Annotated in this window: 56 protein-coding genes; 32 read left to right on the forward strand and 24 right to left on the reverse strand. The window is 70.3% G+C overall.

Going from position 1 to position 55196, the window contains the following annotated elements; genetic code table 11:
- Together MCHUDSM44219_RS26140 and MCHUDSM44219_RS26145 are read right to left on the reverse strand one after the other, a co-directional pair.
- A partial coding sequence (locus MCHUDSM44219_RS26140; RefSeq protein ID WP_048421191.1) for a DUF7159 family protein occupies nt 1-867 on the reverse strand: 867 nt, incomplete at its 3' end.
- A 94-nt stretch (nt 868-961) separates the two neighbouring features.
- Entirely contained in the window at nt 962-1912 is a 951-nt protein-coding gene (locus MCHUDSM44219_RS26145; protein WP_048421192.1) for a threonine ammonia-lyase, read from the reverse strand.
- 34 nt (nt 1913-1946) lie between these two features.
- Here MCHUDSM44219_RS26145 and MCHUDSM44219_RS26150 point away from each other — a divergent pair, with 34 nt between their 5' ends.
- On the forward strand, nt 1947-2372 hold the full coding sequence (locus MCHUDSM44219_RS26150) for an acyl-CoA thioesterase (protein ID WP_048421193.1): 426 nt from the start codon (nt 1947-1949) through the stop codon (nt 2370-2372).
- Between the two features lie 18 nt (nt 2373-2390).
- Entirely contained in the window at nt 2391-3452 is a 1062-nt protein-coding gene (gene speB / locus MCHUDSM44219_RS26155) for an agmatinase (RefSeq protein ID WP_048421194.1), read from the forward strand.
- On the opposite strand, the gene MCHUDSM44219_RS26160 is transcribed toward speB, so the two are convergent.
- Nucleotides 3439-4323, reverse strand: coding sequence for a cyclopropane mycolic acid synthase family methyltransferase (locus MCHUDSM44219_RS26160; protein WP_048421195.1), 885 nt, complete (start codon nt 4321-4323; stop codon nt 3439-3441). The two genes, speB and MCHUDSM44219_RS26160, sit on opposite strands and share 14 nt — an antisense overlap.
- A gap of 200 nt (nt 4324-4523) precedes the next feature.
- On the opposite strand from MCHUDSM44219_RS26160, the gene MCHUDSM44219_RS26165 reads away from it, so the two are divergent.
- Genes MCHUDSM44219_RS26165 through MCHUDSM44219_RS26180 form a run of 4 tightly spaced genes read left to right on the forward strand, consistent with a single transcriptional unit; the run spans nt 4524 to nt 6931 of the window.
- Nucleotides 4524-4733, forward strand: coding sequence for an Rv3202a family protein (locus MCHUDSM44219_RS26165; RefSeq protein WP_048421196.1), 210 nt, complete (start codon nt 4524-4526; stop codon nt 4731-4733).
- Between the two features lie 15 nt (nt 4734-4748).
- Nucleotides 4749-5201: an SRPBCC family protein gene (locus tag MCHUDSM44219_RS26170; RefSeq protein ID WP_048421236.1), complete on the forward strand. Its 453-nt coding sequence runs from the start codon at nt 4749-4751 to the stop codon at nt 5199-5201.
- Nucleotides 5202-5219: 18 nt separating this feature from the next.
- Nucleotides 5220-5615 (forward strand): hypothetical protein, encoded by a 396-nt coding sequence (locus tag MCHUDSM44219_RS26175; protein WP_048421197.1) that lies wholly within the window; start codon nt 5220-5222, stop codon nt 5613-5615.
- Between the two features lie 17 nt (nt 5616-5632).
- On the forward strand, nt 5633-6931 hold the full coding sequence (locus tag MCHUDSM44219_RS26180) for a cytochrome P450 (RefSeq protein WP_048421198.1): 1299 nt from the start codon (nt 5633-5635) through the stop codon (nt 6929-6931).
- Here MCHUDSM44219_RS26180 and MCHUDSM44219_RS26185 read toward each other — a convergent pair.
- The 4 genes from MCHUDSM44219_RS26185 to MCHUDSM44219_RS26200 all read right to left on the reverse strand — a co-directional run bounded on the left by MCHUDSM44219_RS26185 (nt 6928) and on the right by MCHUDSM44219_RS26200 (nt 10051).
- Nucleotides 6928-7404 carry a hypothetical protein gene (locus tag MCHUDSM44219_RS26185; RefSeq protein ID WP_048421199.1) on the reverse strand — a complete coding sequence of 159 codons (477 nt, stop codon included), beginning with the start codon at nt 7402-7404 and terminating at the stop codon, nt 6928-6930. The genes MCHUDSM44219_RS26180 and MCHUDSM44219_RS26185 overlap by 4 nt on opposite strands.
- A gap of 90 nt (nt 7405-7494) precedes the next feature.
- Nucleotides 7495-7890 carry a hypothetical protein gene (locus MCHUDSM44219_RS26190; RefSeq protein WP_048421237.1) on the reverse strand — a complete coding sequence of 132 codons (396 nt, stop codon included), beginning with the start codon at nt 7888-7890 and terminating at the stop codon, nt 7495-7497.
- 37 nt (nt 7891-7927) lie between these two features.
- Nucleotides 7928-9034, reverse strand: a complete 1107-nt coding sequence (locus tag MCHUDSM44219_RS26195) for a glycosyltransferase (protein WP_048421200.1) — start codon at nt 9032-9034, stop codon at nt 7928-7930.
- 90 nt (nt 9035-9124) lie between these two features.
- Nucleotides 9125-10051 (reverse strand): dienelactone hydrolase family protein, encoded by a 927-nt coding sequence (locus MCHUDSM44219_RS26200; protein WP_048421201.1) that lies wholly within the window; start codon nt 10049-10051, stop codon nt 9125-9127.
- Nucleotides 10052-10156: 105 nt separating this feature from the next.
- Between MCHUDSM44219_RS26200 and MCHUDSM44219_RS26205 the strand changes: the two genes are divergently transcribed.
- From MCHUDSM44219_RS26205 to MCHUDSM44219_RS26215, 3 genes are read left to right on the forward strand one after another with little or no spacing between them, the layout of a single operon-like run.
- Complete coding sequence (locus MCHUDSM44219_RS26205) at nt 10157-11947, forward strand: N-acyl-D-amino-acid deacylase family protein (RefSeq protein ID WP_082162409.1); 1791 nt, start codon at nt 10157-10159, stop codon at nt 11945-11947.
- A gap of 4 nt (nt 11948-11951) precedes the next feature.
- Nucleotides 11952-12395: a nuclear transport factor 2 family protein gene (locus MCHUDSM44219_RS26210; RefSeq protein ID WP_082162410.1), complete on the forward strand. Its 444-nt coding sequence runs from the start codon at nt 11952-11954 to the stop codon at nt 12393-12395.
- Between the two features lie 10 nt (nt 12396-12405).
- On the forward strand, nt 12406-14169 hold the full coding sequence (locus MCHUDSM44219_RS26215) for an N-acyl-D-amino-acid deacylase family protein (protein ID WP_048421204.1): 1764 nt from the start codon (nt 12406-12408) through the stop codon (nt 14167-14169).
- Here MCHUDSM44219_RS26215 and MCHUDSM44219_RS26220 read toward each other — a convergent pair.
- The 5 genes from MCHUDSM44219_RS26220 to bfr are packed head-to-tail and all read right to left on the reverse strand — an operon-like array spanning nt 14166 to nt 17431.
- Nucleotides 14166-14654, reverse strand: a complete 489-nt coding sequence (locus MCHUDSM44219_RS26220) for an SRPBCC family protein (protein ID WP_048421238.1) — start codon at nt 14652-14654, stop codon at nt 14166-14168. The genes MCHUDSM44219_RS26215 and MCHUDSM44219_RS26220 overlap by 4 nt on opposite strands.
- A 2-nt stretch (nt 14655-14656) precedes the next feature.
- Nucleotides 14657-14998, reverse strand: coding sequence for an ArsR/SmtB family transcription factor (locus MCHUDSM44219_RS26225; RefSeq protein ID WP_109777989.1), 342 nt, complete (start codon nt 14996-14998; stop codon nt 14657-14659).
- 44 nt (nt 14999-15042) lie between these two features.
- The gene (locus tag MCHUDSM44219_RS26230) at nt 15043-16404 is read right to left on the reverse strand and encodes a type I glutamate--ammonia ligase (RefSeq protein WP_048421206.1); all 1362 of its coding nucleotides are present in this window, start codon (nt 16402-16404) and stop codon (nt 15043-15045) included.
- Between the two features lie 21 nt (nt 16405-16425).
- Nucleotides 16426-16908: a carboxymuconolactone decarboxylase family protein gene (locus tag MCHUDSM44219_RS26235; protein ID WP_048421207.1), complete on the reverse strand. Its 483-nt coding sequence runs from the start codon at nt 16906-16908 to the stop codon at nt 16426-16428.
- A 43-nt stretch (nt 16909-16951) separates the two neighbouring features.
- Complete coding sequence (bfr, locus tag MCHUDSM44219_RS26240) at nt 16952-17431, reverse strand: bacterioferritin (protein WP_048421208.1); 480 nt, start codon at nt 17429-17431, stop codon at nt 16952-16954.
- A 185-nt stretch (nt 17432-17616) separates the two neighbouring features.
- Between bfr and MCHUDSM44219_RS26245 the strand changes: the two genes are divergently transcribed.
- Together MCHUDSM44219_RS26245 and MCHUDSM44219_RS26250 are read left to right on the forward strand one after the other, a co-directional pair.
- Nucleotides 17617-18249 carry a hypothetical protein gene (locus MCHUDSM44219_RS26245; protein ID WP_048421239.1) on the forward strand — a complete coding sequence of 211 codons (633 nt, stop codon included), beginning with the start codon at nt 17617-17619 and terminating at the stop codon, nt 18247-18249.
- A 6-nt stretch (nt 18250-18255) separates the two neighbouring features.
- Nucleotides 18256-18444 (forward strand): (2Fe-2S)-binding protein, encoded by a 189-nt coding sequence (locus MCHUDSM44219_RS26250; protein ID WP_048421209.1) that lies wholly within the window; start codon nt 18256-18258, stop codon nt 18442-18444.
- Here the strand turns inward: MCHUDSM44219_RS26250 and MCHUDSM44219_RS26255 are convergent.
- Both MCHUDSM44219_RS26255 and MCHUDSM44219_RS26260 read right to left on the reverse strand, forming a co-directional pair.
- Nucleotides 18434-19195, reverse strand: coding sequence for an enoyl-CoA hydratase/isomerase family protein (locus MCHUDSM44219_RS26255; protein ID WP_048421210.1), 762 nt, complete (start codon nt 19193-19195; stop codon nt 18434-18436). The two genes, MCHUDSM44219_RS26250 and MCHUDSM44219_RS26255, sit on opposite strands and share 11 nt — an antisense overlap.
- Nucleotides 19192-19902, reverse strand: a complete 711-nt coding sequence (locus tag MCHUDSM44219_RS26260; RefSeq protein WP_413783653.1) for a hypothetical protein — start codon at nt 19900-19902, stop codon at nt 19192-19194. Before MCHUDSM44219_RS26260 ends, MCHUDSM44219_RS26255 begins: the two co-directional genes overlap by 4 nt.
- Before the next feature lie 1054 nt (nt 19903-20956).
- Here MCHUDSM44219_RS26260 and MCHUDSM44219_RS31795 point away from each other — a divergent pair.
- Nucleotides 20957-22060 carry an FUSC family protein gene (locus tag MCHUDSM44219_RS31795; protein WP_413783654.1) on the forward strand — a complete coding sequence of 368 codons (1104 nt, stop codon included), beginning with the start codon at nt 20957-20959 and terminating at the stop codon, nt 22058-22060.
- 3 nt (nt 22061-22063) lie between these two features.
- Here MCHUDSM44219_RS31795 and MCHUDSM44219_RS26270 read toward each other — a convergent pair whose 3' ends face one another.
- The gene (locus MCHUDSM44219_RS26270) at nt 22064-22624 is read right to left on the reverse strand and encodes a TetR/AcrR family transcriptional regulator (RefSeq protein ID WP_048421211.1); all 561 of its coding nucleotides are present in this window, start codon (nt 22622-22624) and stop codon (nt 22064-22066) included.
- A gap of 94 nt (nt 22625-22718) precedes the next feature.
- Here MCHUDSM44219_RS26270 and MCHUDSM44219_RS26275 point away from each other — a divergent pair, with 94 nt between their 5' ends.
- The 7 genes from MCHUDSM44219_RS26275 to MCHUDSM44219_RS26305 all read left to right on the forward strand — a co-directional run bounded on the left by MCHUDSM44219_RS26275 (nt 22719) and on the right by MCHUDSM44219_RS26305 (nt 30930).
- Entirely contained in the window at nt 22719-24194 is a 1476-nt protein-coding gene (locus tag MCHUDSM44219_RS26275) for an FAD-dependent oxidoreductase (RefSeq protein WP_048421212.1), read from the forward strand.
- A gap of 110 nt (nt 24195-24304) precedes the next feature.
- The gene (locus tag MCHUDSM44219_RS26280; protein WP_048421213.1) at nt 24305-24931 is read left to right on the forward strand and encodes an NADPH-dependent F420 reductase; all 627 of its coding nucleotides are present in this window, start codon (nt 24305-24307) and stop codon (nt 24929-24931) included.
- A gap of 196 nt (nt 24932-25127) precedes the next feature.
- Nucleotides 25128-26438 carry an HNH endonuclease signature motif containing protein gene (locus MCHUDSM44219_RS26285; protein ID WP_048421242.1) on the forward strand — a complete coding sequence of 437 codons (1311 nt, stop codon included), beginning with the start codon at nt 25128-25130 and terminating at the stop codon, nt 26436-26438.
- A gap of 80 nt (nt 26439-26518) precedes the next feature.
- The gene (locus tag MCHUDSM44219_RS26290) at nt 26519-27190 is read left to right on the forward strand and encodes a GntR family transcriptional regulator (RefSeq protein WP_048421214.1); all 672 of its coding nucleotides are present in this window, start codon (nt 26519-26521) and stop codon (nt 27188-27190) included.
- A gap of 57 nt (nt 27191-27247) precedes the next feature.
- Entirely contained in the window at nt 27248-28651 is a 1404-nt protein-coding gene (locus MCHUDSM44219_RS26295; RefSeq protein ID WP_048421215.1) for an allophanate hydrolase, read from the forward strand.
- Nucleotides 28648-29337, forward strand: a complete 690-nt coding sequence (locus tag MCHUDSM44219_RS26300) for a cysteine hydrolase family protein (protein ID WP_048421216.1) — start codon at nt 28648-28650, stop codon at nt 29335-29337. The genes MCHUDSM44219_RS26295 and MCHUDSM44219_RS26300 overlap by 4 nt, the downstream gene beginning before the upstream one ends.
- 9 nt (nt 29338-29346) lie before the next feature.
- The gene (locus tag MCHUDSM44219_RS26305; RefSeq protein WP_048421217.1) at nt 29347-30930 is read left to right on the forward strand and encodes a SulP family inorganic anion transporter; all 1584 of its coding nucleotides are present in this window, start codon (nt 29347-29349) and stop codon (nt 30928-30930) included.
- A gap of 2 nt (nt 30931-30932) precedes the next feature.
- Here MCHUDSM44219_RS26305 and MCHUDSM44219_RS26310 read toward each other — a convergent pair whose 3' ends face one another.
- Nucleotides 30933-31316, reverse strand: a complete 384-nt coding sequence (locus MCHUDSM44219_RS26310) for a cupin domain-containing protein (protein WP_048421218.1) — start codon at nt 31314-31316, stop codon at nt 30933-30935.
- 76 nt (nt 31317-31392) lie between these two features.
- On the opposite strand from MCHUDSM44219_RS26310, the gene MCHUDSM44219_RS26315 reads away from it, so the two are divergent.
- The 3 genes from MCHUDSM44219_RS26315 to MCHUDSM44219_RS26325 are packed head-to-tail and all read left to right on the forward strand — an operon-like array spanning nt 31393 to nt 34868.
- Nucleotides 31393-33069, forward strand: a complete 1677-nt coding sequence (locus tag MCHUDSM44219_RS26315; RefSeq protein WP_048421219.1) for a tetratricopeptide repeat protein — start codon at nt 31393-31395, stop codon at nt 33067-33069.
- A 9-nt stretch (nt 33070-33078) separates the two neighbouring features.
- Complete coding sequence (locus MCHUDSM44219_RS26320; RefSeq protein ID WP_048421220.1) at nt 33079-33558, forward strand: nucleoside deaminase; 480 nt, start codon at nt 33079-33081, stop codon at nt 33556-33558.
- Nucleotides 33555-34868 carry an alpha-amylase family protein gene (locus MCHUDSM44219_RS26325; RefSeq protein WP_048421221.1) on the forward strand — a complete coding sequence of 438 codons (1314 nt, stop codon included), beginning with the start codon at nt 33555-33557 and terminating at the stop codon, nt 34866-34868. The genes MCHUDSM44219_RS26320 and MCHUDSM44219_RS26325 overlap by 4 nt, the downstream gene beginning before the upstream one ends.
- Nucleotides 34869-34892: 24 nt before the next feature.
- Here MCHUDSM44219_RS26325 and MCHUDSM44219_RS26330 read toward each other — a convergent pair whose 3' ends face one another.
- Nucleotides 34893-35324 carry a DUF1810 domain-containing protein gene (locus MCHUDSM44219_RS26330; RefSeq protein ID WP_048421222.1) on the reverse strand — a complete coding sequence of 144 codons (432 nt, stop codon included), beginning with the start codon at nt 35322-35324 and terminating at the stop codon, nt 34893-34895.
- A 190-nt stretch (nt 35325-35514) separates the two neighbouring features.
- Here MCHUDSM44219_RS26330 and MCHUDSM44219_RS26335 point away from each other — a divergent pair, with 190 nt between their 5' ends.
- Nucleotides 35515-36510, forward strand: a complete 996-nt coding sequence (locus MCHUDSM44219_RS26335; protein WP_048421223.1) for an esterase family protein — start codon at nt 35515-35517, stop codon at nt 36508-36510.
- A 308-nt stretch (nt 36511-36818) separates the two neighbouring features.
- On the opposite strand, the gene MCHUDSM44219_RS26340 is transcribed toward MCHUDSM44219_RS26335, so the two are convergent.
- Nucleotides 36819-38096, reverse strand: coding sequence for an ATP-binding protein (locus MCHUDSM44219_RS26340; RefSeq protein ID WP_048421224.1), 1278 nt, complete (start codon nt 38094-38096; stop codon nt 36819-36821).
- A gap of 82 nt (nt 38097-38178) precedes the next feature.
- Nucleotides 38179-38919: an SDR family oxidoreductase gene (locus MCHUDSM44219_RS26345; RefSeq protein ID WP_048421225.1), complete on the reverse strand. Its 741-nt coding sequence runs from the start codon at nt 38917-38919 to the stop codon at nt 38179-38181.
- A 129-nt stretch (nt 38920-39048) separates the two neighbouring features.
- On the opposite strand from MCHUDSM44219_RS26345, the gene lon reads away from it, so the two are divergent.
- From lon to MCHUDSM44219_RS26375, 6 genes are all read left to right on the forward strand, one after another.
- On the forward strand, nt 39049-41370 hold the full coding sequence (lon, locus tag MCHUDSM44219_RS26350) for an endopeptidase La (RefSeq protein ID WP_048421226.1): 2322 nt from the start codon (nt 39049-39051) through the stop codon (nt 41368-41370).
- Nucleotides 41371-41459: 89 nt separating this feature from the next.
- On the forward strand, nt 41460-42485 hold the full coding sequence (locus MCHUDSM44219_RS26355; RefSeq protein WP_048421243.1) for an LLM class flavin-dependent oxidoreductase: 1026 nt from the start codon (nt 41460-41462) through the stop codon (nt 42483-42485).
- 14 nt (nt 42486-42499) lie between these two features.
- Nucleotides 42500-42832: a TfoX/Sxy family protein gene (locus tag MCHUDSM44219_RS26360; RefSeq protein ID WP_048421244.1), complete on the forward strand. Its 333-nt coding sequence runs from the start codon at nt 42500-42502 to the stop codon at nt 42830-42832.
- A gap of 35 nt (nt 42833-42867) precedes the next feature.
- Nucleotides 42868-43500, forward strand: coding sequence for an HhH-GDP family DNA glycosylase (locus MCHUDSM44219_RS26365; protein WP_048421227.1), 633 nt, complete (start codon nt 42868-42870; stop codon nt 43498-43500).
- Nucleotides 43501-43512: 12 nt separating this feature from the next.
- Nucleotides 43513-44103, forward strand: coding sequence for a hypothetical protein (locus MCHUDSM44219_RS26370; protein ID WP_048421228.1), 591 nt, complete (start codon nt 43513-43515; stop codon nt 44101-44103).
- A 10-nt stretch (nt 44104-44113) separates the two neighbouring features.
- The gene (locus MCHUDSM44219_RS26375; protein WP_048421229.1) at nt 44114-45109 is read left to right on the forward strand and encodes a malate dehydrogenase; all 996 of its coding nucleotides are present in this window, start codon (nt 44114-44116) and stop codon (nt 45107-45109) included.
- Between the two features lie 562 nt (nt 45110-45671).
- Here the strand turns inward: MCHUDSM44219_RS26375 and MCHUDSM44219_RS26380 are convergent.
- Nucleotides 45672-47147: an acetyl-CoA acetyltransferase gene (locus tag MCHUDSM44219_RS26380; protein ID WP_048421230.1), complete on the reverse strand. Its 1476-nt coding sequence runs from the start codon at nt 47145-47147 to the stop codon at nt 45672-45674.
- Between the two features lie 6 nt (nt 47148-47153).
- Entirely contained in the window at nt 47154-49511 is a 2358-nt protein-coding gene (locus MCHUDSM44219_RS26385) for a CoA transferase (RefSeq protein ID WP_048421231.1), read from the reverse strand.
- A gap of 101 nt (nt 49512-49612) precedes the next feature.
- Here MCHUDSM44219_RS26385 and MCHUDSM44219_RS26390 point away from each other — a divergent pair, with 101 nt between their 5' ends.
- Nucleotides 49613-52081: a phosphoketolase family protein gene (locus tag MCHUDSM44219_RS26390; protein WP_048421232.1), complete on the forward strand. Its 2469-nt coding sequence runs from the start codon at nt 49613-49615 to the stop codon at nt 52079-52081.
- A 42-nt stretch (nt 52082-52123) separates the two neighbouring features.
- Nucleotides 52124-52885 carry a CPBP family intramembrane glutamic endopeptidase gene (locus tag MCHUDSM44219_RS26395; RefSeq protein ID WP_048421233.1) on the forward strand — a complete coding sequence of 254 codons (762 nt, stop codon included), beginning with the start codon at nt 52124-52126 and terminating at the stop codon, nt 52883-52885.
- Here MCHUDSM44219_RS26395 and MCHUDSM44219_RS26400 read toward each other — a convergent pair.
- A complete protein-coding gene (locus tag MCHUDSM44219_RS26400; protein ID WP_048421234.1) occupies nt 52878-53474 on the reverse strand; it encodes a CGNR zinc finger domain-containing protein in 597 nt (198 codons plus the stop codon). The two genes, MCHUDSM44219_RS26395 and MCHUDSM44219_RS26400, sit on opposite strands and share 8 nt — an antisense overlap.
- A gap of 104 nt (nt 53475-53578) precedes the next feature.
- Here MCHUDSM44219_RS26400 and MCHUDSM44219_RS26405 point away from each other — a divergent pair, with 104 nt between their 5' ends.
- Nucleotides 53579-54046: a hypothetical protein gene (locus MCHUDSM44219_RS26405; RefSeq protein ID WP_109777991.1), complete on the forward strand. Its 468-nt coding sequence runs from the start codon at nt 53579-53581 to the stop codon at nt 54044-54046.
- A gap of 34 nt (nt 54047-54080) precedes the next feature.
- Here the strand turns inward: MCHUDSM44219_RS26405 and MCHUDSM44219_RS26410 are convergent, their stop codons facing one another.
- Together MCHUDSM44219_RS26410 and MCHUDSM44219_RS26415 are read right to left on the reverse strand one after the other, a co-directional pair.
- Nucleotides 54081-54386: a GlsB/YeaQ/YmgE family stress response membrane protein gene (locus MCHUDSM44219_RS26410; RefSeq protein WP_048421235.1), complete on the reverse strand. Its 306-nt coding sequence runs from the start codon at nt 54384-54386 to the stop codon at nt 54081-54083.
- Nucleotides 54387-54509: 123 nt separating this feature from the next.
- A partial coding sequence (locus tag MCHUDSM44219_RS26415) for an APA family fibronectin-binding glycoprotein (RefSeq protein WP_048421246.1) occupies nt 54510-55196 on the reverse strand: 687 nt, incomplete at its 5' end.

Here is a 55196-nt window from a genome sequence, read left to right on the forward strand (position 1 = left end):
CGGGGTCGCCCTCGGCGCCGGCACCACAGTCTCAGCGGCGGGGCGGACCGGCGGCGTCGGCCGGTCGGGCGCGAACTGCAGGCCCAGCGCGGCCGACACCGAGGCGACGAACGCGACCGCGCCGGTGGCCAGCATGACCGCCGGGGCGGCCTTGAGGAAGCGTTCGTTGCGGCGACGGCTGCTCGGCGGCGCGGGTTCGCGCTCGTCGGCCCAGAAGGCCTCGCCGGCGGGCGCACACGCGAGCGCCGCTCCGCGCGCCAGCGCCAACTGGGCTTCGGCGGGCGAGAACACCGGCACGGCGAGCGCATCCTCCAGCACCGGCACCAGCCCGTCGAGGTCCTCGACCGACCCCACGAGCACCAGCGCCTCGGGCTCCCAGTCGGCGCGGGTGAACACCGCGCTCAACCAACCGATCAGGTCGTCCTCGGTGACGACGGTGCTGTTGACGGCGGTCTGGACGGCGCCGTCGTCAGGGGTGACCACGAGCGCGATGAGCTGGCCGGGCTCCACCACGCACACCGCGGTGGTGTGGTAGCCCATCACCTCGGCGATACCGCGCGCCAGCGCGTCGGTTGCCTCGGACAGCCGGACCGGCACGATGTTGTCGAAGCCGGAGTCGCTGAGCGACTTGAGCAGCAGGGACGCCTCGGTGTGGGCGTCGTCGCTCCAGGTCACGCCGATCGACTGCACCCGCCGGCCACGCTGGGCGGCGATCGCCTCGGTGCGTCGCACCGCGTCGGCGGCCTGCTGCGACGTCGCCACCTCGAAGCCCGCACCGTCCATCGCGGCGCTGTCGGCGTCCTGCCCCTCGACCAGGACCAGACCGACGGCCGATGACGTCACCGACAAGCCGAGCACTGCGTCCACGAACCACTCCTTCGCGCGTCCGCGGTCCGCCGGCGGACCCGTGACGCGATGTCGCCGTGACCTTACCCGCACCGCGCGTGGTATTGCACACCCGTCAAACGGCTCTCCCGGCGAGAATCTCAGTCAGCAACCGCGGCTCGATGTTGCCGCCCGACAGGATCACTGCGGTCGGGCCCGGCGGGGTCCCGCCCTGGCGGTAGGCGGCCAGGGCGACGGCGCCGCTGGGTTCGCTCACCAGATGCCCGCGCAGGGCGAATTCCCTTACTGCGGAACGGATTTCGTCTTCGGTCACGGTGAGCACGCCGTCCAGGACGCGCTGCAGATGTGTGAAGGTCAGCTCCGACGGCTGCGAGCGCAACCCGTCGGCGATGGTGCGGTTGCGCTGTGCCACCGGCCAGTCCGCGCGCCGGCCCGTGCGCAGGCTCTCGGCGGTGTCGGCGGCGAGTTCGGGCTCGACGCCGTACACCGCGGCCTGCGGGCACAGTGCCCGGATCGCCACCCCGACGCCGGAGGCGAGGCCGCCGCCACTGACCGGGATCAGGACGGTGCGGACCTCGGGCAGGTCCTCGGCGATCTCCAGGCCGATCGTGCCCTGACCCGCGATCACCTGGGGATGGTCGAACGGCGGGATCATCACCCCGCCCGTCTCGGCGACCACCTCCGCGGCGACCATCTCGCGCTGCCCGGCCCCGCACAGCACCACCCGTGCGCCGTGCGTCCGGGTGGCGGCGACCTTCACCTCCGGCGTCTCCTCCGGCATCACGATGTGCGCGCGCATCCCGAAGGTGGCCGCGGCGTACGCGACGGCCTGGGCGTGGTTGCCGCTGGAGTACGCCACGACATCCTCGACCGGCCCGGTCAGCGCGGTGAGGGCGCTGAACGCGCCGCGGACCTTGAACGCGCCGACGGCCTGCAGGTTCTCCGGTTTGATCCACAGCGGCCGGTTGTCGTCGCCCCAGGTCGCGGGCACCAGCGGGGTGCGCACCACGCGGGGGCGGATCCGGTGCGCCGCGGAGCGGATGTCATCGATCGTGACGAGCTGCATGGCCCGAGTCTGCCGCACCCCTAGGGTCGTCCGAATGAGCGAGTTCTCGCTGCCGGTCGTGCCCCGCTACGCCGAGGTCGATCAGCAGGGCGTCGTGTTCAACGGCCACTACCTCACCTGGTTCGACGAAGCCTGCACCGGTCTGCTCGACCACTGCGGGGTCGCGTACCCCGACCTGATGGCGGGCGGGTACGACTTCCAGGTCGTGCACAGCGAGATCGACTTCGCCGCCCCGGTGCGGTGGCGCGACAGCGTACGGGTGACCGCCGCGTGCATCCGGGTCGGCACGACCAGCTTCACGCTGACGTTCTCGGTGTGGCGGCGCAATCCCGCCGACGGTGCGGAGCAGGTCGCGGTGCGCGGGCAGAACACCTACGTCGTGGTGTCGACCGAGGACTGGGCCAAGCGGCCGGTCCCCGACGATCTGCGCTCGGCGTTGACCGGTCCCGGCGGGCGATGACCGGTACGGTTTCCTCGCATGGGCCACGATCACGATCACCACGGTGAACCCCGCCGCGAGCTCCCCCCGGGCATGCTCGAGCAGCTCGAGCTGGCCTACGCGGGAATGGCGTCGTTCGGGCACCGCCCGTTCCTGACCGAGACCGAGCAGCTCAATTCGTGGAAACCCGACGTCGCGATCGTCGGCGCGCCGTTCGACATCGCGACCACGAACCGGCCTGGAGCACGGTTCGGGCCGCGGGCGATCCGCGCCACCGCCTATGAGCCCGGCACCTACCACATGGATCTGGGCCTGGAGATCTTCGACTGGCTGGAGGTCGTCGACTTCGGTGACGCCTACTGTCCGCACGGGCAGACCGAGGTGTCGCACGCCAACATCAAGGAGCGCGTGCACGCGATCGCCAGCCGCGGCATCGTCCCGGTGATCCTCGGCGGCGACCACTCGATCACGTGGCCGGCCGCCACCGCGGTGGCCGACGTGCACGGCTACGGCAACGTCGGCATCGTGCACTTCGACGCGCACGCCGACACCGCCGACGAGATCGAGGGCAACCTGGCCAGCCACGGCACCCCGATGCGCCGGCTCATCGAGTCCGGCGCCGTTCCCGGCTCCCACTTCGTCCAGGTCGGGCTGCGGGGCTACTGGCCGCCGCAGGACACCTTCGAGTGGATGCAGGAACAGAAGATGACCTGGCACACCATGCAGGAGATCTGGGAGCGCGGGTTCAAGGCCGTGATGACCGACGCGGTGGGCGAGGCGCTGGCCAAGGCCGACAAGTTGTACGTGTCCGTCGACATCGACGTGCTCGACCCGGCGCACGCCCCCGGCACCGGGACCCCGGAGCCGGGCGGCATCACCAGCGCCGACCTGCTGCGCATGGTCCGCCAGCTCTGCTACGAACACGACGTGGCGGGCGTCGACGTGGTCGAGGTGGCACCGGCCTACGACCACGCCGAGCTGACCGTCAACGCGGCGCACCGGGTGGTGTTCGAGGCCCTCGCGGGCATGGCGGCGCGGCGGCGCGATGCCGCCGGCGGGGAACCGGGCCAGCCGGCCCGGTCCTACCTCAGGCCTTCGTGAGGGTGAACTGGCAGATGTCGGTGTAGCCGTCGCGGAACAGGTCGGCGCAGCCGGTCAGGTACTTCATGTATCGCTCGTAGACCTCTTCGAACTGGATCGCGATGGCCTGTTCCCGGTTGGCCTCCAGTGCGGCGGCCCACAGGTCCAGGGTGCGCGCGTAGTGCAGCCGCAGCGGCTGGACCAGCCCGACTCCGAAGCCGGCCTTGGTCGCGTGCGTCTTCACCTTGACCGGCTGGGGCAGATCGCCGCCGGGGAAGATCTCGTCCATGATGAACTTGAAGAACCTGATCTTGGTCATCGTGACCGGCAGGTTCCGCGCCGCGAACTCCTCGTCGTCGGGCTTGACGATGGTGTGCAGCATCATCACGCCGTCGGCGGGCAGCACGTCGTAGGCCCTGCTGAAGAAGTCGTCGTAGCGGTCGCGGCCGAAGTGCTCGAACGCACCGATCGACACGATGCGGTCGACGGGCTCGTGGAACTGCTCCCAGCCCTGCAGCAGCACGCGCTTGGTACGTGGGCTGTCCAGGCCGTCGAGCACCTTCTGCACGTGGGCCTGCTGGTTACGGCTGAGCGTGAGGCCGACGACGTTGACGTCGTACTTCTCGACGGCCCGCTTGATGGTGGCGCCCCATCCGCAGCCCACGTCGAGCAGCGTCATGCCGGGCTCGAGGCCGAGCTTGCCCAGCGACAGGTCGATCTTGGCCAGCTGGGCCTCTTCGAGGGTCATGTCGTCGCGCTCGAAGTAGGCGCAGCTGTAGGTCTGGGTGGGGTCGAGGAACAGCCGGTAGAAGTCGTCCGAGAGGTCGTAATGCGACTGGACGTCCTCGAAATGCGGTGTCAGATCTTGGGTCTTGTTACTGGTGTCTGGCAAATCACTGACCTTTGAATCTGGGGGGCTGGTCGATGGGCGGCCCCGCGCGGTTTGAGGGCCTGTCTCGTCGGAGCACAGTTGTACGCACAGTACCCGAGTGCCTTCGGCCGGCGTGAATCGCCGGGCGTCGGCGGGGACGGCGATGACCCGGCGAACTATCGTGAAGGGACCGCTCCCCCGACTCTCGGAGGCAACCCGTGATGACGACACCCGACCGCGACCCGCTGCCCGACGCCGCCGAGGCTGACGTCGTCGAACAGCTCACCCCGGTCGACGCCGCCGCTGACGCCGACGGCGACACCTGGCGCGATGCGGCGCGGGTCGCCGGCGACCGGGACTGGCAGGCCAACGAGGCCGACCTGATCGAGCAGGCGATCGAGGTCCCCGACGACGACGACTTCGATCGCTGACCCGCGATGGCTGCGATGCAGGGTTCGGTGACGGTGTCGATGGCGGCGCCGGCCGAGGCGATCTGGGATCTGATCGCCGACGTCCGCAACACCGGCCGGTTCTCGCCGGAGACGTTCGAGGCGGAATGGCTCGACGGAGCCACCGGTCCCGCCCTGGGCGCTCGCTTCCGCGGCCACGTCCGGCGCAACGAGATCGGCCCGGTGTACTGGACGACGTGCCGGGTCACCGCGTGCGACCCCGGGCGTGAGTTCGGCTTCGCGGTACTCGCCGGCGACCGCGCGGTCAACAACTGGCACTATCGCCTGACGCCGACGGCGTCGGGCACCGACGTCACCGAATCCTTCCGTCTCGACCAGAATCCGTTGATGGCGCTGTACTCGGTCCTCGGCGGCCAGCTACGCAAACGGCGCAACCTGCGCGATATGCGTAAGACACTCGAAAGAATCAAGGCGGTAGTCGAGGAGTGAGCCGGGTATCTTCCGGCCGTGACTGACGCAAGCGATGCCACGGTCGACGCCGTCGGCAAGGTGACCGAAGCGCTGGAATGGGTGGAACGCGCGCGGGGCCATCTGTATTCGTTCCACCAGCTGATGGGCCGCGCCGACCTGCTGCTCGGCGAGGCGTGCGACGCGCTGCGCGACGCCGGCCACGACGAGATCGCCGACCGGTTGGAGACCGAGGTGGTGGGCCGCAATGTCCTCGAGGGGCGGTGGACGTTCCAGATCATCGAGGAGTTCGAGGACACCTACTGGACGGTGATCCGCGACCACGAGCGCCGCGTGCGCGACGAGCTCGTCGGTGGCGAACGCCACCTGCACGAGGCGCGCATGAAAGAGGACCGCCGCACACACGGCAGAAAGGGCCATGAAGCGCGGCCCTGAGGCTACTCTCGGGTTGCATGAGCAGCCTGGAACTCGGTGACCTGACCCGGGTGAACGGAACTCCCCCACCCGAGGTCGCGCTCGGCGACGTCGACCTGGGATCGTGGGATTTCTGGGGACTCGACGACGATGTCCGCGACGGTGCGTTCGCCACCCTGCGCCGCGAAGCCCCGATCAGCTTCCACGAGGCGATCGTCCCCGACGGCGAGGCCGAGGTGGCCGGGCACTGGGCGCTGACCCGCTACGACGACGTGTTCTACGTCAGCAGGCATCCGGAGCTGTTCAGTTCGGCGCTGGGCATCGTGGTCGGTGACCAATCCCCGGAGCTGGCAGAGTATTTCGGCTCGATGATCGCGATGGACGATCCCCGCCACACCCGGCTGCGCAACATCGTGCGCAGCGCGTTCACCCCCAGAGTGCTTGCGCTGATCGAAGATTCGGTGCGTGCGCGGGCCGGACGGCTGGTCGACGATATGGTGGGCCGGCACCCGGACGGGCGGGCCGACATCGTGGCCGAGTTGGCCGGGCCGCTGCCGCTGCAGATCATCTGCGACATGATGGGTATCCCGGAGGACGACCACCAGCGGATCTTCCACTGGACCAACGTGATCCTCGGATTCGGTGACCCGGACATCGCCACCGATTTCGACGAGTTCGTCTCCGTCGCGATGGCGATCGGCGCCTATGCGACCGCGTTGGCCGACGACCGGCGCGAGCATCCCGGGGAGGATCTCACCACCGCGCTGGTGGCCGCCGAACTCGACGGCGAGCGGCTCACCTCGGCCGAGGTCGCGTCGTTCTTCATCCTGCTCGTGGTCGCCGGCAACGAGACGACCCGCAATGCGATCAGTCACGGCGTGCTCGCGCTCAGCCGCTATCCCGAGCAGCGCGACCTGTGGTGGGCGGATTATGCGGCGATCGCCCCGACGGCGGTCGAGGAGATCGTGCGCTGGGCGTCGCCGGTGGCCTACATGCGGCGAACGGCCACGCGGGATGTGGAGTTGAGCGGGGTGCGTATCGCGGCCGGGGACAAGCTGACGATGTGGTACGGCTCGGCCAACCGCGACGAGTCGAAGTTCGCCGACCCGTGGATGTTCGACGTGCGCCGCCACCCGAACCCGCACGTCGGGTTCGGCGGCGGCGGTGCGCACTTCTGCCTGGGGGCCAATCTCGCGCGCCGCGAGATCACCGTGGCGTTCGAGGAGCTGCACCGCCGGGTCCCCGACCTGCGAGCGATCGAGGAGCCCGACCGGTTGCACTCGGCGTTCATCCACGGCATCAAGCGACTGCCCGTCGCCTGGACGCCGGCCGGTTAGCGCTGCGTGACGTCGGGGCGCATCGTCTGAGCGTCACCCGGCGCGGCGCGGTGCCCCTCGTGCCGGCCGCCCTCGACGTGACCGTCGGCACGGGGGTCATCGGCGCGGGTGTCGTCGCCGCGGTGATCGACCCGCGGGTCGAGATTGTCGGCGTGCTCGCGCCGGGCGTCGATGTGCTGCTGTGAGCTGGTCAGCGCGTCGCGACGGCCGGCAGCGGTGTCGGCGAGCCGAGCCGCCTCGGCGGCCTTGGCGTCCGCCTCGGCCTTGGCGGCGCGAGCCTTGGCCTCGGTCTCTTCGACGAGCGCGGCCTGCCGCTGCACCCGCTGGCTGTCGTGGTGCACCTCCTCGCGGATGCGGTCGGCTTCCTGCGCGCGCCGTTTGTCGCGGGACTTCTTCGCCGCGACCACGATCAGGGCGATGACGATGATCGCGACGACGGCGACCACGATCCAGACGATGACGTTGCTGTCCATGCCGGCTCCTCGATTCGAGGGGGCCGGTCATGATTGACGACCCCGTGAATCGTCGGATGCCCGAGTGCCTGCGGAGCTAAACCGCGCCGCTCACAGCGTGGCGGTCAGCGGGCCACTCTCCTGGCAGGACGTCTGCGGAGGATTCCCCGCCGACGCGCAGCCGCGTCCGGTCGAGGTGTAGACCGTGCCGGGACGGTAGGGCTGGAAGAAGACCTGCGCGGGGAGGATCCCGGCGCCCCGGGCGCAGATCCCGGCATCGGTGCCGCCGGCCATCTGGATGCAGGCGACGGTCTGGAAGGTGACCGCGCCGTCGCATGCTCTCGGCGTGACCGTCGCCGTCACCACATTGGTGCCGGACACGGCGACCACGCTCGGGGGCGAGAGGTCGTATTCGCAGGTCGCGGGCGCCGGTTGCGCGTCGGCGACCACCGCCGTCGCGCCGAGCAGCAGCGCGGCGGCCGACACCACGGCGAACGTGCGGATCATGCAGGGATCGTAGGGCACGGCGGTGCCGGCGCACCGGCTAATGGACGCGCAGTGCGCTGAGCATCCCGGCGGCCGAGCGCGGCCAAGTGAACTGCTCGGCCCGGCGGCGGGCACTGTGCCGCCGGTGGTGCTCCGGTCGGCTCATGACCGCGGTGACGGCATGCGCGATGGCCCGCGGGTCGTTGTCGGCGGTCGCGCCGCTGTCGTGGGTGAGGATCTCGGCCAGCGCCGAGGTGCGGGACACCACCGCCGGGGTCCCGCACGCCAGCGCCTCGAGCGCCGCGAGCCCGAACGTCTCGTGCGGGCCCGGGGCCAGCGCGATGTCGGCGCTGGCGAGAATCGTGGCCACGGTGTCGCGGCACCCGATGTAGCCGGTGAAGTCGACGGGCAGTCCGTCGGCCTGCCGCTGCAGCCGGGCGCGCAACGGCCCCTCGCCGACCACCACCAGCCGCGCGTCGACCCCCGAACGCCGCAGCGCCGCAACAGTATCGATGCTGCGGTGCGGATGCTTCTCGACCGAGAGCCGCCCGCAGTGCACCAGCAGGGTCTGGCCGGGGCGGGCCCACCGCTCACGCATCGCCGCCGACCGGCGCCGCGGGTGGAACTGGTCGAGGTCGCCGCCCAGCGGCACCGTCACCAGATTCGACGCCCCGATCCGGTCGAACTCCGCCCGGGCGAACGCGGTGGTGCAGACCACGACGTCGTAGTTGGCGGCGGTGCGCCGGTTGGCGGCGTCGGCGACGGTCCTGGCCCACGGTCGCGGCAGGATCTGTCCGACGAGCCGGTCGAGCCGTTCGTGGGAGATCATCACCGTCGACACGCCGTGTGCGCGGCCCCACGGTCCCAGCGAGCGCAGTGTGAGCCGGTCGGACACCTCCAGCGCGTCGGGGGCCAACTGCTCGAGCAGCGCGGTGACGGGCCGCGGCGACACCGCGCGGTATCCCCCGGTGAACGGAATCAGCCTGGCGGGCAGACTGATCCGCACGACGCCGCTGGGCAGCGTGGTGGATTCGTGGCGTCGGCCGGGCACGATGAGGAACACGCGGTGGCCGGCCGCGCAGTACTCGGCGCCGAGCCGGTCCACCGCGGTGCGCAGGCCGCCGGACCGGGGCCCGTAGAAGTTCGCCACCTGCACGACCCGCATGGCTGCATGAGAACCCGCGGGGATGTGCGACGGGCAACGGCGGGTCGGCGCGTCGCCGAACAGCAGGTTGCGTCTTCGCCCGCGCCAGTGTCAGCCGACGTGCACGGTCAGCCAGTCCAGCGTCCGGCGCCACGCATCGTCGGCGGCGGCCTGGTCGAATCGGTCGCCGGTGTCGTTGAAGAACGCGTGGTTCGCGTCGGGTTCGGTCACGAGTTCGTGCACCAGGCCGGCTTTCTCCAGCGCGGCGCGGGCCGCCGGTTCGGTGGCGTTGACGCGCTGATCGAGTGCGCCGTAGAAGCCGAGCACGGCCACGCCTTTCGACCCCGAGAAGTCGGGATCGTCGGGGGTGGGTCCGTAGAAGGGGAACGCCGCGGCCAGCTGCGGCACCCCGCTGTCGAGCAGCCGCCACACCAGACCGCCGCCCATGCAGAACCCGATCGCGGCGACCTTGCGCCCCGGGGTGCGGCGCTGCAGCTCGGCGATGCCGGAGGTCAGGTCGGCGACCATGGCCTCGGGCGGGCGGTTCCCCAGCGCGGCCGTCGCCGCCGCGGGGTCGGCGAACGTCGCGGTGCCGCCGTTCCCGGAGAGCAGGTCGACGGCCAGACTCGAGTAACCGGCGCCGGCCAGCCGGCCCGCGACCGAGCGCACCCAGTCGGTCAGCCCCTTGTTCTCGTGGATCACCAGCAGGCCGCCCCGCGCGTCGGGCGCCTCGGCCCACGCGCCCTGCAGCTGCCCCGCCGGACCCGCCCACGTCACCGGCGCGGTGGGCAGCGCATCGGCCATCCCCGGCGGCACCGGCTTGGCCGCGGACGGAGACGACGACGGCGGCGGGGTCGGGCTCTCGGACGTCGACCCGTCGCTCTGCTTGGTGTCGGCGCAGGCGGCGATCAGCGCTGATGCGCTGGCCGCCCCCATTCCCAGCAGGCCCAGCCGGCGCAAGGCCTCCCGCCGGGACAGCAGGCCGTCGACGTGGTCGGTGGCGATCTCTTCGGCGATGTAGCGCTGTAGCGGCGTCACCTGCTCGATTATGCGCCGACCGCGGGTAGACACTCAGCGAGATCTGTTCACGATTTCGTTGACACCTGTCGTGTCGCCCTGTTCGATGGGGGCGTGAGCAGTGCTGTGAGCTACGACACGATCATCCGCAACGGCCGCTGGTTCGACGGCACCGGCGCCCCGTCGGCGATCCGCACGATCGGCATCAAAGACGGTCATGTCGCGGTCATCACCGAGGACGACCTCGCCGGCGCCGACGCCGCGGAGGTGATCGACGCGTCCGGGAAATGGGTGCTGCCCGGCATGCTCGACATCCACACCCACTACGACATCGAGGTGCTCGGCGGGCCCGCGCTGGCCGAGTCGCTGCGTCACGGCGTCACCACCGTGCTGCTCGGCTCGTGCTCCCTGTCCACCCTCTACGTCGACGGCCCCGATGCCGGAGACATCTTCGGCCGGGTCGAGGCGATCCCCCGCGAGCACGTCATCGACGCGATCGAACGGCACAAGACCTGGACCAACGGCGAGGAGTACATCGCCGCGCTGGAGGACCGCCCGCTGGGCCCCAACATCGCCGCCTTCATCGGGCATTCGGACATGCGAGCCGCGACCATGGGTCTGGACCGCGCGACCCGCCGCGACGAGCGCCCGACCCGGGCCGAGCAGGCGCAGATGGAGCGCATGCTCGCCGAAGCGCTGCGCGCCGGCTTCGTCGGAATGTCCTCTCAGCAACTGCTTTTCGACAAGCTCGACGGGGAGGTCTGCCGCTCGCGCACTCTGCCGTCGACCTACGCCAAGCCCCGGGAGCTGCGCCGGCTGAAGTCGCTGCTGCGCCGCTCGGGCCGGGTGCTGCAGTCCGGACCCGACATCCAGAATCCCCTCAACATCGGCTCCCAGGCGTTCCAGTCGCTGGGCGTGCTGCGCAACCCGCTCAAGACCAGCCTGCTCTCGGCGGCCGACGTCAAGTCCAACCCGCTGGCGATCAAGATCCTGGGTCCGCTGGCCAAGCTGGTCAACCGCCTCGGCGGGGACTTCCGCTGGCAGCACCTGCCGGTGCCGTTCGAGGTGTACGCCGACGGCATCGACCTGGTGATCTTCGAGGAGTTCGGGGCCGGCGCGGCGGCGCTGCACCTGCGCGACGAGGTGGAACGCAACGCGCTGCTGCGCGACGAGACCTACCGGCGCCGGTTCCGCCAGGACTACGACGCGAAGTTCGGCATGCGGGTGTGGCACCGCGATTTCTTCGACGCCGAGATCGTCGGCTGCCCGGACGCCTCGGTGATCGGCAAGTCGTTCGGGCAGGTCGGCCGCGACCGCGGGGGCCTGCACCCGGTGGATGCGTTCCTCGACCTGGTGCTCGAGCACGGCACCGCACTGCGCTGGCACACCACGATCTCCAACCACCGGCCCGAGGTGCTCAAGATGCTGGCCCGCGACCCGGGCGTGCAGATGGGCTTCTCCGATGCCGGCGCGCACCTGCGCAACATGGCGTTCTACAACATGGGGCTTCGCCTGCTGCGGCACGTGCGCGACGCCGACCGCGCGGGCACCCCGTTCATGACCATCGAGCAGGCCGTGCACCGGCTGACCGGCGAACTGGCGGACTGGTACCGCATCGACGCCGGACACCTGCGCGTCGGTGATCGCGCCGACGTCGTCGTCCTCGACCCGGAACGTCTCGACGCGTCGCTCGACGACTACGCCGAGGCGGCGGTGGACCAGTACGGCGGGCTCTCCCGGATGGTCAACCGCAACGACGCCACCGTGACCGCGGTGTTCGTCGGCGGACGCGCCGTGTTCCGCGAGGGTGAAGCCAGCCCGCTCGTCGGCACCCGCCGCACCGGCCGGTTCCTGCGCGCGGCCCACAAGGCGCCGGCGCTTCCGGCGCAGGAAGGCGCACTGACCCATGCCGGTTGAGCCCATGCCGGTTGAGAAGGTCGTCGAGGGCATGTGGGCGGCGCTCTCGGCGCGCGACTGGGAGCACCTGAAAACCTACCTGTCGCCGGACTGCATCTACCTCGACATGCCCGTCGGCCCGGCCGCGGCCGCCCGCGGCCCCGACGACATCGTCAAGCGGCTCAAGATCGGCCTGGAGCCGTTGGCGTCCTACGAGAACTTCCCGGGCCTGATGGTGAGCAACGGCACCGACCTGATGTACGAGCACCATGAGGAATGGCACTGGGCCACAGGGGAATCCGCGGTGCTGCAGTTCGTCTCGGTGCACCGGGTCGCCGACGGGAAGATCACGCTGTGGAAGGACTACTGGGACATGGGCGCGCTGGCCAACCACGCGCCGCCCACCTGGATGGAAGACTTCGCCACCGCCGACATGTCGTGGGTGTTCGACGCGACCGGCCTCGTCTAGAGGAGGACCGATGCTGGACCTGAAGATCACGGGCGGCACGGTCGTCGACGGCACCGGCGCCGAGCGCTTCCGCGCCGACATCGGGGTCAAGGACGGCCGGATCGTCGAGGTGCGCCGGCGCAGCGGCGATGACGACGGGCTGAGCGCCGACGCCGCCGAGCACATCGATGCGACCGGCCGGTTCGTCACCCCGGGATTCGTGGACGTGCACACCCACTACGACGGCCAGGTCAGCTGGGACGACACGCTGGAACCGTCGAGCCTGCACGGGGTGACGACGGTGGTCAGCGGGAACTGCGGGGTCGGCTTCGCCCCGGTGCGGCCGGGCCGCGAACAGTGGCTCATCGAGCTGATGGAGGGTGTAGAGGACATCCCGGGCAGCGCGCTGGCCGAGGGCATCACCTGGCAGTGGGAGAGCTTCCCCGAATACCTCGACGCGATCGAAAAGCGTTCTCTGGCCGTTGATTACGGAACCCAGGTGGCGCACGGCGCGGTCCGCGGCTACGCGATGGGCGAACGCGGCGCCCGCAACGAAGAGGCCACCGACGACGACATCGCCGCGATGGCCCGCATCGTCACCGAGGCGATCGAGGCCGGCGCGCTGGGCTTCTCCACATCTCGCACGGAGGCGCACCGCGCCATCGACGGCGAGCCCGTGCCCGGGACCTACGCCGCCGAGGCCGAACTGTTCGGGCTGGGCCGCGCGATGGCCGCCGGCGGTCAGGCTGTGTTCGAGGTGTCCCCGCAGGGCACCGCCGGCGAGAGCCCGGCCGAAGCGACGATGCGCGAACTCGACTGGATGACGAAGCTGTCCGCCGAGATCGAGCGGCCCGTGTCGTTCACGATGATCCAGACCGGCGGCGCGCCCGATCTGTGGCGGCGTCAGCTCGAACGGGCCGGCGCCGCACTGGATCAGGGCATCGCGCTGTACGCGCAGTTCGCCGCCCGGCCGTTCGGGATGCTGTTCGGCTTCACCGGCTATCACGCGTTCACCCACCGCCCCACCTACCGGAAACTGAAGGCCGAGCTCGAGCACGCCGATCTGATGGCACGGCTGGCCGATCCGGCGGTGCGGGCGGCCATCCTGTCCGAGACGGATCTGCCGCCGCAGCCGGTGCCGATGTTCGACGGGCTGTACGCGCTGATCCAGTACAGCGTCGACAAGATCTTCCCGATCGGCGACCCGCCGGACTACGAACCGACACCGGACATGACGGTGGCCGCCATCGCCGCCCGCCGTGGCGAGGATCCGCTCGCGACGATGTACGACCTGATGCTCGACTCCGGCGGCACCGCGATGCTCATGCTGCCGTTCTTCAACTACGCCGAGGGCAATCACGACGCCATCTACGAGATGATGACCCACCCGGCGGCCGTGTCAGGGCTCTCCGACGGTGGCGCGCACTGCGGCCTGATCTGCGACGCCTCCTACCCCACCTTCCTGCTGACCCACTGGGCGCGGGACCGCCACCGCGGCCCGAAGTTCTCCCTCGAGTACGTGGTACGCAAGCAGACCCTCGACACCGCGACGCTTTTCGGGTTGTCCGACCGTGGCGTGATCGCCCAGGGCCGCAAGGCCGACCTGAACGTGATCGACATGGACGCGCTGCGGCTGGACGTGCCGCGCATGGCCTACGACCTGCCCGCCGGTGGCCGCCGCCTGATCCAGGGCGCCTCCGGCTACGACGCGACGGTGGTCAGCGGGATCGTGACCCGCCGGCATGGCGCCGACACCGGGACCCGGCCGGGCCGGCTGATCCGCGGCGTGCGCTAGGACGCCACCAGCAGCTCGTCGATCTGGTTGATCGCCGACGTCGCGCCCTCGGCCATGCCCATGTCCAGCACCTGCTGCAGCGCCTCGGCGGAGTCGTAGGTGCTGACGAACGTCGACCGGGTGCCGCCGTCGTGGGCGCGGAAAGTGAACACGGTCTTCGATACCGGCAGATCGGGATTGGGGGTGAAATCCATGTCGGCGAACCCGTCGTTGAAGGAGAAGCCGTGCGGCTCGTCGACCGCCGTGACGTCCCAGTAGCCGGCGTACTTGTCACCCTCGGGACCGGTCATGTAATACGTCACCCGGCCTCCGGGACGCAGGTCGTGGTCGACCACCGTCGCGGGGTATTCCGGTGGCCCCCAGATCTTCTCGAGTTGGCGCGGATCGGCGTAGATCTGCCAGATGCGCTCGACGGGGGCGGCGAAGTCGGCGACGATGGTCAGGGTCCTGGTGTCCAGGTCGTGGTGGACGTCGGTGACGGGCATGGTCATTCCTCCTGTGCGTTCTCGGATGCGATCAGATCGTCGATGCGCGCGACACGGCCGCGCCACACCTGTTCCAGCTCGGCCAGCAGCGAGGCCACCGACCGGACCGCGGTCACGTCGCCGCTGGCCAGTTGCTCGCGGCCGCGCCGCCGTTTGGTGATCAGCCCGGCCCGGTCGAGCACGGCGACGTGCTTCTGCACGGCGGCGAAACTCATGTCGTAGCCGGCCGCGAGCGCGGAGACCGAGTGCTCCCCCGCCAGCACCCGGCGCAGGATGTCGCGCCGGGTCCGGTCGGCCAACGCATGGAACAGCGCGTCGGTGCGGTCTTCGTCGAGGACGATCACGTCCTCAACATACAACCGAACGGTTGTAGGTTGTCAAGGGGTGGCTACACGCTCCAGGCGAGCCGGAACTTCTCCGCCAACTCGTCGGCGTTCAATTCGCCGTACTTCTCCTGTTCGTAGCGCCGCACGCCGACCACGGCGTCGACCACCGGGCCGCCGAGGATGCCGCGCATCAGCGCCGACCTGTCGAGTGCGTCGAGCGTCGCGGTCTGATCGGTCCCCAGCACGGTGATGCCCGCCTCGGCGCGCTGCGCCTCCGACAGCGACGACGGGTCCACTGTCACCTCGGCGGGCAGTGGCAGGCCCCGCTCGATGCCGTCGAGGGCCAGGCCCAGGATCGCCGCGGAGGCGAGGTAGGGGTTGGCCGACGGGTCGATGATCTTGACCTCGACGTTGGCGCCGTGGGGGTTCGCCGGCCCGGCGGTCAGGAACCGCACCGCGGCTTCCCGGTTCTCGGTGCCCCAGCACGCATACGCGCCGGCCCAACTGCCCGGCTGTATTCGCAGCCCCGACAGGATCGATCCGCTCAGCACTCCCTGCGCCTCGGCCAGCCCGGCCAGCACCCCGGCCACCGCCGCGGCCCCCTCCCCCGTCATACCGGCTGGACCGTCACCGCCGGAGAACACCGGGACCTCGTCGCGGGTCAGCGAGAAGTGTTGGTGCGCACCGGAACCGACACTTCTTGCGAACGGCACCGGCGACAGGCTCACTCGCACGCCGTACTTGCGGGCCACCCGGCCGATGATGATGCGCATCAGCGTCACGTGGTCGGCGGCCGCGACGGGCTTCTGCGGGGCCAGCGAGATCTCGAACTGGTTGGCGCCGTACTCGGGATGGAACTGCTCGATGGCGACACCGGAGGCGGTCGCGGCCGCCGTCACGTCACGGACGAACCCCTCGAACTCCAGGACACCGGCCAGTCCGTACTGCGCCCACAGGTGGCGGGGCAGCGCGCTGCCGTCGGGCCCGACCAGCACGAACTCGATCTCGTGCCCCACCACCGCGTCGAGTCCCGCGCCGGCGAGCCGGTCCTCGACGCGACGCAGCGTGCCGCGGGTGCAGAACGGATCGGGCTCGCCGTGCTGGTCGAAGAAATCGCCCGGCGCCCAGGCCAATCCGTCACCGAGGATGCGCAGCGCGCCGAGATCGATGCGGATGCGCTGATCACCGACGACGCCGGTGGCGGCGCTGAACACGATGCCGGCCTGGTCGATGGCGAAGACGTGCCAGACCGGGCTGGCGCCGAGGCCGGGATCGGCGAAGGAGCCCATCCGGCGCAGCGGGATCGTCTTGGCGTGGATCAGACCCGCCGGGTTGACCACAGTGCCGATCAGGGTGGCGACTCCGTCGGATTCGAGCTGGGCGATCGCCGCGGCGGCGAGCGGTTTGGCGGGCATGCCGGCCATTCTGCCGTCGACCGATCCGCTTTACAGCGTGATCTTGCAGGCCTGTCCGATGTCGAGGGTGCTCAGCATCCGGCCCATCCCCACCCACATCGCGCAGGAGATGGCGAGGTCGGTGAGCAGTGCGTCGTCGAATTGCTCCTTGGCGCGCGCCCAGAAGTCCTCGTCGTCCCGCAACCCCGTGTGGTCGGTGGCGAACCGGTGCGCGAACTCCATCGCGATGCGCTCGGCGTCGCTGTACCCCGGCCAGGTCCGCCACTGCGCGGCGTAGTCGTAGAACTCCTCGGTGATGCCGTTCGCCTCGCCCTCGGTGTCACGGGTGTTCTGACACGTCACGCACTCGTTGGCGAGCGCGATGACGATCCGCGCGGCCTCCCGGGTGCGCATCGGCAACCGGTTCTTCTCGTAGACCGCATGGCTGAACTTCGCCATCGCGGTGCCCAACTCCGGTGAGGTCACCGCGAAACCGGTCACGTCGTCGTCGGCGAAATCCCCGATTCGGCTCATGGCCGGATTGTAACGTGTTCCAGTTCCCGGCCGGGCCGGTTGACTACTGCGGCGGCCGCGACACGCACTGAGCGAGGTAGAGCTCCTCGCCGAGCTTGTTCATCAGCTCGAGCTGGGTCTCGAGGTAGTCGATGTGAAGCTCTTCGTCGGCCAGGATCTCCTCGAAGAGGTTCGCCGACGTGGCGTCGCCCTTCTCGCGGCACATGATGACGCCGGGCCTCAGCCGGGCGACCACCTCGTGCTCGATCGCGAGATCGGCCTCGAACTGTTCGCGCACGGTCTGGCCGACGCGCAGGGAGAACAGCCGCTGGTAGTTGGGCAGCCCGTCCAGGAGCAGGATGCGGTCGGTGATCTTCTCCGCATGAACCATCTCCTCGAACGATTCCTTGCGGGTGTGCGCCGCGAGTTCGGTGAAGCCCCAATTGTCCTGCATCTTGGAGTGCAGGAAGTACTGGTTGATCGCCGTGAGTTCGCTCGTCAGCTGCTCGTTGAGCAACTTCAGAACCTCGGGATCGCCTTGCATGGTCGGCTCCTCGAACGCTGGTGAATCGTCGGAAACGGGCTGTGGGCTGAGCACGTTCAATCTAGTGCACCGCCCAGAGCGCACGCGCACCATTGGTGCTGTGTCCGCCGACCTGGACTGCCGACGCCAGGTAAGGATAGACTGCGCTAACTGTTCGGGGCCGCACAGACAGGCAGAGGATGACGATGGGTGAGCACGATCTGCACTCATTCATCCTGGCGTGCGACTACCGCGTCGACGACGTCGAGCACATGTGGACCTGGCTGGGCGGCCACCGAGATTCCCTGTCCTCGATCGGAGCCCACCACGTGGTGCTCTACGAGTCCATCTGGGAACCCCGCCGGGTGCTGGTCACGATCGGGATCCGGCAGGCGACCTCGCTGCGCGACGTGCTGCGCTCGCCGGCGATCTTCGAGTGGTTCGACATCTCGGGCGCCGAGGACATCCCCCCGATCTTCTGCGGCGAGGTCGTAGAGAAGATCGACCTGCAGGGCGGCAGCTCCGAGCGGCACGTCGGACGCGTCGTGGTCGGTGTGATGTCGTCGGTCGACGACGTGCCGACCCTGATGGAGAAGGTGCACGACGGTCTCGACCGGTTCGCCGGCGGCGGGGTGCGCAAGATCTGGGTGTACCGCGCGCTCGACGACGGACACGAGGTGCTGATCCTGCAGGAGATCGCTGACGAGATGAGCGCCCGGCAGTGGATCGACCATCCCGACGCGGCGGCGGAGTGGATGAGCCACGCCGGCATGGGCGCCTACCCGACCCAGTTCGTCGGCAGGTTCGCCCATCTGATGAGCGTGGACGAGCGGGGATAGCGGCCGATGTTCGTCTGTCTGTGCACCGGGACCACCAGCCACGTGGTGGACGAGGTCGTGGCCAAGGGCGCCCGGACGTCCAAGGACATCGCTGCGGCGTGCGGGGCGGGCGGAGACTGCGGCCGGTGCCGGCGCACGCTGAGGGCGATCATCGAGGCCCACTACGCCCAGTGCGACGCCCGCGTCACCCGTTAGCGCTGCCCTGACCGGTGAACGCGGCCAGCGCGGCCGCGTTCGCGGCGCCCCCCAGCAGGTCGGTGAACGCGGCGTTCTCGCGTTCGGTCGCCGCGGTGATGCCGGCCCGGTACGGCTCGGCGAGAGCGCGCTTGACCGCGACCAGGCTCGGAATCGACTGTGCGGCAAGGATGTCCGCGTGGCGGCGAGCCTCCGACAGCAGGTCGTCGGGTTCGCAGACCTTCCAGGCGATCCCCATCCGGCGCGCTTCGGCGGCGTCCACCCATTCCGAGGACAGCAGCATCCACGCCGCGTTCTGCCGGCCGATCAGCTGCGGCAGCAGAAATGACGACGCCGCCTCAGGGGCCACGCCCAGGCTGGTGAAGGGACACTTCAGCCGCGCCGTCGACGACATGAACACCAGGTCGGCGTAGCCGAGGATGGTGGCGCCGATGCCCAGCCCCACGCCGTTGACCGCGCAGATCAACGGTTTCGGGAGATCGGTGAGCGCGGTGATCATCGTCGAGAAGTGGCTGCCCGAGGAGTACGACCCCTCGGCGATGCGGGACTGCATCTCCTTGAGGTCGTTGCCCGCGCTGAAGGCGCGCCCGGCGCCGGTGAGCAGGACGACGGCGACGTCGGGATCCTCGCCGGCCTCGCGCAGCGCGACGGCGGTCGCGAGGTAGAGCTCCTCGTTGAACGCGTTGAGGGCCTCGGGCCGGTCGAGCACCAGGGTGCGAACGCGGTTGTCGTCGCTGATCTGCAGGGTCACGGCTGCACTGTAACGAACGGCTCCCGCAGCACGTATCGGCTCGTCGGGACGGTGTCGACGTTCTCGTTGGCGCCGAACGCCGAGGTGCTCGCGACCATCCGGGTCATGCGGTCGGCGAGGTCGTCGTCGTCGGCCGCGCCGAAGAAGGCGTGCAGATCCGTCGTCGCCTCGATCGGGAAGAGCTCCTCGACGATGGCCGAGACGGGAGCGGCGCCGCCGGTGAGCGCGCGCACCACGGTGTTCTGGGTGTAGCCGAACGTCGCCTGGGTGTCGATCGCCACCTGGGTGTGGTCGCGGTGCCACCGGCTCAGCCAGGTGGCCTCGTCCAGCTCGGCCGGCCGGCGCAGCAGCGCGATGTTGGCCAGCCCGGGCGTCCGGTCACCCGCAGCGGTCGGCGGCGGGGTCAGCGGGACCGACTCGGTGACCAGATACGCCGCGAGCTCGTCGCAGACGCCCGCGAGAACCTCTGTCGCCGTGTGGATCTGCGCGCCGTAGTACTGATCGGTCCACAGGCTCACCACCGCGATCACCGGTGGATCGAGGGTGGTCAGCGTCATCAACGACGCACCGACCGGGGCGTCGCGGACGTTGACGGCCAGACCCGCGACGCCCGTGGCCAGCAGCGTCTGCGCGATGTCGGTGCGCAGGCGGGTGCACCACGCCTCGTCCCCGGGGACGCCACGCAAGGTCATGATCACTTTCTCCACTCGGGGAACATAACCCCGGGCCAGAATGGACGGGTGAGTATGGTCCCCGCGGTGCGGTCGGTGCTGCCGGAGGCGGCGCCGGTGCTGCGCAGCCTGGTGGCCGTCGTCGTCGCCGTCCTGGTGGCCGTGTCCTGGGGACCGCCGGGTTCGGCGACGGCCGTCGCCGGAGCGGGGGCGGTCGCGGGTGCCGCCGCACTGCAGGACCGTCCGCGCGGACGCATCCTGCGGGTGCTGTTCGTCTCGACGCTGATGGGCGCGAGCGCGTTGCTCGGCGCCTCGACCTCGGTGCACTCCCCCGTGTTCATCGCCGCAGCGGGCGTGTGGTGCTTCGCCGCGGGGCTGGCGTGGGCGCTGGGCGGCCATGCCGGGCTCATCGCCAGCGCGGCGGCGGCGCTGATGGTCGCCGCTGCCCCGGTGCCGCCGACGTGGGCATCGACGCTCGGGGCGGCAGGCCTCGCCGTCGGCGCGGGCGCGCTGCAGGCCGTCGTCATCGCGATCTGGCCGCCGCGGCGGTGGCGCATCCAGCACGACGCGCTCACCGCGGCCTACCGGGCGCTGGCCGCCGATGCCTCGCGGCTCCCGGNGCGCGGGCGCGCTGCAGGCCGTCGTCATCGCGATCTGGCCGCCGCGGCGGTGGCGCATCCAGCACGACGCGCTCACCGCGGCCTACCGGGCGCTGGCCGCCGATGCCTCGCGGCTCGCGGACCGGTCCGGCGACGACGTTCTCGCCCATGCTGATTCGATGATCGCGTTGCGGGCGGTGTTCACCACCGCCACGGGCCCGACGACGCGCCATCCTGCCGACTACCGCCGGTGGTATCTCCTGCCCGAGCGCATCGGGACCGCCCTCACCGATGTCGCGGAGACCGGCGACGGAGCCGACGTCCTCACTGCCGCGGGCGAGACGTTGACCGCGGTGGCCGACCCCCGCCGCGCCGCTCGCGAGGCGGCCGACGTCGCGCTGCGCCGACTTGACGACGCCGTGGCCGACCTGCCCGCCGCCGACGCGGCTGCCGGGCAACGGCTCTCGGCGCACCTGCACGAAGCGGCGGCGATGCGGCTCGGTGACTTCGTGCCGTCCTCGCCGGATGCGCTGCGCGTCCGGCGCCCCGATCTGCGGACGTCCGGCCGGGCCGCGGTCAGCCACCTGCGCGCCGAGATCGAGCCGCACTCCCCGGTGTTCCGGCACGCGGTGCGCCTGGGCGCGGCGGTGGCGACGGCGTGCGCGGCGGAGCGCTATACCGCGGTGGGCCACGGGGCGTGGATCGCCCTGACCGTCCTGATCGTGCTGCGCCCGGAGACCGCGCACACCTACACCCGGTGCGTGGGACGGACCGCCGGGGTGGCGTTGGGCGCGGCGTTGGCGTCCGCGCTGCTGCTGGTCGCCCGCCCGGGTCCGATCGTCACCGGCGTGCTGGCCGCTGCCGCCGTCGGCGGGGTGTACGCCGCGGCCCGCTACGGCTACCTCGCGTTGGCAGCGGCGTCGGCGGCCGCGGTCACGCTGATCGTCGCGGTCGACCGGCCGATCGCGTCGGCGACCCCTGCGGACCTGGTGATCGGCACGATGATCGGCGGTGTGCTCGCGGTGCTCGCCCACGTCGTGTTCCCCGACGACGCGCTGACCCGGCTCGCCCAACGGGCGGGGGAACTGCTGAAGACCGAGATCGACTACGCCGCCACGGTCGTCAAGGTCTACTTGCACGAGCTCGACACCGCGACCGACGTCCGCGCCGCGGCCTGGGAGCGGACGTTCCGGGCGCGGGCGGCGTTCGAGGCGGCGGCAGGCGCGGCCCGGCTGGAGTCGCGCGAACAGCGGCACTGGCTGCGCTGCTACCGAGGCGTGCTGAACGCCATCACGAGTTCCTGCGCCACGCTCGAGGACAATCTGCCCGTCGACCCGTTCCCCGACTCCCACCGCGCATTCCTGCACGCCGTCGACGAGTTCGTCGAGGCGCTGTGCGGCGAACCGCCCACGCCGACCGACCCCTGGACCGTCGACGCCGTCGAGTTGGCCGCGGCCGCGCAGCGGGTGCGGCGCACCGTTCCGGTGCAGGAGTCCGACGAGGGGTCCGCGCGGGTGCTGGTCGGCGAGATCGGCGCGATCACCCGGCACCTGTCCCTGATCGCCGCCACTCCCTGGCCGACCGCGCAGCGCTGACGCTCACCCCGGCGGGGCGGGTCCGAGGAGCAGCGTGTGGATCATCGGTCCGGCCCAGCCGATCACCTCGTCGTGCGACATCGCCCGTGCCGCAGGGGCTTCGAGGACGTAGCGGACCGTGGCCATCCCGATCACCAGCGATCCGATCATGGCCGCGCGCGACGCCGCGTGGTCCGGGGCGACCGCGGCGACCGTCGGCGCCACCTGGGTCGCGAACACCGCGCGCATCGTGGCCGCGGCCTCGGGGCTCGTCATCGCGGCGCGCAGCAGCGCGACGAACGTGGTGTCGGCCTCCCACACCGCGAAGAACCGTTCGAGCAACGCGGTGGCCATCCCATCGGGCGGCAACGTGCTGAGGTCCGGCAGGTGCAGCGTGAAATCGGCTGCAGCGGCGAACAATTGCTGCTTGCTGCCGAAGTAGCGGATCACCAGGGCCGGATCGACCCCGACGTCGCCGGCGATCGCCCGCAGCGTGGTCCGCTCGTAGCCCTCCGCGCCGAAGCGGGCGCGGGCGGCGGCGAGGATGTCGGCGCGCGTGGCGTCGGCGTTGCGTGCTCGGCTCATGGCGACAGCATAAGTCACCGACTGTTGACATCGCTCGGAATCGGTCTATCGTCTAAGTCATCACTTGTTGACTTAGCGCATCGAGGAGACCCTCATGACCATCCCCGTCCTCATCGTCGGCGCCGGACCGTCGGGCCTGACCGCGGCTGTCGAACTGTCGCGCCTGGGCGTCGACGTCCGCATCGTGGACCGCGCGGTGCGGCCCTCCACCGAGTCGCGTGCGCTGGCCGTGCAGGCCCGCACGATGGAACTGCTGCGGGTCCGTGGCATCGGCGACGAGATGCTCGCGCTGGGTAATCAGGCCCGCGCCGCGGGACTCTACACCGGCGACCGCAAGCTGGCGCCCATCGAACTACACCGCATGCCAAGCCGATTCAACTTCATCCTGATGCTCGCGCAGTCGGAGACCGAGCGGCTGCTGGCAGAACAGCTCGCGCGTCAGGGCGTCAAGGTCGAGCGCGGCGTCGAGGTGACGTCGGTGCGGCCGGGCGGGGACACCGTCGCGGTGACGCTGCGCGGGGCCGAGGGCGGCGAAGAGCGCGTCGAGGCGTCGTTCGTGATCGCGACCGACGGCCCGCACAGCACCGTGCGCAAGACGCTGGGCGTGCCCTTCCCCGGCCGCACACTGCCGCAGGACTATGTGCTCGCCGATCTGCACATCGACGGTGACCTGCCCGAGGACGAGGTGTCGATCTTCCTGGCCCGCGGGGGCTTCGTCGCGGTGTTCCCGATGGGGCGCGGCCGATTCCGGATGATGGCCACCGACCCCGACGGGCTCCTCGACGGCGACGCCGACCCGACCGCGGAGCAGATGCAGCGGCTCTACGACCGCACCGTCGGCGTGCCCGCGCGCCTGCACGACGTCAACTGGAGTTCGCGGTTCCGGATCAACAGCAGGCACGTACCCACGATGCGGGCGGGCCGGGTGTTCCTGGGCGGCGACGCCGCGCACGTGCACAGCCCCGCGGGCGGGCAGGGCATGAACGTGGGCATCCAGGACATGGTGAACCTGTCCTGGAAGCTCGCGATGGTGCTCGACGGGCGAGCCCGGCCGGATCTGCTGGACACCTACTCCTCCGAGCGCCTGCCGGTGATCCGGACGGTGGTGCGGTTCACCGAGATCGGCACCCGCGTGTTCAACTCGACGAATCCCGTACTGCACGCGCTGCGGATCCGGCTCGCGCCGAAAGCACTGGCCCGCAATGCTGTTCAGAATGCCGCCGCGGCGATGTTCGGGCAGGTGTCGGCCGGCTACCGCGACGACGGCCTCGCTGTCGGCGGCGGTGGCGCGGGCACGCTGCGCGCCGGCGACCGCGTGCCGGACGTCGACGGCCTGTACGACGCGCTGGACCTGGGTGCGCTGACGCTGTTCACCGCCGGACAGGCGCGCGCGATCGTCGACGTCGGCCGGGCGTGGAACGGTGTGGTGAGCGTGCGTGACGCGGCGGCGCTGGCTCCGGACGGGTGGCTGCTGGTTCGTCCCGACGGCTATCTCGCCGCGGCCGGCGGACCGGGCGACGCCGCAATGCTCGATCGCTGGCTCGAGCGGTGGTTCGTCCGGCCCCGTTGAGCGGCTCCTGACGCTTCGGTGAACGAACGGCCCTTCTCCCGATGTCGGTCCTGTGCACGTGCTACCAGGGGTGGAGGACCGACCACCGGGTCGCCGGGCGAGGAGAACCCATGAGAATCGGCATCATCGGCGCTGGAAACCTGGGCGTCGCCATCGGGCGGCGGCTCGCCGAGCGCGGGCATCACATCACGATCAGCTTCGCGCGTACGCCGGACAAGGTCCAGGCGGCCGCCGACAGCATCGGACACGACGCGTCGGGCGGGACGCCCCGAGAGGCGGTCCAGGACGCCGAGGTCGTGGTCCTGGCCACCCCGTGGACAGTGACGATCGAGACCGTGACTGAGCTCGCCGACGCCATCGCAGGAAAAGTGTTGTGGGACACGACCAATCCGTTTGCCCCGACCATGGACGAGTTGCTCATCGGCACCAGCACGTCGGCCGGAGAGGAAGTCGCGGCGGCGGCACCGGGCGCGACGGTCGTCAAGGCCATCGCTCCGTTCGCCGAAGCTCTGGCAGGCGCCTCGGTCGACGGCCCCCGGCCCACGGTGTTCGTCTGCGGCGACGACGACGCGGCGCGCCGGACAGTGGCGTCGCTGATCGACGACCTCGATGCCGACCCGGTCGACGCAGGCCCCTTGAAACTCGCTCGGTTCACCGAACCCGCGGGAATGCTGGTCACCAACCTCGCGTACGTCAGAGGACTCGGTGCGGACATCGCGCTCGTTCTTCACCGCTGACCGAACGGCGCCGAGATTTGTCGGTTGTTCGAACTAGTGTTCGATGTATGGGTAAAGTTGCGAGTGCGGTGGAGGCGATCCGGTCGCAGATCGCGATGCTGCACGAGGTCTGCGACACCCTGTCCCACCGCGAGCTGGTGGAGCTCTTGGCCGAGGTGACGACGGNGCGGTGGAGGCGATCCGGTCGCAGATCGCGATGCTGCACGAGGTCTGCGACACCCTGTCCCACCGCGAGCTGGTGGAGCTCTTGGCCGAGGTGACGACGGTGCTGCGCAGCGTCCCGGCGTTGGAGCATCGGGTGCTGGCCCGGCTGACCGCCGAGACCGAGCCGCGCCGTTTGGGTGAGTCGTCGTGGAAGACGGTGCTCACCACCGCGCTACGGGTGTCGGATCGCGAGGCCAAACGCCGGCTGGCCCACGCGGCGGCGTTGGGACCGCGACAAGCGTTGACCGGGGAGCCGATGGCGCCGCGCTGGGAGGCGACCGCCGCCGCGCAGTCTCAGGGTCTGCTCGACGCGGAACACGTGGCCGTCATCGCGACATTTCACGACAACCTGCCGTCGTGGGTGGATGGGGACACCCGCGCCTCGGCCGACCGCCAACTCGCCGGACTCGGCGCCGGGTTGTGCCCGGAGGAGTTGAAGGCGGCCGCGAAGCGGCTGGCCACCATGATCGATCAGGACGGCCCCGAACCCACCGACGCCGAACGCGCCCGTCGCCGCGGCGTCACCCTGGGGGAACAGCAACCCGACGGCATGAGCCGGCTCTCAGGCTGGGTCACCCCGGAATGGCGGGCCGTCTACGAGGCCGTCGAGGCCAAACTCGCCGCCCCCGGTGTGTGCAACCCCGACGACGAGCAGCCGTGCATCGAAGGCGAACCCGATCAGGGCCAGCGGCGCGCTGATACCCGCTCGGCGCCCCAGCGTCGTCATGACGCCTGGCTGGCCGTGGGCCGGATGGCGCTGTGCTCCGGGGAGCTGGGTCAGCACAACGGGTTACCGGTCACCGTGATCGTGTCGACGACCCTGCAGGAGGTGGAGAAGGGGGCGGGGGTGGCGGTCACCGGCGGCGGATCGTTGCTCCCGATGGGTGATCTGATCCGGATGGCGTCGCATGCGTTCCACTATCTGGCCGTGTTCGATCAACACACCAGCCAAGCCCTGTACCTGGGCCGCACCAAACGGATCGCCTCGCCGGCGCAGAGAATCGTGCTGCACGCCCGTGACCGCGGCTGCACCCGCCCCGGCTGCACCGTGCCGGGCTACTGGTGCCAGGTCCACCACGTCACCGACTGGAAGAACGGCGGGCGCACCGACGTCGACACCACGACCCTGGCCTGCGGCCCGGAAAACCGGATGATCGAGACCACCGGCTGGACCACCCGCACCAACCCCAAAGGCCAGACCGAATGGGTGCCCCCACCCGACCTCGACACCGGCCAGCACCGCGTCAACGGCTACCACCACCCCGAACGCCACCTGCTACCCGAAGACGACAATGGTCCATAGCCGTTGTGGCGCAGAACGTTTCGTACCACGCCGGGGGCTCTCCCTGCGCGTACCGGAATTTGTTCCTACCATTGTGTGCCATGGCAGCGCCGAGGGAGGGACCGTCGCGGATGGCGCTGCCCGCGACTCTCGTCGAAGTGGCCGGCCACCGGCTGCGCGATGCGATCCTGTCCGGTCAGCTCGTGCCCGGCCAGAAGATCGTCGAGGAGCAACTGTGTGCCGACCTCGGCATCAGCCGCGCGCCCCTGCGCGAGGCGCTGCGCCTGCTGGCGCAGCAGGGTCTGGTCGAACATCTCCCCCGCCGCGGATCGCGGGTCGCCGACTGGTCCCCGACGGACATCCTGCAGCTGTTCGAACTGCGCCACGTCCTCGAACGGCACGCCATCGAAACCGCGCTGCCACTGCCCGATCTACAGAACGACCTCGAGCCGGTCCGGACGGCGCTGGACCGGATGGACCACGCGCAGGACGCGCTGGACCGTGACGATGCCCACCGGGCGTTCCACGCCGCCGTCGTGACGCTCGCCGACAACCGCCAACTGGACTTCGCGCTGGCACCCATCCTGCTCAAACTGCAGCTGCCGATGGCGAAGAACCTGCGTGAAGAAGCCCGCCAGCGTGACCCCGAGGACGGAATCGGGCGGCACCGCGCGATTCTCGCGGCGCTCGAGACCAACGACGCGGCCGTCGTCGTCGCGGCGCTGCGCGACCACGGCCAACTCGACTATCTTGGCCTGCCCGACGAGCGCTAACACAAACGACACACAGCCGACCCGCGATCGCCACGATTCTGTCGACAATCGACAGACATGCGCACCGAAACCCACGGACCGTCGGTCGGACCATCCGTCGCCGAGATCCTGGCCTCGCATGCCGGCGGCACCGGATCGCCCGCCAAGACGGCGGCCCGGGTCGCCGACGCGATCGCCGCCCGCGGCGATGACGGCACCTGGCTGTCGACCGTCCCGCGCGCGCAGCTGATCGCCGCCGCCGAAGCCATCGAACGCCGCCCCGGCGCCCGCACGCTGCCGCTCTACGGCGTCCCGTTCGGGGTGAAGGACAGCATCGACGTGGCAGGCGTCCCGACCACGCTTTCCTGCCCGGACTACGGCTACACCGCCACAGCGACCGCGCCCGCCGTCGAGCGTCTGCTCGACGCCGGAGCGCTCTACGTCGGCAAGACCAACCTCGACCAGTTCGCCACCGGCCTCAACGGCACCCGCACCCCGCACACCATCCCGCGCAGCGTCTACGACGGCGAGATGATATCGGGCGGTTCGAGTTCCGGTTCCGCGCTCGCCGTGGCACTGGGCCAGGTGCCGTTCGCCGTCGCCACCGACACCGCCGGCTCCGGCCGGGTACCCGCCGCGCTCAACGGCATCATCGGCATCAAACCCTCGCGCGGCCTGATCAGTACCGTCGGACTGGTACCGGCGTGCAAATCCCTGGACTGCCTGACCGTGATGGCCGGCTGCATCGACGACGCCGACCGGGTGCTCGACGTGATGATCGCCCGCGACGACGGCGACCCCTGGTCGCGCGACCGCGGCCCCCGCTTCGCCGGTGAACCGCTGCGCGTCGGCCTCCCCGCCGGCGCCGAACTCGAGTTCTTCGGCGACGACGCCATGCGCAGCGCGCACCTGGCCTTCCGCGAGCACCTCGCCCGCACCCACACCGTCGTCGACGTGCCCCTCGACCCGTTCCTGGCTGCCGGGGCGCTGCTCTACCAGGGCCCCTGGGTCGCCGAACGCCTCGTCGAATTCGCCGATTTCCTTGCCGCCCAGCCGGAGTCGATCCACCCCGTGGTGCGGGAGATCTTCGCGGGCGGACACCGCTACACCGCCGTCGACGCGTTCGCCGCCCTGCAGCGGCTCCAAGAGCTCAAGGCCCAGGTGAGCAGGCTGTGGCAGCAGATGGACGTGCTGGTGCTCCCCACCATCGGCACCACCTTCACCGTCGAGCAGGTGCTCGCCGCACCCATCGACACCAACACCATGCTCGGCCACTACACCCACTTCGGCAATCTGCTCGACCTGTGCGGCGCCGCGATCCCCGTCGGCGCCACCACCGACGGAAGGCCCTGCAGCGCCATGCTTCTCGGCCCGGCGCTGGCCGACGACACCGTCCTGCACCTCGCTGCGCAGCTCCTCGACGAACCGCGCTCGACCCCGTCTCACTCCCCCGTCCCCGTCCCCACCGAGGAGTTGCTGTGAACCCGATCCCGGTCGCCGCCGAACCGGCGCCCTTCCCGCTCGTCGCGGGCAAGACCGCTCTGATCGTCATCGATATGCAGCGCGACTTCCTGCTGCCCGGCGGATTCGGCGAGAGCCTCGGCAACGACGTCGAGCGGCTGCGCACGGTGGTGCCGCCGCTGTCGGCACTGCTCGCCGCCGCCCGGGCGGCCGGGATCATGGTGGTCCACACCCGCGAAGGGCACCGCCCCGACCTGTCCGACTGCCCGCCGGCCAAACTGCAGCGCGGCGCGCCGTCGAAGCGCATCGGCGACCCCGGCACCTACGGCCGCATCCTGATCCGCGGCGAGTACGGCCACGACATCATCGACGAACTCGCCCCGCTCGAGGGTGAGGTCGTCATCGACAAACCCGGCAAGGGCGCGTTCTACGGCACCGATCTGTCCGACGTGCTGACCGGCGCGGATATCACGCAACTGCTGATCACCGGTGTCACCACCGAGGTCTGCGTGCACACCACCACACGCGAGGCCAACGACCGCGGCTACGAATGCCTGGTCGTCTCCGATTGCGTCGGTTCGTATTTCCCGGACTTCCACCGTGTCGGCCTGCAGATGGTCACCGCGCAGGGCGGCATCTTCGGCTGGGTCGCCGACAGCGCCGCCGTCATCCCCGCACTGCATCAACTCACCACCACGGCCGCCTGAGGAGACCTGATGAGTACCGACGTCACCACCCCCGCACCAGCCGAGAAAACCGCCGCCGTCGCGTGGTGGACCCGCGGTGACCTCAACGCGTTCTTCGGCCTCGGCTTCAACATCCTGGTCAACGTCCTGACGCTGACCGGCCTGATGATCGGCGTGATCAAGGTGCCCGCCGGCGACGTGCTCGGCACCGTGCTGCCCGCGCTCGGCGTCGCGTTGATCCTCGGCAACCTCTACTACACGTTCCTGGCGCGCCGACTGGCCAAGCGGGAGAACCGCTCCGACGTCACGGCGTTGCCGTACGGGCCCAGCGTCCCGCACATGTTCATCGTGGTCTTCGTCGTGATGCTTCCGGTCTATCTGAACACCGACGACGCCATGCGCGCCTGGGAGGCAGGTCTGGCCTGGGCGTTCATGATCGGCGTGATCGTGATGATCGGTGCGTTCGTCGGTCCGCACATCCGCCGCCTCACCCCGCGTGCGGCGATGCTCGGCACCCTGGCAGGGATCTCGATCACGTTCATCTCCATGCGGCCTGCCGCGCAGATGTGGGAGGCCGCGTGGATCGGCCTGCCCGTGCTCGCGATCATCCTGATCGGCTTCTTCACCGATGTGAAGCTGCCGTTCGGCATCCCGGTGGGTCTGGCCGCGCTGCTCGTCGGCACCGCGATCGGCTGGATCGGCGGGTTCATGTCGGCACCGGATGTGGGACAGGCCGTGTCCGACATCGCGATCGGCGTGCCGGATCTGCGTGTCGACATGCTGTTCGCGGGGCTGTCGAACCTGGCGCCGCTGCTGGGCACTGCGATTCCCCTGGGGGTCTACAACTTCACCGAGGCGATGAGCAACGTCGAGAGCGCCGCGGCCGCCGGGGACAACTACAACCTGCGCAGCGTGCTGCTCGCCGACGGCGCCGGCGCGGTGGTCGGTTCGGCGTTCGGCTCCCCGTTCCCGCCCGCCGTCTACATCGGGCACCCGGGCTGGAAGGACGCCGGCGGCCGGGCCGGCTACTCGCTGGCCAGCGGTGTGGTCATCGGAATCCTCTGCTTCCTCGGGCTTTTCGGGGTGCTCGACGCGCTGCTCCCGGTACCGGCGATCGTGCCGATCCTGCTGTACATCGGGCTGCTGATCGGTGCGCAGGCCTTCCAGGCGGTACCGCGACTGCACGCCATCGCCGTGGTGGCCGCGATCCTGCCCAACCTGGCCCAGTGGGCCAGCGGCCTGATCGACAACGCGCTCAACGCCGCCGGCACGTCAGCCGCACAGGTCGGCATGGACGCGCTCGGCAATGCCGGCGTGGTCTACGAGGGACTGCAGACCCTCGGCGAAGGGGCGGTCCTCGTCGGTCTGATTCTCGGCACGATGGTGACCTTCATCCTGGAGAAGAAGTTCCGATACGCCGCCATCGCGTCGGCGGTGGGCGCGGTGCTGTCGTTCATCGGCCTGATCCACGCGCCCGAGGTGTCCTGGGCCGCGAATCCGCAAGTGGCGCTGGGGTATGCGCTCTTCGGTGTGGTCTGCCTGGTGTACTCGCTGCTGCCCGGCGCGAAAGAGCCGGTGCTGGTCGACGAAGCCGACATCGTGGCGGGTCACTGATCTCAGTCCGCGACGAACGGCACCACCGCGTTCTCGCCGAGCCTGACGTACATCCGCCGCCACGGGTCGGTCCCCTCGAGACGCCACTGGTGGCCCGAGCCGGTGGTGTCCTCGGCGAGCAGGACGTCTCCTGGCGCCAGCAGGAACTGCTCGCCGTCGCGGGTGATGAACTGCAGCGTCCCGGCCAGCGTGACGACGAGCTGACGCACCGGCGCCGTGTGCCAGGCCAGGGTGCCGCCGGCCGCGGTCTCCTCCACGGTCACCTCGGTCGCCGCGAACGTGGTCGACACCAGGTCGTCGTTGCGCCCGGGCGCCATGTCGAGCCGCCCGACCTGAACATGAGACGCCTCGTCGGCCCCGGTCCACAACCGCACGCAACGGATCATGCGCGTCACCGTAGCGCGGCCGTCCGCCTGCTCGCTGCCCTCGCCACCGCCGCACGCCTGATTTATCGTGCCGGGTATGAGCGCATCCCCGGACGTGGTCGGGCAGACCGAGCCGTACTACGACCTCGGCTCCTACCATCGGCCGACCGACAGCCCATCGCAGGACGCCCGGGTCTGGTTCGACCGGGGCATGGTGTGGGCCTACGCCTTCAACCACGAGGAGGCGATCACGTGCTTCGAGCGCGCGCTCGACCTCGATCCGGACTTCGCGCTGGCCCGCTGGGGCATCGCCTACGCCATCGGCCCGAACTACAACAAGGCGTGGGAAGCCTTCGATCCCGTCGACCTGGCGGCGTCGGTGGCCCGCGCGCGCAGCGAGCTCGCGCTGGCAGCCCGCGGGCGCGCGTCGGCGGTCGAACGCGGACTCATCGAGGCGCTGACCGCGCGCTTCCCCACCGACGATCCCGAGGACACCCACGCGCTGCAGGCCGGCCACACCGCCTACGCCGACGCGATGACCGCACTGGCACGCGCCCATCCCGACGACGTCGACGTCGCGGCCCTGACCGCCGACGCGCTGGTCAACATCACCGCATGGGCGCTCTGGGACAGCCGCACCGGTGAACCGGCACCCGGGTCGCGGGTGCTCGAGGCCACGGCGATCCTCGACGGCGCACTGGCCACGCCGGCCGGCCGCGCCCACCCCGGCATCCTGCACCTGTATCTGCACAGCATGGAGATGTCGACCACGCCGGAGGTGGCGCTGCCTGCCGCCGACCTGTTGCGCGGGCTGGTCCCCGACGCCGGCCATCTGCAGCACATGCCCAGCCACATCGACGTGCTGTGCGGCAACTACCACGATTCGATCGTCGCGAATGTGGCTGCCGTACAGGTGGATCGGCGTTTCGTCGAGCGGTCCGGACCGCTGAACTTCTACTCGCTCTACCGCGCGCACAACCTGCACTTCGTGGTGTACTCGGCGATGTTCGAGGGCAATTCGGCGACCGCGCTGCGCGCCGCCGACCAACTCGCCGAGCAACTGACTCCCGACCTGCTGGCCATCTCGTCCCCGCCGATGGCCGACTGGCTGGAGGCGTTCGTGCCGCTGCGCACCCATGTGCTGGTGCGGTTCGGCCGCTGGGACGATCTGATCGCGACCGCGCTGCCCGACGATCCCGCGCTCTACTGCACCACCGCCACGACCATCCACTACGGCCGCGGTGTCGCCTACGCCGCCACCGGCCGCCTCGCCGAAGCGCGCGCCGAGCGGGAGGCCTTCGCGCAGGCCTACGCGCGGATCCCGCAGAGCCGCTATCTGTTCAACAACACCAGCCGCGACATCCTCGCCGTCGCCGAAGCCATGCTCGATGGTGAGATCGCCTACCGGGCAGGCGAATTCGAGGAGGCTTTCGCGCACTTGCGGCGCGCGATCGCGCTGGACGACGGGTTGCCCTACGACGAGCCGTGGGGCTGGATGCAGCCCACCCGGCACGCCTACGGTGCGCTGCTGCTCGAGCAGGGCCGGGTCGAGGAGGCGGCACAGGTCTACGCCGCCGACCTCGGGCTGGACCCGACGCTGGCGCGCTCGTGCCAGCATCCGGGCAACGTGTGGAGCCTGCACGGCTACCACGAGTGCCTGACGCGGCTGGGCCGCACCGCCGAGGCCGAGATCATCGGCAGGCAGCTGGCGCTGGCTGCCGCGCGCGCCGACGTGCCGGTCCGCGCGTCCTGTGCGTGCCGGCTCGGTGCGTAGACTGCCGCTGTGTCTGTCCGTGCCGCCGACGTCGAGTACCTGCGACGCTGCGCGGCGTTGGCCGCCCAGGCGGTCGAGGCCGGCGACGAGCCGTTCGGATCGCTGCTCGTGGACCCCGACGGCGTGGTGCGCTTCGAGGATCACAACCACGTCGCCGGCGGTGACGCCACCCGTCATCCCGAGCTGGCGATCGCGCTGTGGGCCGTCGAGAACCTGAGCCCGCAGCAGCGCGCCGCGTCCACCGTCTACACCTCCGGCGAGCACTGCCCGATGTGCGCGGCGGCGCACGCCTGGGTGGGTCTGGGCCGCATCGTCTACGCGGCCTCGTCGGCCCAGCTGACCCAGTGGCGGCGTGAGTGGGGCGCGTCCCCATCGCCGGTGGCCGCGCTGCCGATCACCACGGTCGCGCCCGGTGTGCCCGTCGACGGGCCGGCGCCCGAACTGACTGAGACCATGAAAGCGTTGTACGAGAGGGCGTTTCGACCATGAGTGAGCCGGACTGGGTCGAGCACGCCCTGTGGTGGCAGGTGTATCCCCTGGGATTCGTGGGCGCCCATCCGGCCGATCCCGCGCCCGGGCCCGAGGAGCACCGCCTGCGACGCCTGGTCGACTGGCTGGACTACGCGCTGGAACTCGGGGCCTCGGGCCTGGCCCTGGGGCCGGTGTTCGCGTCCCAGACCCACGGCTACGACACCACCGACCACTACCGCATCGACGGCCGGCTCGGTGACGACGGCGACTTCGACCATCTCGTCGCCGAAGCCCACGGGCGCGGACTGCGGATCCTGCTCGACGGCGTGTTCAACCACGTGGGCACCGACTTCCCGCGCTACCGCGACGCGCTCGCCGGCGGCGACCGGTCCTGGTTCCGGGTGCGCGGCGACGACTTCGCGACCTTCGAGGGCCACGGCGGCCTGATCGCGCTGAACCACCGCGCGAGCGAGGTGGTCGACTACGTCGTCGACGTGATGTGCCACTGGCTAGACCGCGGCGCCGACGGGTGGCGATTGGACGCCGCCTACGCGGTGCCCGACCGGTTCTGGGCCCAGGTGCTCCCCCGGGTGCGGGAACGGCATCCGCAGGCGTGGTTCGTCGGCGAGGTGATCCACGGCGACTACTCGGCGCGGGTCCGCGATTCCGGCTTCGACTCGGTCACCCAGTACGAGTTGTGGAAAGCGATCTGGAGCAGCCTCAACGACGCGAACCTGCACGAGCTCGACTGGGCGCTCAAGCGGCACAACGAGTTTCTCGACGTGTTCGTGCCGCTGACGTTCATCGGCAATCACGACGTGACCCGGATCGCGAGCAAGCTGGACAATCCCGCCCACGTGGAGCACGCGCTGGTGGTGCTGCTGACCACGGGCGGAACCCCAAGCATCTACGCCGGCGACGAAGTGGCCTACCGCGGAATCAAGGAGGAGCGGTTCGGCGGTGACGACGCGGTGCGGCCCGAATTCGGTTCTCCCCATGAGGGAGTCGGTGAGCACGGTCAGCAGGTGTTCCGTGCCCACCAGCACCTGATCGGGCTTCGTCGCCGCCACCCCTGGCTGCATACCGCCCGGACCGCGCCGCTGCAGGTGACCAACGAGGGGTACGTGTACGCCTCGCGCGGCGACTCGGACGCCGGCGACACGCTCGTCGTCGCCCTCAACGTCGGCGACGAACCCCTGTCCGTGGCGCTGACCGAGTTCGGATTCGAATCCGGTGACGTGGTGGCCGGTTCCGGCGCGCCCCCGGCCGAGCGGATCGTCGAGACCACGGTGCCGCCGCACGGCTGGCTCGTGATAGCCCCGAGCTGAGTCCAGACTGAGCGCCGAGCTGACTCAGCCCAGCAGCCGCAGCGTCGCGTCGTCCGGTTCCCCGTCGTAGAACGCGTCGAGCACCTCGGTGAAGACCGGGTCATCACCGGCCCGGGCGAACAGCGTCATCGACGAGCGCACCTTCAGGTCGTCGGGGTAGCCCAGGATCTGCCGGGCCGTGCCGCCCCGGTGGGCGGCCAGCAGGCGGGCGCACTCCTGCAGCCGCGGCCCCAGCACCGGATGCGCCAGGTAGGCCTGCGCCTCGGCCAGTGAGCCGAGGCCGAAGCGCTGCGCCGTCGCGCTGTGGCCGAGCCCGCGCAGCTGCGGGAACACGAACCAGATCCAATGGCTGCGTTTGGCCCCGGCACGCAGTTCGGCCAGCGCCGTCGGATAGACGCCGGACTGGGCGTCGACGAAGCGCTGGAGGTCGAACGGATCGTCGTCGGAGGTGCTCATCTCGGAACCGAGTGTGGCAGGCGGGAGCGTTGATCACTGCGCCGAGTCGTAATCGTTAGCCAACCGCGACCGCGAATCGCTGTGTCGGGCAGCCGATCGGGCAATCAAAGCGTGTTCCATGACGACTGCACACGACGGCACGTTTGCGCTACATGTGGGACTTGAACAGAAAGGTGGGTTGGTTGCCGTTATGAAGTGGAAAGAGAAGTTTCGAGGTCGGTGGGTGCGCCGGATGGCGGCTGTCGCCCTGGCAGTCACCGCGCTGCCCGGGCTGATCGGCTTCGTCGGGGGATCGGCGACTGCCAATGCGTTCTCCCGGCCGGGTCTGCCGGTCGAGTACCTGGACGTGTTCTCCGCAGCGATGAACCGCAACATCCGGATTCAGTTCCAGGGTGGCGGTCCGCACGCGGTCTACCTGCTCGACGGTCTGCGCGCGCAGGACGATTACAACGGCTGGGACATCAACACCCCGGCGTTCGAGTGGTACTACCAGTCGGGCCTGTCGACGATCATGCCGGTCGGCGGTCAGTCCAGCTTCTACAGCGACTGGTATCAGCCCTCGCGGGGCAACGGCCAGAACTACACCTACAAGTGGGAGACGTTCCTGACCCAGGAGCTGCCGGCCTGGCTGGAAGCCAACCGTGGCGTCTCCCGTACCGGTAACGCGGTGGTCGGTCTGTCGATGGCGGGTAGCGCGTCCATGAACTACGCCATCTACCATCCGCAGCAGTTCATCTACGCCGCATCGCTTTCCGGGTTCCTCAACCCCTCCGAGGGCTGGTGGCCGATGCTCATCGGGCTGGCGATGAACGATGCGGGCGGCTTCAACGCCGAGAGCATGTGGGGACCGTCCTCGGATCCGGCGTGGAAGCGCAACGATCCGATGGTCAACATCAACCAGTTGGTGGCCAACAACACCCGGATCTGGGTCTACTGCGGCACCGGTACGCCGTCGGACCTCGACTCCGGCACGGCCGGACAGAACCTGATGGCGGCGCAGTTCCTCGAGGGCTTCACCTTGCGGACCAACATCAGCTTCCGGGACAACTACATCGCGGCGGGCGGCACCAACGGTGTCTTCAACTTCCCGGCGCAGGGCACGCACAGCTGGGGCTACTGGGGACAGCAGCTCCTGCAGATGAAGCCTGACATCCAGCGGGTGCTCGGAGCTCAGGCCTCCGCCTAGCCACCCACCCACACCCAGAGAGCCTGTCGTTTCCCCCGAGCGGCAGGCTCTCTGCTGTGTGTCACCACCCCAAACGTGACCACTGTGTGACCACGGCGCTGCGGCGCGTTTCGACCGGAGCCCCGGAAGGGTACGAAGCGGCTGGACAGGCGCGACGACCACGCCGATGCCGCCGAACCGAGACCTCCGGAGGAAGCCGTGATCCCCTTCATCTGCATCAGCTGCGGCAGCGTTGACATCGACTCGGCGGACTGCGGACAGTGCGCCACCGCGAACGGGCCGGAGGGCGCCGCGGCCTGACCGGTCCGCTACAGCCGGGTCCGGACCTCGATGTCGGTGCTGAACTCGTCGAGCATCGCCTCTGTCAGCGTCGGGCGGGTCTCGGCGATGGCCGCGAGATAGTCGTCGGTGCAGGCGGGTTCGCCGCGGCGCGACTCGATCTCCCGCTCGAAGGCGCACTGCGCCCCCTTGCGGGCGGCGAACTCGATGTCGGCGGGGGTGAACATGTCCGACGCCTCGACGAGCTTGTCGACCTCGACGTTGTCGGCGTTGCCGTTTAGGTACCGCAGCCAGATCGCCTTGCGCGCAGCCTCATCAGGCGGCCCCACCGGGATGATGTAGTCGAACCGGCCGGGCCGCAGGAACGCCGAATCCAGTGAGCTGACCGAGTTCGTCGCGCAGATGAGCAGTCGCTCGTCGTGCTGGCGGAACGTCGGGATCAACTTGAGCAGCTCGTTGGTCACCCCGTGCGCGGGGTCCGACGGGATGCCCGAGCGCGAACCGGCGATCTCCTCCACCTCGTCGATGAACACCACCGCCGCGTCGAGCTCGTTGAGATTGGCGAACACCTCCCGCAGCGCAGCGGGCATCGCGACGCCGGGCGTCGCCAGCCGGGACGGAAAGATCTCGACGAACGGCCAACCCAGCCGGCCGGCAACGGCTTTGGCGAAGCTCGTCTTCCCGGTGCCCGGCGGGCCGAACAGGATGACCGCCTTCGGCGGCGACACGCCGTAGCGTGCGGCCAGGTCGGGCTGCGCCAGTGGCGCGACGATCCGCCGCTCGATCATCCGCTTCTCGGTCTCCATGCCGGCCATGTCCTGCCACAGGCGCTGACCCATGAGCTGACCGCCGAGAGCGGTCAGCAATCCGGTGTCCGACGCGCCGACGTGGTCGACCTTCTCGAAGTACCGCAGATCGGCCCGTTCGGTGTACCCCGAGTTCCGCAGCGCCGTGGCGCCCGTCGCGTCCGCGGGCAGCAACACACTGATGCGGCGGGCGCCGAGACCGCGCAGACGCAGCTCCAGCTCACCCAGTAGCGCGCTGCCGATGCCCCGGTCGCGCCACCGGTTGGACAGCGCCACCATCGAGATCCAGGCCCGGTCATCGGCGATGTGGGCCACCGCCATCCCGACCAGCTGGTCACCGACCACCGCGACGACTGCGGGCTGGCCGGACCGCGCGGCCGACACCACCTCGGACACCGGAAACGCGGGCGGGGCCTCGCCGGGTTCGCGGCTCTGGTCCCAGACCGAGATCGCCTGGTCGAGGTCGTCGTCGTGGAAATCGCGTAAACGCCAAGGGGGCATGCCGGAGTTGTACCGTTACGGGACCCCGCAGGGCATCGCCCGAGGGGTGGTGCCGGCGGGGGATCCCCGTCTCCCCCGCGCGTCAGCCCTGCCGGGTGGGACGGATGGTCAGGTCCCCGATCTCCACGTCGTGCGGCTGCTCGATTGCGAAGGCGATCGCCCGGGCCACCGCGTCCGCCGGCAGGCCGAACGCGTCCATGTCGGCACGGATCCGCTGCCGCAGCGCGTCATCGGTGACGGACCCGTCGAGTTCGGTGTTGACGAACCCCGGCGAGATCGACGTCGTGCGCACCACGCCGTCCGTCGACTCCTGCCGCAGCGCCTCCATCACCGTGCGCACGGCGTTCTTCGTCGCCGCGTACACCCCCATCGTCGGGACGATCTTCAGCCCGGCCGTCGACACCGTCGTCACCAGGTGGCCGCCGCCCTGCCTGCGGAACACCGGCATCGCGGCGGCGATGCCATGCAGCACGCCGCGCAGGTTGACGTCGATCATCGCGTCCCAACCGGGCACGTCGGCGTCGGCGAGTGGGCTGATCGCGCTGATCCCGGCGTTGGACACCAGCACGTCGAGGCGGCCGAACTGCTCGACGGCGGTGTCGACGAGCCGCACCAGATCCGCGGCGACGGTGACGTCGGTGGCGACGGCGGCCACGTCGGCGGCGCCCAACCCGTCGGAGAGGGCGTCGAGGCGGTCGGCGCGGCGGGCGCCGAGGACGAGGCGCGCGCCGCGGCCGGCCAGCAGGCGCGCCGTCGCTTCGCCGATACCGCTGCTCGCTCCGGTGATCGCGACGACCTGGCCGGTGATGGGGTCTGTGCTCATGGTGGGTACGACCCGGCACCGGCGGCGGCTATTCCGCTGTCGGCCGAATCGCCGCGGGGAACAAAGCACGCCGCCCCAGGGTTGAGCGCATCAGGTTCAACTTTCGGTTGAACGAACACAGGAGGATCGATGCCTGAAGCTCTGCAAGTGCCCGTTCTTTTCGTGAGCGAGCCGATCGTGCTGCCCGGAATGGTCGTGCCGATCGAACTCGACGACGCCGCCCGCGCTGCGGTCGACGCCGCTCAAGCCAGCCAGTCCGGCAAGCTGCTGATCGCGCCGCGGCTGGACGACCGCTACCCCACCTACGGCGTGCTCGCCTCGATCGTGCAGGTCGGCCGCGTGCCCGGCGGTGGTGCGGCCGCGGTCGTGCGTGGCGAGAAGCGTGCCCACATCGGCACCGGAGCCACGGGTCCCGGCGCGGCCCTGTGGGTCTCGGTCGACGAGGTGGCCGACCCGGCCATCACCGACGAGACCCGTTCGCTGGCCGCCGAATACAAGAAGCTGCTGCTGGCGATGCTGCAGCGCCGCGAGGCGTGGCAGATCGTCGACGTGGTCAACAAGATCACCGACCCGTCCGCGCTGGCCGACACCGCCGGCTACGCGTCCTACCTGTCCGATGTCCAGAAGCGTGAGCTGCTGGAGACCGAGGATGTGGCGGCGCGGTTGCGGTGGCTGATCGACTGGACCGGCGAGCATCTCGCCGAGGTCGAGGTCAACGACAAGATCGCCGAGGACGTGCGGGCCGGCATGGACAAGCAGCAGAAGGAATTCCTGCTGCGCCAGCAGCTGGCGGCGATCCGCAAGGAACTCGGGGAGGGCGAATCCGACGGATCCGATGACTACCGGTCCCGGGTCGAGGCCGCCGACCTTCCCGAGAAGGTGCGCGAGGCCGCGCTGCGCGAGGTCGGCAAGCTGGAGCGCTCCAGCGAGCAGAGCCCCGAGGGCGGCTGGATCCGCACCTGGCTGGACACCGTCCTGGACCTGCCGTGGAACGTCACCACCGAGGACTCGACGGATTTGGCGGTCGCCAGAGACATTCTTGACGCCGACCACCACGGTCTCGACGACGTCAAGGACCGCATCGTGGAGTACCTGGCCGTACGGGCCCGGCGCTCCCAGCGCGGCATGGCCGTCGTCGGCGGCCGCGGCTCCGGTGCGGTGATGGTGCTGGCCGGCCCTCCCGGGGTCGGCAAGACGTCACTCGGCGAGTCCGTCGCCCGCGCGCTGGGCCGCACGTTCGTGCGCGTGGCGCTGGGCGGGGTGCGCGACGAGGCGGAGATCCGCGGGCACCGGCGCACCTATGTGGGCGCCCTGCCCGGCCGCATCGTGCGGGCCATCGGTGAGGCCGGATCGATGAATCCGGTTGTGCTGCTGGACGAAATCGACAAGGTGGGGTCCGACTACCGCGGCGATCCGTCGGCGGCGCTGCTCGAGGTGCTCGACCCGGCGCAGAACCACACGTTCCGCGACCACTACCTCGATCTGGACCTCGACCTGTCCGATGTGGTGTTCCTGGCGACGGCCAACGTCATCGAGAACATCCCGTCGGCGCTGCTGGACCGCATGGAGCTGGTCACCATCGACGGCTACACCGCCGACGACAAGGTGGCGATCGCCCGGGACTACCTGCTGCCCCGGCAGGCCGAGCGTGCGGCGCTGACGGCCGACGAGGTGACTGTCACCGACGAGGCGTTGCGCAAGATCGCCGCGGACTACACCCGCGAACCGGGGGTGCGCCAGTTCGAGCGGCTGCTGGCCAAGGCGCTGCGCAAGGTGACCACGAAGCTGGACGCCGACCCGTCGCCGATCACGATCGACGAGCCGGATCTGGTGGAGTACCTGGGCCGTCCGCGGTTCATGCCGGAGTCCGACGAACGCACCGCGGTGCCGGGCGTCGCGACCGGGTTGGCCGTCACGGGCCTGGGCGGCGACGTGCTCTACATCGAGGCGGGCGCGACCGACGGCGAGCCCGGGCTGAAGCTGACCGGACAGCTGGGTGACGTGATGAAGGAGTCGGCGCAGATCGCGCTGTCCTACGTGCGGGCCCACGCCGAACAGCTCGGGGTCGACCCGTTGGCGCTGGACCGGCAGATCCATGTGCACGTGCCCGCGGGCGCGGTGCCCAAGGACGGCCCGTCGGCCGGCGTCACGATGGTCACGGCGCTGGTGTCGATGGCCACCGGACGTCAGGTGCGCGGCGACGTCGGCATGACCGGCGAGGTCACGCTGAACGGCCGGGTGCTGCCGATCGGCGGGGTCAAGCAGAAGCTGCTGGCCGCGCAGCGGGCCGGGCTGTCGACGGTGTTCATCCCACAGCGCAACGAGCCCGACCTGGACGACGTCCCGGCCGAGGTGCTCGAGGCGCTGGAGGTCCGGCCGATGACCGACGTGGCGGAGATCGTCGCGCTGGCCCTCGAGCCGGTGGCCGAGACGGTGACCGCCGCGGCCTGACGGGAATCCCTTCGCGAGCGTGCGTGTTTGTCGGTTTCGACACGGTGTGTCGGCCACAGACACGCACGCTCGGCGGAAAGAGGGGCACCATGCCCGAACGCGGACAGGCCCTGCGCAAGCTGGGCTTCCTCACCATCGGCCGGTTCGACGCCGACGATCCCCGCCCGGGACTCGAGGAGACGCTGGAGGTGATCGACCGGGCCGAGGCGCTGGGCTTCGACAGCGTCTGGCTGCGGTGCCGTCACCTGCAGGCCGGCATCTCGAGCCCGGTCGCGATCATGGCCGCGGCGTCGCAGCGCACCAGCCGCATCGAGCTGGGCACAGCCGTCATCCCGCTGGGTCTGGAGAACCCGCTGCGGCTCGCTGAGGACCTCGCGACCGTCGACCTGCTCTCCGGCGGCCGCGTCAACCCCGGCGTCTCGGTCGGCACCCCCATGCTCTACGACCACTACAAGCAGGCTCTGTACCCGGAATCGTATGAGTTGCAGGACTTCTCGAAGCAGCGGGTGCAGCGGTTGCTGAGCCATCTGCGCGGCGAACCCGTCAGCGACTTCTCCGGCTCCGTCGGCATCGAACAGTTCACCGACCACGTCCAGCCGCACTCCCCCGGGCTGGCCGACCGCGTCTGGTACGGCGGCGGACGGGACTCCGCGATCTGGGCGGCACAGCAGGGCATCAACTACCTGACGAGCTCGGTGGTCAGCATCGAGGGCACCGAATCGCGGGACTTCGCCACCATCCAGGCCGAGCACATCGACGCCTTCCGGGCCCACCACCCCGCGCCGGCGAGAGCGCGGGTGTCGCAGGGCCTCGTCGTCATCCCGACGGACTCGGCCACCGACGACCAGGTCCGCCGCTACCGCGACTACGCCGCGAGCCGCTTCGAGCGGACCACGACCCCGCAGGGTGCGCGCGGCATGCTGTTCTCCCCCGACTACGTCGGCTGCTCCGACGAACTGGCCGACCAGCTCTTCGACCACGCCGGCTTCCGGCGCGCCGACGAGGTCGCGTTCGCGCTGCCGTTCACCTTCGGCGACGAGGACTATGCCCAGATCATCACCGACCTCGCCGAGAAGCTCGGGCCGGCGTTGGGATGGTCGCCGGCCGGCGTGTGACGCAGAATCACCGCATGGCCTACGACACCGACCTCGCCGACCGGGTCCGGGAACTGATCGCGGCCGAGCGCGGCGTCGACGAGAAGCCGATGTTCGGTGGGCTCGCGTTCCTGATCGGCGGCAACATGTCGGTGTGCGTCAGCGGTCGCGGCGGCCTGATGGTGCGGGTGCCGCCCGAGGACACTGAGCAGCTGCTCGGTCTCGACCACGTCGAGCCGATGATCATGTCCGGCCGCCAGACCCGGGGCTGGCTGAGGGTGTCGGCCGACGGCGTCGCGAGTACCCGCCAGTTGCAGACCTGGGTGCGCCGTGGGGTGGAGCAGGCCAAGACGTTGCCGCCCAAGTAGCGATTCTCGGCGCGGGAAGCGGGTAGCCCCCGTCGATGAGCAGAAACGACGTCGTGCGGCGCCTGCTCGACGAGGCCGGCACGACCTACGCCGAACAGGCCGGGATCCGGCTCGCCGACACACCGATGCCGCTGTTCGAGCTGCTGGTGCTGTGCATGCTCGCCAGCAAGCCCATCGACGCGAACATCGCGGTGCGCGCGGCACAGGAGATCTTCGGCGAGAAGCTGCGCACTCCCGACGCGGTGCTCGACGCCAAGCGGCAGACGATGATCGACGCGTTCGGACGGGCCGGCTACGCCCGCTACGACGAGAGTTCGGCCACCCGGCTCGTCGACATCGCCACCGCGGTCCGCGACGAGTACCGAGGCGACCTGCGTGGCCTGGCCGCCCGCGCCGAGCACGAACCCGCGACGGCGAAACGCCTGCTCGAGGAGTTCACCGGAATCGGGGACACCGGCGCCGACATCTTCCTGCGGGAGGTGCAGGACGTCTGGACGTGGGTGCGACCCCACTTCGACTCCCGTGCGCTCGCCGCCGCCGAGGACCTCGGGCTGCCGGGAGACCCTGACGAACTCGGGCGACTCGCCGGCACCGACTGCGCGCCGTTGGCGGCGGCGCTGGTGCGGGCGTCCCTCGACCGCGACGTGCGCGAGAAAATCCTGCAGTGATGCAATAGCCCGGTGCCTTCTGCGATCCGTGCCTGCCTGCCGGTGCTGGTGCTGTTCAGCGCCGCGTGTACCGGACCGACCGTGATCAACACCGAGGAGCCGACCAGCCAAGCCCCTGCACCGGCGGCGGCTCAGACCTCGACGACCCGGCCCAGCAACGCGCATCTGGCCAACGCCTTCGCGTACGCGACCCCGGTCGACGGCGCGACCGGCTACGCCTTCACCACGCCCAGCGGCCGCTGGCAGTGCGTGATCGTCCCGCGCACCCAGGCAAGCTGCGGCAAGGCCGGCGGCTCCGCCTCCGCGCTCGGCATCACCGACGCGCCCGAGGAGGTGCCCGGACCGGACGGCGAGACCGCCACGCCCACCGCGATCCTGGTCGGCCGCAGCGGCGACCCGCAGTTCGCCGCGCTGCCGGCGTATTCGGTCACCGACCCGCCGGAGCTGCCGTTCAACCGGATCCTCGCCGCCGCCGGGTTCCGCTGCAACGTCCAGGAAGCGACCGGCATCTCGTGTCTGTCGGAGCTTTCCGGCAAGGGCTTCACGTTCTCCGCCGACGGCTGGACGACGGCCTACACCGACGTGCCGGCCGACGCTCCCTAGGCTCGTGCCCATGACCCCTGCCCACACCCCGGTCACCGTCACCGTCACCGGCGCCGCCGGCCAGATCGGCTACGCGGCGCTGTTCCGCATCGCCGCGGGCGCGATGCTCGGCCACGACACCCCGGTGGCGCTGCGGCTGCTCGAACTGCCCGATGCGGTCCGCGCCGCCGAGGGCGTGGTGATGGAACTCGACGACGGCGCCTTCCCGCTGCTGGCGGGCACCGAGATCTTCGACGACCCGATCCGCGCGTTCGACGGGGTCGATGTCGCGCTGTTGATCGGCGCCAGACCGCGCACCAAGGGTATGGAGCGGGCCGACCTGCTGGGGGCCAACGCGGCGATCTTCGCGACCGCGGGCCGGGCGCTGAACGCGGGGGCCGGCCCGGACGTCCGTGTGCTCGTCGTCGGCAACCCCGCCAACACCAACGCGCTCGTCACCGCCGCACACGCCCCCGACATTCCGGCCGACCGGTTCACCGCGCTGACCCGGCTCGACCACAACCGGGCGGTGGCGGCGATGGCCCGGCATGCCTCGGTGCCCGTCACCGAGATCAGCAAGATGACGATCTGGGGCAACCACTCGCCCACCCAGTACCCCGACATCTTCCACTCGATCGTCGGGGGCCGTGCGGGCGCCGACTACGCCGCCGACACCCGTTGGCTCGCCGACGAATTCATCCCGACCGTGGCGCGGCGCGGCACCGCGATCATCGAGGCCCGCGGCGCCAGCTCGGCGGCATCGGCGGCCAACGGCGCGATCGATCACGTCGACGACTGGATCCACGGCACCCCCGACGGGAACTGGACGTCGGTGGCGCTGCCGTCGCCCGGCGTCTACGGCGTCGACGAGGGGTTGGTGTGCTCGTTCCCGTGCCGCTCGGTCGGCGGGCGCTGGGAGATCGTCGAGGGCCTGGACATCAACCCGTTCTCCCGGGCCAGGATCGACGCGTCGGTCGCCGAGCTGCGAGCCGAACGGGACGCGGTCGCCGCGCTCGGGCTGCTGTAATCACTCCTCGTCTCCACAACGCATCGAACACTCCAGCAGCCGCCTTGGCTCTCGATGTACGCGATCGAGGTGTCGATCGTGTCGCGGGTGATGGCGCTGACGATGATCATGTGCGGTGCGTCGTACATCAGCAGACGCCCATCGGGACACTCGGCGTGACCGCTGCCCCCCGACAGGATCTCCGGGGTCGCAAATGTGCACCACCGTCGTTGGCCGTCGGAGAACTCCAGCACCACGTCGACGCTCAGCAGAGGGTCGCCGAGAGGATCATCGATGCGTAGGGACACCAGCTTCACGACGGGGCGACCGCTCAAGTCGAACCAGGAGGTCGGAAACCATCGCTTCTTGCCGTGGTCACCTCGCACTCTGATCTGGCGCTTGCCGGTGTCCTGGCTCAGAACGACGTACTGGTTGCCGAAGGTGAGCGCGTGACCGCAGACGCCCACGCCCGTGCACGTCGCGATGAGTTGCCCGCCGCTCTGCTCGAGGTCGATGGGCGGTGACCCGGCCACGTCGATGACGATAACAATCGAGATCGACGCCACCACTGATCATCGCCGGGCTATTCCAGCGTCGCGGTCCCGTCGGCGTGCACCCGCACCGGCGCGCCGGCGATGTCGTCGGCGATCGTGGTCTCGGCCGCATCGGCGCCGGTGATCACCGCCAGCACCCGCGCATCGTCGGGTGTGCGCACCGCGAGGAACGCCTTCTCGGGTTCGCCGTCGCGACTGACCGGCGTCGTCCACGATTCGACCGTGCCCACGCCGCTCCAGTCCACCAGCTCGGTCCGCGTCGGCTCCCGATCGACGGCGTCCTGCACGTCCTCCCAACGGAATTCGTGCTGCGGCGGCTCGGTCCCGTAGACGCCCATGCTGTGCTTGGTCAGGTAGCCGCCGTTGGCGGTGATCAGGCCGCGGGTACCGGGCCGCGCAGCGAGCTGCTCGGCCATCGTCGCTATCGAGTGGGTGACGTAGTTGTTCCAGGGTCCGCCGGCGAAGGTGAGCCCGCCTGTGACCGTCAGCGGCCGCGCCGGGTCACCGAGCGGCAGACCGAGCTCACGCGCGGCGACCTGCACGGCCGACGGGAAGCAGGAGTAGACGTCGATCAGATCGAGGTCGTCGACGCCGGTGCCGGCCAACTCGAGGGCGCGGTTCCCGGCGATCCTGATGGCCGGCGAGGTGTGGAACTCGGCCCGCTCGCCGATCGCGTAGGTGTCGTGGGCGTCCGTGCCGGCGTACGGGAAAACCCAACGCTCCGTGGGGATCTGGAGATAGGTGGCCTTCTCGGCGGAAGCCAGGATCAACACCGCGCCCTGATCCACCATGTTGTTGGAGTTCATCAGTTTCGTGTACGGCCAGCTGATCATCCGGTTGTCGGCCGACGGCTGATAGATCTGCTCGGCGCTGTAGGTCTCCCGGTTCCACGCATGAGGGTTGCCCGCGGCCACCTGCGAGAACTGCGCCCACAGTTCGCCGATGCGCTGCCGGTGAACCTGGCTGCTCTCCCCGACGGCGATGCGCACCGCCTGTTCGAACATCGGGTACACGTAGGCCGGCCGGTCCAGGTGGATCTTCAGATCGCCGGGGCCTGCCATCGGCATGGTCTCGTCGGAGCCGGGCGCCAACGGTACGGACTCGTCCTGCTTCGTCCAGTGCGCTTTCGTCCCTGCCGCGCGCATCTTCGTTTTCGTGCGCCACGTCTCCGCGCCGGCGATCAGGACGACGTCCGCCCTACCCTGCTGAATGTCCAGGCATGCCTGGTTCACCAACGTCTGCGGGACGTTGCCGCCGATCCCGGTGTAGCGGGTCACCGCCTTGTCGGCGCGCAGACGTTGCGCCAGAAGCAGACCCGGATCGCGGTAGCGCCACGACAGCAGGTTGACCACCCGCACCGCGTCAACCGCTTCGAGCACCCGCGGATCGGCGGCCTCGCGCGCGGCGGCGACCATCAGGTCGACGGGTTCCACCTCGGGATTCTCGGTGTGCTGGTTGACCTGGCCGTAGCCGACGAGAACCGGTGTGCGGGGATCGAGGGGCATGGATGGTCAACCTTCCTGAGGGGTGTCGTAGGCGAACAGCGCGCCGTCGGCGATCAGTTCGTCGATGCGGTCGTCATCGAGGCCGAGCACCCGTCTGCACAGGTCGCGGGTGTGCTCGCCGGCCATCGGTGCCGGGCGCAGTGGCGCCCGCGCGATCCGGCGGTACCGGGCCGGTGCGGTCTCCGTCGGAATCGGTGTGTGCAGCATGGGATGCACCATCTCGGTGAAGAGTTCCCGGAAGACCACCTGCGGGTCGGCCGGCACGTCGACGGCGCGTTGCATCGGCGCGGCCGGTACGCCCCGGCGCTGCAGCAGATCGGCGACCTCGTCCTTGTCGCGGGCGGCCGTCCACTCCCCGATGGCGGCGATCAGTGCGGCCCGGTCGGCGGGCAGATCGGTCGCACCCACGATCGCGGCGAGGGCGTCGCGGTCGGCGGGTCCGCGCACCGAGACCACGCACCATTCGTCGTCACCGGCGCACGGGCACACCGCGTGCACGGTGTCGTCGTCGACGACGGGAAGCCCTGCGGCGCGGGTGGATTCGACGACGTAGCGGTCGGCGAGCTGATTGATCGCGGCCTCGGCCTGGGAGATGTGCACGTGGGCGCCGCAGCCCCGACGGTCGCGGCGGATCAGCGCGGCCAGGGCGGCGATCGCGGTCAGCCTGCCCACCACGTGGTCGGGGAAGATCGTCGTCGCGTCGAAGAACGCGTCGGGCGGGGCGTCGGGCGAAGTCCACAGGTGGGTGATGCCGGTGCACGCCCGCACCAGCGGGCCGTAGCCCATCTGCGCGCTCCACGGCCCGCGGTCGCCGTAGGCGCTGCTCTCGGCCAGCACGATGTCCGGATTCAGTTCGCGCAGCCGCTCGTAGGAGAAGCCGAGCGAGGCCAGCGTGCCGGGTTTGAAGTTGGCGAACACGGCGTCGGCGTCGGCCACCAGGCGGGCGAACAGGTCCGCGCCGCGCGGGTGGCGCAGATCCAGGCCGAGACTGTACTCGTTGCGGTGCGTCAGCGCCCACGACCGGCTCATCAGCTGGCCGGGCGGGTTCTGGCGCAGACCGTCGGGATATGCCGCGCTCTCGACCTTGATGACCTCGGCGCCCAGATCGGCGAACAACCGGCCCAGTTCACCGCCCGCGACGATCACCCCGAGATCGAGGATGCGCAAGCCCTCCAGCGGGCGTACCGCGTCGCGCCGCGTCGACGCCGGTACCGGTCCCGCGGAGTGTGGCCACGCCGTATCGCTGGATCCGGGTTCCGGTGCGGGACTGCGGAACCCGTGATGCTCGCCGTCGACCACGAACGGCCCCACCGGAATCGCGATGCGCGCCTGGGGCGTGAGCGGAGCCTCGGCGATCGCCCCCACGTCGCGGAAGTGCCCGGCGGACAACGTCTCCCCCGGGGTGCGGACCGCTGCGATCGGTACCCCGCGCTCCTGGCCCTGCGCGACGAGGCTGTCCATCGTCTGCGACGCGAACAACGCCCCGATCGCCGCGTTGAGCTCCGCCGAGGCGGCGTACCGTGCGGCGATGGTGTCGAACTCCGGGCCGGCGAACCGTTCCGGTTCGCCCAGCCATGCACGCATACCTCGCCACTGGCGCGGTGAGAGCAGGCAGATGCGCACGCGCCCGTCACTGCACCCGAAGACCGGATAGATCTGCTGGTTGCGCGGGCGGCCGCGCCACAGCTGGGCCGGCTGCTTCAGCCCGACCGCCGCCTGCCCTTCGGAGCCGTAGGGCGGGTCGAGGGCCTGCACCACGGCCTCGAACCGCGAGAAATCGATGAAATCCCCTCTGCCGCCGCGCAACCGATCGAAGTAGGCGATCAGCACGGCCCACGCCGCCTGCACCGCCGCGGTCGCCGACGCCACTCCCGGCGGCGGCAGGACCGGCGTTCCGGTCGACGGGCCGGTGCGCGAGAGCGCGGAGGACATCGCGTAGAAGACCGCATCGGTGGCACACCACGACGCGCGGGGCCCGGTCACGCCGAAGTCGGTGACCGACAGGGTCACCAGGTGCGGGTGTCGGTCGGCCAGCTCGGCGCATGATGTCCCGAAAGCCGCAGTGCCACCAGGGTTTCCGCTGTCGATGAGGATGTCCGCGGCGGCAGCGAGCTCGAGGAGCCGGCGCCGGTCCCCGTCGTCGGCCGGATCGAGGCGCGCGCAGCGCTTGTTGGCGTTGTCGAGCGCGAACCCGATACTCGCACCGGCGACGGTCGGCGCGGCCCGCCGGGCCGGGCTGCCGCCGGGCGTCTCGATCTTGCAGACGTCGGCGCCCAGGTCGGCCAGGATGCGGCCCACGGCGTCGGCGTCACCGGCGGAAAGGTCGAGCACGCGAACGGACGCCAGCAATCCCGCCTCGCCCATCGGTGGTGTCCGCCCTTCTGTGGTGACCGCTCGCGAAAGATTAACGCCCCGGTCATCGGGTACGGGTTGACGGTGTACCGGAGCCGAGTTGGATGAGGGCGATGACGACTGCTGCGTGGACGACCGTGGACCGAGAGCCGCTGAGCGACGAGATGGTCGATCGGCTCGACCGGTGGTGGCGGGCCGCCAACTACCTGTCGGTGGGCCAGATCTATCTGCTCGACAACCCGCTGCTGCGCACCCCGCTGGTGCGCGACGACGTCAAGCCGCGGCTGCTCGGGCACTGGGGCACGACGCCGGGCCTGAATTTCCTCTACGCGCACCTCAACCGGGTGATCGCCGAGCGCTCCCAGTCGACGATCTACCTGACCGGCCCGGGTCACGGCGGACCCGGTCTGGTGGCCAGCGCCTACCTCGACGGCACCTACAGCGAGGTCTACCCGGACATCACCCCCGACACCGAAGGCATGCGCCGGCTGTTCCGGCAGTTCTCTTTCCCCGGCGGCATCCCCTCCCATGTCGCCCCTGAGACACCGGGCTCCATCCACGAGGGCGGTGAACTCGGCTACGTGCTGTCGCACGCCTACGGCGCCGCGTTCGACAACCCCGACCTCCTGGTCGCCGCGGTGGTCGGTGACGGCGAGGCCGAGACCGGACCGCTCGCCACCAGCTGGCACTCCAACAAGCTCGCCAACCCCGCCCACGACGGCGTGGTGCTGCCGATCCTGCACCTCAACGGCTACAAGATCGCCAACCCGACCGTGCTGGCCCGGATCCCCGAAGACGAACTGCGCGCCCTGATGGTCGGCTACGGGCACGCGCCGTACTTCTTCGAGGTGCCCGACGATGCGTCCGCCGAGGATCACGCGGATGCGCATCGCCGGTTCGCCACCCTGCTCGACGACGTCCTCGACGAGATCGCCGCGATCAAGGCCCGCGCCGCGGACGGCGACGACTCCCGGCCCGCCTGGCCGATGATCGTGTTCCGCACCCCGAAGGGGTGGACCGGGCCGGCCACCATCGACGGTAAGAAGACCACCGGATCCTGGCGCGCCCATCAGGTTCCCCTGGCCAGCGCCCGCGACACCCGGGAGCACCTCGCGGTCCTCGGCGACTGGCTCGCCTCCTACCGCGCCCACGAACTCTTCGACGAGGACGGGAAGCTGCACGACGACATCGCGGCGCTGGCGCCCAAGGGTCCGCTCCGGATGAGCGACAACCCGCACACCAACGGCGGCCTGCTGCTCAAGGATCTGCGCCTGCCCGATTTCCGCACCTTCGGGGTCGACGTCCCCGCGCCGGGTGCGACGGTCGCCGAGGCCACCCGGGTCCTCGGGCAGTGGCTCACCGAGGTGATCCGGCTCAACCCCGACAACTTCCGGATCTTCGGACCCGACGAGACCGCATCGAACCGGCTGCAGGCCGTTTACGACGCCACCGACAAGCAGTGGAACGCCGACCTGGTCGGCCCCGAGGTCGACGAACACCTGGCCCGGGTCGGGCGCGTGGTCGAGATGCTCTCCGAGCACCAGTGCCAGGGCTGGCTCGAGGGCTACCTGCTGACCGGTAGACACGGGCTGTTCAACTGCTACGAGGCGTTCATCCACATCGTCGACTCGATGCTCAACCAGCACGCCAAATGGCTCAAGGTCACCGACACGATCCCGTGGCGGCGCCCCATCGCGAGCCTGAACTACCTCCTGTCCAGCCACGTCTGGCGCCAGGACCACAACGGGTTCTCCCACCAGGATCCCGGTTTCATCGACCACGTCGTCAACAAGAGCGCCCACGTCGTGCGGGTCTACCTGCCGCCGGACGCCAACACGCTGCTGTCCACCTACGACCACTGCCTGCGCTCACGCCAGTACGTCAACGTCGTGGTGTCCGGTAAGCAGCCCTCCCCCCACTTCCTGACCATGGAGCAGGCGATCGCGCACTGCACCCGCGGCCTCGGGATCTGGGAGTGGGCCGGCAGCGAGGTGCTCGGCACCGATCCCGACGTCGTGCTGGCGTCCGCCGGCGACATCCCGACGCTGGAGGCGCTCGCGGCCGCGGACATCCTGCGCCAGCACCTGCCCGACCTGAAGGTGCGGTTCGTCAACGTCGTCGATCTGATGCGGTTGCAGGACGACACCGAGCATCCGCACGGGCTGTCCAGCCGCGACTTCGACATGATCTTCACCACCGACCGGCCGATCATCTTCGCCTACCACGGCTACCCGTGGCTGATCCACCGGCTGACCTACCGGCGGACCGGTCACGCCAACCTGCACGTGCGCGGCTACAAGGAGGAAGGCACCACGACGACGCCGTTCGACATGGTGATGCTCAACGACCTCGACCGCTACCACCTGGTGATGGACGTCATCGACCGGGTTCCGTCGCTGGGCTCGCGGTGCGCGACGTTGCGCCAGCAGATGGCCGACAAGCGCATCGCCGCCCGCGAGTACACCCGCGCCCACGGCGACGACATCGGCGAGGTCAAGGACTGGGTGTGGCCCGCCGCCCGGGAGTCCGGGTTCGGGGTCAGCGGCGCCGCCGCCGCGGACACCGGCGGCGACAACGAGTAGGTGACCTGGGCATCCGCGTCCGTTCGGTACCCTGGAGCGGTTATGTCTGACGTCAGCGTCATTTCCGACGAGCCCCACCCGCTGGTGGGGCAGTTGGCGGCGCTGCACCACTTCCGCACCTACGTCGACGTCGGGGTCGTCGTCGTCGTGCTGGCGCTGACGAACCTGCTCGCCCACTTCACGACGCCGTGGGCCAACGTCGCGGTCGTCCCGGTCGCCGCAGTCATGCTGGTCGCGCTCGTGCGCTCCCGCGGGCTGGGCTGGTCGGAGCTGGGGCTGGGCCGCGAGCACTGGCGCTCGGGCGCCGGCTACGCGCTGGGTGCGGTGGCCCTGGTCGGCATCGTGATCGCCGTGGGGGCGCTGCTGCCCTGGACGCGGCCGATGTTTCTGAACAACCACTACGCCACGCTGTCCGGCGCGCTGGTCGCCTCGATGATCATCATCCCGCTGCAGACCGTCATCCCCGAGGAACTCGCGTTCCGCGGTGTCCTGCACGGCGCGCTGGACCGTGCCTGGGGCTTCCGGGGTGTCGCGGCGGCGGGCTCGCTGCTGTTCGGGCTGTGGCACATCGCGTCGTCGCTCGGGCTGACCGCCGGCAACGTCGGCTTCACCCGGATTCTCGGCGGCGGGGTGTTCGGCATGGTCGCCGGCGTCGTCGGCGCCGTCCTGGCCACGGCCGCGGCCGGATTCGTGTTCACCTGGCTGCGCCGGCGCAGCGGCAGCCTGATCGCGCCGATCGCGCTGCACTGGTCACTGAACGGGCTCGGCGCACTCGCCGCGGCCCTGGTGTGGCACCTCAGCTAGGCGTCCGGCCGGCCCGTCTGCGGGCGCGGAACTCGCGGTTTTTCAGTTTGTTCCCGCACGACGCCATGTCGCACCACATGCCGCCGTGGTTGCGCGACGCGTCGTAGAACGCCCACCGGCACTCATCGTTGCCGCAGGCCTTGAGCAGCCCCCAGGTGCCGTCGCGCTGCGCGTCGCGGATCGCCAACAGCAGGGTGGCCAGCCGGGTGGTCACGTCATCGCCGCGCGCGTCCAGGGTGACCGTCCCGTCGGACTCGAGTGTCGCCCGGACGGCAGCCGCCTCGGCGACCCGCCGCAACGGCGCGAGGTCGGCCGGTGTCGGGCGGGGTCCGCCCCCGTTGCCGACGAGCATGGCTCGCACCGCTTCCCGGACCCGGACGACCAGCTCCAGATCGGCGGCGTCGAGCCGGGCATCAGGTGCCAGCAGTCCGTTGGCCACCAGCCAGTCACGCGCGTCGGCCGGGTCGGCCAGCCGGTCGGCGCCGTCGGGCCGCTCGACGGTGTTCACCAGCGCCTGGATGCGCCGCAGCGGCGGCGGCGCGGGCTTGGTCTCGTCGTCGCCGGGCCAGGCGCGGCCACCCACGGTCATGGGCGCAAGACTAGCACCCATGACCGGTCAAACCCATTGACTGGTCACGAGTGACCGGTATAGCGTTTTCGACAGTCACTGAAGTCGAAGTCGGAGCAAGCGCGATGCCAGAGCACACGATCCCCGCCGAGGTTCTCCTCCGCGTGCCGCGACGCCGTGGCGGGCGTCGACCGCGGCTCACCGCCCGGCTGGCCGCCCGCCTCCGCGCCCATGCCTTCGACCGTCAGCTGGCCGTCGGAGTGCCTGCGGACCCGGGATCCGCGCTGGCCGCGCACACCGCGCGCGTGACGTCCGCCGCCGAGCGGCAAGCCCTGGCCCGGGCGCTGCGGCGGGTGCGACAACGCGCCGACACCCCGCTCTGGTCGTCGTCGGTCCCGGTGCACGCCGACAACGTCGCGGCCGCCGGGCAGCTGATCGACCGGCTGATCACGCGGCTGGAGACGCCCGGGCCGGTCGGCGCCCGCGGGATGGCCCGCCTGCGGCTGGTTCTCGGTGATGGTTCCGGGCCGCTGTACCGGTGCGGTCGCGGCGATCTCGCCGGCCGGCTCGGTGCGGCGCTGGCGGCGCTCTAGGTGCTGGTGCGGCGACCGTGGTCGCCGGGCCCGGCTAGACCCTGCGCTTCTGCACCATGCCGACGATCCACAGCAGGATCACCGAGCCGAGGACCGCGGTGAACAGCGTGAACCACCACCCGCCCCCCGCGGTGTCGAGGAAGAAGCTCAGCAGGAAGCCGCCGATCAGTGCGCCGATCACGCCGATGACGATGTTCATCAAGATGCCCGACCCGGACCCCTTGACGATCTTCCCGGCGATCCAGCCGGCGATCGCGCCGATGATGATGTAACCGATCCACCCCACGCTCGTCTGGGTCGTCGAGCGGGCGAGGAATTCGGTTGCCGCCATGATCTCCATGAGGATCTCCTGCCTGTTGCCAGCCAGGTCCGGAGCGGCCGCACCCGGACCCTCACCCAGGTATAGCGGGCGCAGGTAACGGTTCGGCCATGCAATCGGAAACGATCACACGCGAATCACCGGTCAGGCGGGCGGCAGCATCCCGGGGGCTGCGTTGGGGTCGACCGGAACCGGCACACCGACGGCGGGCCGCGGCGGCGGCGCATTGGGATCGGCCGGCGGCGGAGCGGCGTTCGGGTCGCCCGGTGCGGGCGGCGGCGGCGGGGGCGGCGGCGTCCAGGGCCGAATCGAGTTGGCCAGCGTCACCGCTTCGTTCTGCGGGATCGGGTTGGTCGCGGTGCCGAGCCACACGACGAACCAGCGCTCGGGAGCCCGCTGACCGCGCGGGGTGCCCGGGGCGGTCGGCGTACCGACCACTCCGGCCCAGATCTGGCCGTTCGGCTTGTTGGTGTCGGTGAACTTCACCTCGTAGGAGGACGCGACACCGGTCATGCCGTTGGCGTTGAGCGGGACGGTCTGCTGGTTGATCCGCGTGCCGGGGAACGGCATGAAGAACTCACCCATGTCCGACGCCAAGCGCTGAGCCGCCTTGGTGTTGTCGGTCTCCGCGCCGGCGAACAACTTCAGGTCGAGCCGGCCGAGCAGCACGCTGGTGTCATTCGGCGCCGGCGTGTCGGGCGGTGATCCCGCAGGGGGCAGCTTGTTGAGCAGCGCCTGACCGTACGAGAGCTGGGCGGCGTCGGCCACCTTCCAGCCCGCGGGCACCACGTAGCTGAACCCACCGGCGGCCCTGCGACCCCGCGGCACACC

It is taken from the genome of Mycolicibacterium chubuense (assembly GCF_001044255.1).
GTDB lineage: Bacteria > Actinomycetota > Actinomycetes > Mycobacteriales > Mycobacteriaceae > Mycobacterium > Mycobacterium chubuense.

Coding starts and splice junctions, on each gene's coding strand:
- MCHUDSM44219_RS26145 (WP_048421192.1), bottom strand. CDS start 1,912: ATGCAGCTCGTCACGATCGATGACATCCGCTCCGCGGCGCACCGGATC.
- MCHUDSM44219_RS26150 (WP_048421193.1), top strand. CDS start 1,947: ATGAGCGAGTTCTCGCTGCCGGTCGTGCCCCGCTACGCCGAGGTCGAT.
- speB (WP_048421194.1), top strand. CDS start 2,391: ATGGGCCACGATCACGATCACCACGGTGAACCCCGCCGCGAGCTCCCC.
- MCHUDSM44219_RS26165 (WP_048421196.1), top strand. CDS start 4,524: ATGACGACACCCGACCGCGACCCGCTGCCCGACGCCGCCGAGGCTGAC.
- MCHUDSM44219_RS26170 (WP_048421236.1), top strand. CDS start 4,749: ATGCAGGGTTCGGTGACGGTGTCGATGGCGGCGCCGGCCGAGGCGATC.
- MCHUDSM44219_RS26180 (WP_048421198.1), top strand. CDS start 5,633: ATGAGCAGCCTGGAACTCGGTGACCTGACCCGGGTGAACGGAACTCCC.
- MCHUDSM44219_RS26185 (WP_048421199.1), bottom strand. CDS start 7,404: ATGGACAGCAACGTCATCGTCTGGATCGTGGTCGCCGTCGTCGCGATC.
- MCHUDSM44219_RS26190 (WP_048421237.1), bottom strand. CDS start 7,890: ATGATCCGCACGTTCGCCGTGGTGTCGGCCGCCGCGCTGCTGCTCGGC.
- MCHUDSM44219_RS26195 (WP_048421200.1), bottom strand. CDS start 9,034: ATGCGGGTCGTGCAGGTGGCGAACTTCTACGGGCCCCGGTCCGGCGGC.
- MCHUDSM44219_RS26210 (WP_082162410.1), top strand. CDS start 11,952: ATGCCGGTTGAGAAGGTCGTCGAGGGCATGTGGGCGGCGCTCTCGGCG.
- MCHUDSM44219_RS26215 (WP_048421204.1), top strand. CDS start 12,406: ATGCTGGACCTGAAGATCACGGGCGGCACGGTCGTCGACGGCACCGGC.
- MCHUDSM44219_RS26220 (WP_048421238.1), bottom strand. CDS start 14,654: ATGCCCGTCACCGACGTCCACCACGACCTGGACACCAGGACCCTGACC.
- MCHUDSM44219_RS26230 (WP_048421206.1), bottom strand. CDS start 16,404: ATGGCCGGCATGCCCGCCAAACCGCTCGCCGCCGCGGCGATCGCCCAG.
- MCHUDSM44219_RS26235 (WP_048421207.1), bottom strand. CDS start 16,908: ATGAGCCGAATCGGGGATTTCGCCGACGACGACGTGACCGGTTTCGCG.
- bfr (WP_048421208.1), bottom strand. CDS start 17,431: ATGCAAGGCGATCCCGAGGTTCTGAAGTTGCTCAACGAGCAGCTGACG.
- MCHUDSM44219_RS26245 (WP_048421239.1), top strand. CDS start 17,617: ATGGGTGAGCACGATCTGCACTCATTCATCCTGGCGTGCGACTACCGC.
- MCHUDSM44219_RS26250 (WP_048421209.1), top strand. CDS start 18,256: ATGTTCGTCTGTCTGTGCACCGGGACCACCAGCCACGTGGTGGACGAG.
- MCHUDSM44219_RS31795 (WP_413783654.1), top strand. CDS start 20,957: ATGCGGCTCGGTGACTTCGTGCCGTCCTCGCCGGATGCGCTGCGCGTC.
- MCHUDSM44219_RS26270 (WP_048421211.1), bottom strand. CDS start 22,624: ATGAGCCGAGCACGCAACGCCGACGCCACGCGCGCCGACATCCTCGCC.
- MCHUDSM44219_RS26275 (WP_048421212.1), top strand. CDS start 22,719: ATGACCATCCCCGTCCTCATCGTCGGCGCCGGACCGTCGGGCCTGACC.
- MCHUDSM44219_RS26280 (WP_048421213.1), top strand. CDS start 24,305: ATGAGAATCGGCATCATCGGCGCTGGAAACCTGGGCGTCGCCATCGGG.
- MCHUDSM44219_RS26285 (WP_048421242.1), top strand. CDS start 25,128: ATGCTGCACGAGGTCTGCGACACCCTGTCCCACCGCGAGCTGGTGGAG.
- MCHUDSM44219_RS26290 (WP_048421214.1), top strand. CDS start 26,519: ATGGCAGCGCCGAGGGAGGGACCGTCGCGGATGGCGCTGCCCGCGACT.
- MCHUDSM44219_RS26295 (WP_048421215.1), top strand. CDS start 27,248: ATGCGCACCGAAACCCACGGACCGTCGGTCGGACCATCCGTCGCCGAG.
- MCHUDSM44219_RS26305 (WP_048421217.1), top strand. CDS start 29,347: ATGAGTACCGACGTCACCACCCCCGCACCAGCCGAGAAAACCGCCGCC.
- MCHUDSM44219_RS26310 (WP_048421218.1), bottom strand. CDS start 31,316: ATGATCCGTTGCGTGCGGTTGTGGACCGGGGCCGACGAGGCGTCTCAT.
- MCHUDSM44219_RS26315 (WP_048421219.1), top strand. CDS start 31,393: ATGAGCGCATCCCCGGACGTGGTCGGGCAGACCGAGCCGTACTACGAC.
- MCHUDSM44219_RS26325 (WP_048421221.1), top strand. CDS start 33,555: ATGAGTGAGCCGGACTGGGTCGAGCACGCCCTGTGGTGGCAGGTGTAT.
- MCHUDSM44219_RS26330 (WP_048421222.1), bottom strand. CDS start 35,324: ATGAGCACCTCCGACGACGATCCGTTCGACCTCCAGCGCTTCGTCGAC.
- MCHUDSM44219_RS26335 (WP_048421223.1), top strand. CDS start 35,515: ATGAAGTGGAAAGAGAAGTTTCGAGGTCGGTGGGTGCGCCGGATGGCG.
- MCHUDSM44219_RS26340 (WP_048421224.1), bottom strand. CDS start 38,096: ATGCCCCCTTGGCGTTTACGCGATTTCCACGACGACGACCTCGACCAG.
- MCHUDSM44219_RS26345 (WP_048421225.1), bottom strand. CDS start 38,919: ATGAGCACAGACCCCATCACCGGCCAGGTCGTCGCGATCACCGGAGCG.
- lon (WP_048421226.1), top strand. CDS start 39,049: ATGCCTGAAGCTCTGCAAGTGCCCGTTCTTTTCGTGAGCGAGCCGATC.
- MCHUDSM44219_RS26355 (WP_048421243.1), top strand. CDS start 41,460: ATGCCCGAACGCGGACAGGCCCTGCGCAAGCTGGGCTTCCTCACCATC.
- MCHUDSM44219_RS26360 (WP_048421244.1), top strand. CDS start 42,500: ATGGCCTACGACACCGACCTCGCCGACCGGGTCCGGGAACTGATCGCG.
- MCHUDSM44219_RS26365 (WP_048421227.1), top strand. CDS start 42,868: ATGAGCAGAAACGACGTCGTGCGGCGCCTGCTCGACGAGGCCGGCACG.
- MCHUDSM44219_RS26375 (WP_048421229.1), top strand. CDS start 44,114: ATGACCCCTGCCCACACCCCGGTCACCGTCACCGTCACCGGCGCCGCC.
- MCHUDSM44219_RS26380 (WP_048421230.1), bottom strand. CDS start 47,147: ATGCCCCTCGATCCCCGCACACCGGTTCTCGTCGGCTACGGCCAGGTC.
- MCHUDSM44219_RS26385 (WP_048421231.1), bottom strand. CDS start 49,511: ATGGGCGAGGCGGGATTGCTGGCGTCCGTTCGCGTGCTCGACCTTTCC.
- MCHUDSM44219_RS26390 (WP_048421232.1), top strand. CDS start 49,613: ATGACGACTGCTGCGTGGACGACCGTGGACCGAGAGCCGCTGAGCGAC.
- MCHUDSM44219_RS26395 (WP_048421233.1), top strand. CDS start 52,124: ATGTCTGACGTCAGCGTCATTTCCGACGAGCCCCACCCGCTGGTGGGG.
- MCHUDSM44219_RS26400 (WP_048421234.1), bottom strand. CDS start 53,474: ATGACCGTGGGTGGCCGCGCCTGGCCCGGCGACGACGAGACCAAGCCC.
- MCHUDSM44219_RS26405 (WP_109777991.1), top strand. CDS start 53,579: ATGCCAGAGCACACGATCCCCGCCGAGGTTCTCCTCCGCGTGCCGCGA.
- MCHUDSM44219_RS26410 (WP_048421235.1), bottom strand. CDS start 54,386: ATGGAGATCATGGCGGCAACCGAATTCCTCGCCCGCTCGACGACCCAG.